The organism is Streptomyces sp. NPDC059010 (assembly GCF_042740355.1).
Lineage (GTDB): Bacteria > Actinomycetota > Actinomycetes > Streptomycetales > Streptomycetaceae > Streptomyces.
On the sequence record NZ_JBHYJA010000019.1, the window covers coordinates 47,866 to 103,789 of the forward strand.

Genomic DNA, 55,924 nt, shown 5'->3' on the forward strand with positions numbered 1-55,924 from the left:
CGCCTCCCCCCCCCCCCCCCCCCCCCCAACCCCCCCCCCCGCCCCCCCCCCCCCCCGCCCCCCCGCCCCCCCCCCCCCCCCCGCGGCCGGTCTGCTGGCGTTCATCGTGTACTCGACCTGGCGGGCCTTCGCCAACGCGGACTACTACGCGGCGCCGTACGTCTCCCCGTTCTACTCGCCCTGTCTGGCGGAGAACTGCCAGACCATGCGCGGCGGGCCGAACTGGGACCTCTTCGGGAGCTGGTGGGGCATCTCCCCCGCGATCATCATCCTGATCTTCCCGCTCGGCTTCCGCCTGACCTGCTACTACTACCGCAAGGCCTACTACCGCGGCTTCTGGATGTCGCCCCCGGCCTGCGCGGTGGCGGAGCCGCACGGCAAGTACACCGGTGAGACCCGCTTCCCGCTGATCCTGCAGAACATCCACCGGTACTTCTTCTACGCCGCGATCCCGGTCGCCGGGATCCTGACGTACGACACGGTGCTCGCCTTCCGCGACGAGAACTACGAGTGGGGCCACATGGGCCTCGGCACCCTCGTCTTCCTCGTCAACATCACGCTGATCTGGGCGTACACCCTCTCCTGTCACTCCTGCCGGCACATCGTCGGCGGCAAGCTCAAGCACTTCTCCAAACACCCCGTGCGCTACCGCATGTGGCAGTGGATCGGGAAGCTCAACGCCCGCCACATGCTGCTGGCCTGGGCGTCGCTGGTGAGCGTGGCGCTCGCCGACTTCTACGTCTATCTCGTCGCGTCCGGGGTCTTCGACGATCCGCGCTTCTTCTAAATTGAGTGGGGACTGAACACAGATGTCCGTGGTCGACCGGCAGGAGTGGGACGTCGTCGTGATCGGCGCGGGGGGCGCGGGCCTCCGAGCGGCGATCGAGGCACGTGAGCGAGGCGCTCGTACGGCCGTGATCTGCAAGTCGCTGTTCGGCAAGGCGCACACCGTGATGGCCGAGGGCGGCATCGCCGCGGCCATGGCCAACGCCAACGAGCACGACAACTGGCAGGTCCACTTCCGCGACACGATGCGCGGCGGCAAGTTCCTCAACCAGTGGCGGATGGCCGAGCTGCACGCGCGGGAGGCGCCGGACCGGGTCTGGGAGCTGGAGACCTGGGGCGCGCTCTTCGACCGTACGAAGGACGGCCGTATCTCGCAGCGCAACTTCGGCGGCCACGAGTACCCGCGCCTCGCCCACGTCGGCGACCGCACCGGTCTGGAACTGATCCGCACGCTGCAGCAGAAGATCGTGTCGTTGCAGCAGGAGGACAAGAAGGAGACCGGGGACTACGAGTCCCGGCTGAAGGTCTATCAGGAGTGCACGGTCACGAGGATCTTGAAAGACGGCAGCCGGGTTTCGGGCGTGTTCGCCTACGACCGTGAAACCGGCCGCTTCTTCGTGCTGGAGGCCCCCTCCGTCGTGATCGCGACGGGCGGGATCGGCAAGTCCTTCAAGGTGACGTCGAACTCCTGGGAGTACACGGGCGACGGCCACGCGCTGGCGCTGCTCGCCGGGGCGCCCCTGCTGAACATGGAGTTCGTGCAGTTCCATCCGACGGGCATGGTCTGGCCGCCGTCGGTGAAGGGGATCCTGGTCACGGAGTCGGTGCGTGGCGACGGAGGGGTGCTGCGCAACTCCGAGGGCAAGCGGTTCATGTTCGACTACATCCCCGACGTCTTCAAGGAGAAGTACGCGCAGTCGGAGGAGGAGGGCGACCGCTGGTACGAGGACCCGGACAACAACCGGCGGCCTCCCGAGCTGCTCCCCCGTGACGAGGTGGCACGCGCGATCAACTCCGAGGTGAAGGCGGGCCGCGGCTCCCCGCACGGCGGGGTCTTCCTGGACGTGTCCACCCGGATGCCGGCGGAGGTCATCCGGCGCCGGCTGCCCTCCATGTACCACCAGTTCAAGGAGCTGGCGGACGTGGACATCACGGCGGAGGCGATGGAGGTCGGGCCGACCTGCCACTACGTCATGGGCGGCATCGCGGTCGAGTCCGACACGGCGGCGGCACGCGGGGTGCCCGGCCTGTACGCGGCCGGTGAGGTGGCCGGCGGTATGCACGGCTCGAACCGGCTCGGCGGGAACTCCCTGTCCGACCTGCTGGTGTTCGGGCGCCGGGCGGGCTGGCACGCCGCCGAGCACGCGGCGGCACGGGCCTTCGAACGCCCCGAGGTCAGCGACCTGGAGGTCGACACGGCGGCCGCGGAGGCGCTGCGGCCCTTCTCCGCGGAGGGCCCGGTCGGGGGCGCGGACGACGGGCGCCCGCCGGAGAATCCTTACACCCTCCACCAGGAGCTCCAGCAGACCATGAACGACCTCGTCGGCATCATCCGCCGCGAGGGCGAGATGGAGCAGGCGCTGGAGAAGCTGGCCGAGTTGCGGGTACGGGCGCGCAGGGCCGGCGTCGAGGGCCACCGGCAGTTCAACCCCGGCTGGCACCTCGCGCTCGACCTGCGGAACATGCTGCTGGTCAGCGAGTGCGTGGCCCGGGCGGCGCTGGAGCGCACGGAGTCGCGCGGCGGCCACACCCGCGAGGACCATCCGACGATGGACCGCAAGTGGCGCAACATCAACCTGCTGTGCCACCTGGCCGACCCGACGGGCGGCCTCGCGGCGACGGACCCCGAACGCGGCCAGATCAATCTGATCCGGGAGACCACCGACCCCGTCCGCCAGGACCTGCTGGCTCTCTTCGACAAGGAGGAGCTGGTCAAGTACCTCGCCGAAGAGGAGCTCTACCAGTGAGCAGCAGCTACGAGGCCCGCTTCAAGGTGTGGCGGGGCGATGTGCAGGGCGGCGGCCTGGAGGACTTCGAGGTCGAGGTGAACGAGGGCGAGGTGGTGCTCGACATCATCCACCGCCTCCAGGCCACCCAGGCCCCCGACCTGGCCGTCCGCTGGAACTGCAAGGCGGGCAAGTGCGGTTCGTGCTCGGCGGAGATCAACGGCCGCCCACGGCTGATGTGCATGACGCGGATGTCGGTGTTCACCCGGGAAGAAACGATCACGGTAACGCCGCTGCGGGCGTTCCCGGTGGTCCGCGACCTGGTCACGAACGTCGGCTTCAACTACGAGAAGGCCCGCCAGGTCCCGTCCTTCGTACCGCCGGAGGACCTCGGCCCCGGCGAGTACCGCATGATGCAGGAGGACGTGGACCGGTCGCAGGAGTTCCGCAAGTGCATCGAGTGCTTCCTGTGCCAGGACACCTGCCATGTGGTCCGCGACCACGAGGAGAACAAACCGGCGTTCGCGGGCCCGCGCTTCCTGATGCGGGTCGCGGAACTCGACATGCACCCGCTGGACGCGGCGAGTGAGAGCGGCCTGGACCGCAAGAAGACCGCCCAGGACGAGCACGGCCTCGGCTACTGCAACATCACCAAGTGCTGCACGGAGGTCTGCCCCGAGGGCATCAAGATCACCGACAATGCGCTGATCCCGCTGAAGGAAAGGGCCGTTGACCGCAAGTACGACCCGCTGGTGTGGCTGGGCTCGAAGATCATGAGGCGGTCCTCAGCAGACTGAGCACCTCCTGGAGATTGTGCTCCGCGATGGCCCGCATCGGCTCCGGGTCCGGATAGTCGCCGTCGAGCAGACGGAGCGGACCGGCGACCAGGTCCAGGTGCATGGCCAGGCGGTAGAGGCGCAGCCGGTGGCCGTCGAGGCCGGGGACGCGGAGGGCGTCGTAGTGACGCCCGAAGCGGAGCCGGAGAAAGACGTGCTCGTACTCCACGTCGGCGTACAGCAGGCCTTCGATGTCGATCAGCGCCGGCTGCCCGTCGGAGGTCAGCAGGACGTGGTCCGGGCCGAGTTCACCGTGGACGAGGGTGTGGCGGGCGCGGGGGCGGACCTCGGCGGCCAGCTCCCGCAGCCGGTCGGCCAGCTCTTCGCGTACGGCGCCGATCCGCGGGTCGCGCACGGCAACCGCCTCGATCGAACGCAGGGCGCCCTCGGCGACGCGCCGGGCACACGCACTGTCGTGGGAGGACCCACCGCCGTCGACACGACCGACCTTGCCGAAGCGGGGCCCGGTGACGGCGTGCAGGGTAGCGAGCAGCTCCGCGAACCGCTCCATCACCGGGGCCGCCCCGGACCCAGCCCCCGGATCGCGACTCAGCAACTCCTCCAGGCTCCCGCCGTCCAGATCCTCCACGATCGCCGCATCGGCCGGCAGGTGGGTGTGGCCGGCGTCGGCATACAGGAGACGGGGCGTGCGAACGCCTGCGGCGGCCAGGCGGTCGTGCGCGGCGGTGAACAGGCCGAGGCCGGTGGCGTGGGAGAAGGGGTCGCGTGGGTCGGCGGGGGCGCGTGGGTCGGCGGGGGCGCGGGGGTCGGTGGAGTTGCGGGGGTCGGCGGGATCGCGGGGGCTGCGGGGATCTCGGGCGTCGCTGGGATCGCGGGGATCGCGGGGGCCTGCGTCCCAGTAGTCCTCCTCCGCTGACCAGACGTAGGCGACGGCCGTCGTGCCGTCCTCGAAGGCCAGCCGGTAGACGCCCTTCTTGGTGCCGCCACGTAGACGGGATACGGCGGTGAGGGTGCGGGTGGGGCCGAGGGCGGCGCGGGCGAGGGGGGCCAGGTCGGTGCGGCCGAGGGGCCTGCGGGGGACGGTCACCTGCCGGATCGTCGCAGGCCGGTCGGGTCGCCGCATGTGGTTTTGCGGCCCGCCCGCACGCGGCTTCCGCCGCACCCGTGGCCGTGTGGCCCACCCGCATCCGGACTGTGCCCCCTCCGTATGCGGTTTACGGCAGTCCCGGTGCCCCCGGCGCTGCGCCCCACCCTGGGTGCACCCCGCTCGCGCGTGGGCATTCCTGCTCATACGCTCCGAAATGTGACGTCATCCTTGATCCGGGGCCGGCCGCGGCGTGGGCGCTCGCACATATCGGTGCGGGTGGTGCATGCCCTGGTGGGTGGGCTGGTCGGGGTGGTGTGGCTGGTGTTGCCCTGCCTGACGATCAGCGGTGCGATCGTGGGCGGGGCGGATCGGCCCGTCGCCGGGGCGGAGGGGCAGGGGGAGGTCGGGGAGACGTCCGCCGCCGATCTGGTGCTGCCGATACTGGCCGTCGTCGCGGTGCTGGTGCTCGCGGGGTACGGGTTCCTGCGGCGGAGGCGCCGGGCGCGTGGGCGTACGACGCCGGGCGGTACGCCGGTGCAGGCCGCCGAGCCGGCGGTCGGGGAACTCGACGCGCAGGCGCGGGCCCTGCTGGTCGAGGCCGATGACTGGGTTCGGGTCAGCCGGGAGGAGCTCGGGTTCGTCGAGGGGCGGGTCGCACTCGTCGCCGACCGGCCGGACGCCTCGGTCGGGGCCGGGGACGTCGAGGCGTTCGGGCGGGCTCTGCGGGATGCCGAGGGCGAGCTGGCGGTCGCGTTTCGGATGCGGTGGCAGTACGAGGGCGGGGTTCCCAAAGAGGCGGCGGCTCGGCGGCATGTGCTCGCGGGGATCGTCGGGCGGAGTGCGGAGGCGGGGCGGTTGCTGGATGCGCGGGCCGCCGTGTTCGACCTGGTGCGGGGGCTGGAGGAGGGGCTGGGCGGAGGGCTGGGCGAGGCGTTGGCCGTCGCGGAGGGCCGGTTCCGGGAGCTGACGGGACGTACCGGCGTCGCGGGCGCGACTCTGCGCGAGCTCGGCGGACGCTACGCCCCCTCGGCGAGCGCCCCCGTGGCGGGGCATGTCGAGCAGGCCAAGGACCGGCTGGTGTTCGCCACGACCCGGCTCAACCACGCCCGCCAGAATGCCGACTTGGGTGAGACGGAGCGCGCCGCGGGCCAGTTGCGTGCCGCCGAGGGCGCCATCGCCCAGGCCGCCGTCTTCATCGCCGGCGTCGACCGCCTCGCCGCCGAGCTCGCGAGGGCCGCGGCGATGATTCCGGCCGCGCTGACCGGCGGGGAGGTGGAGATCGCCGGGGCGCGGGAATCACTGGCGGGGACGGGGACCGGAACAGGGACGGGGACGCAGGGCGAGGGCGCGTACCTGGACATCCCTCCCGGCGAGCTGCGCGCCCGTGTCACCCATGCCGACTTCGTGCTGGCCGTCGTACGGGAGGAGCTGGTTTCGGGGCCGTACGACCCCCTCGACGTGCTGCGGCGGATCGTGCGGGGTGTTGTGCCCGTCGTCGCGGGGCGGACCGGCGTCTTCCCGGCCGCCGCGCTGGTGTGCGCGCGCAGTGCGGTCGCCGACGCGGACGACGTCGTCGCGACACACCGGGCCGCGGTGGGCGCCGAGGCCCGCACCCGGCTGGCAGAGGCCCGACGCCTGCTCGCTCCCCCGGCACCGGCGCCGTCCGGGCGGGGCCCGCGCGAGGAGTCGGCCGAACTCGTGGCAGCCGACACCCTGGCCGAACAGGCCCGTGAGCTGGCCGAACAGGACATCCGCGTCCACGGCCACCCGATCGACGGCCCCGGCACGGACACGGACGGCCTCGCGGGAGCGGTCCTGGGCGGAATCCTGCTCGGCGGCACCCCGGACGGAGGACCACCACCCAGCTTCGGAGGCCCGCACTCCCGGGCCCGACGCGGCGGCACGACCGTGGCATGAGCGAACTCGCCCCCGAACGCGCAGCCCAGCCCCTCAGAACAGGCTGAGCAACGCCTCCGCCGGATCCGTCAACCCGTTCTCGCCGTCCGGCAACGGCAGTTCGAACCACACCGTCTTGCCGCGCGGCGTCCGCCGTGAGCCCCACGCGGCGCTCAGCAGGCCGACCAGTTGCAGCCCGCGCCCGCCCTCGTCCGTGTCACGGGCGCGCCGCCGCCGCGGCTGGACCAGTCCGGAGTCCCAGACCTCGCACACGAGCGTGCGGTCCAGCAGCAGCCGGAGTCTGATGTCGCCCTCGCCGTAGCGCAGCGCGTTGGTGACCAGTTCACTGACCAGGAGTTCCGTCGTGTCGACGAGCGGCTCCAGGTCCCAGGACAGCAGCTGGCCACGGGCGTACTCACGGGCCCGGCCCACACTGCGCGGCTCGCGCGGCAGCGTCCAGTCGCCGACCGAGTTCGCGGGCAGGCCCTGGACGCGGGCCATCAGCAGGGCGATGTCGTCCTCGCCGTGGTGGCTGTCGAGGGTGTTGAGGACGTGGTCGCATACGTCCTCCAGGGGGCGCGTGGGGTCGGTGAGCGCGCCCACGAAGGCCTGGAGGCCCTCGTCCAGGGGGTGGTCGCGGGACTCGACCAGTCCATCCGTGTAGAGGGCGAGGAGCGCGCCCTCCGGCAGTTCGACCTCCACCTCCTCGAACGGCTCGCCGCCCACGCCCAGCGGCATCCCGGGCGGCACGTCCAGCATCAGCGCCGCCTCGCCGGGTTCGACCAGGACCGGTGGGAGGTGCCCGGCGTTCGCGAAGGTGCAGCGGCGGGTGACGGAGTCGTAGACCGCGTACACGCAGGTCGCCAGGTAGACCTCGGAGAGGTCCGCCTCGCGGGGGCGGCGGGCCGCGCGGGTGGCCTGCTGGACGCCGCCGGGGGCGCCGAGGCCGCGCGCGATCTCGTCCAGCGCCGAGAGGACCTCGGCCGGTTCGAGATCCAACAGCGCCAGCGTCCGTACGGCGGAACGCAGTTCGCCCATCGCGACGGCCGCGCGCAGACCCCGGCCCATCACATCGCCCACGACCAACGCCGTGCGGTGCCCGGGGAGTTCGATCACGTCGAACCAGTCGCCGCCCACCTCGCTCGGACGGTCCGACGAGGCGTTGCCGGGCAGATAGCGGCACGCGATGTCCAGGCCGGACGCCACCGGGTCGCCGGGCGGCAGCAGGGACCGCTGCAGTATCAGCGCGCGCTCGTGCTCACGGCGGTACAGCCGGGCGTTGTCGATGCAGACCGCGGCACGTGCGGCGAGTTCGACCGCCAGGTCCCGGTCCCGGTCCCCGAACGGCTCGCTGCCCTTCGTCCGCGCGAACTGCGCCAGTCCTACGACCGTGTCGTGGGCGACCATCGGCACCGCGAGCGTGGACTGCACGAGGCCGCCCTCCTCGCCGGGCACATGCTGCGGCTTGGCGGTGCGCAGGGCGTCCGCGCCGGGCGAGTTGAAGGGGTAGTGGTGGACGGCGCCGACCGCGACGGGCGCGACCGGGGCGCCGCCGCCGATGAACGGCACGTCGGAGACCGCGCTGGCGAAGGCGACGCGGCGCAGCTCGGCGCTGCCGTCGGCGAGCCCGGGCGGGGTCTCGTCGCCGGCCAGCAAGCCCTGGTAGAGGTCGACCGTGGCCAGGTCGCAGAAGCCGGGGACGACGACGTCGAGGAGTTCGCGGGCCGTCGTCTCCAGGTCGAGGGAGTTGCCGATCCGGGCACCGGCCTCGTTCAGCAGGGCGAGATTGCGCCGGGCGGCGGCCGCCTCGCGGGCGGCGGCGCGCCGGGCGGTGATGTCGGTTCCGAGCCAGGCGATGCCGATGGGCCGCCCGCTGCCGCTGCGCACCCGGTAGAGGTTGACGGACCAGTGGCGACGCTCGTCGGAACCCGGCAGAAAGCCTGTGACGTGCATGTCCGTGATGGAGTCGCCGCTTTCCAGGACCCGGCGCAGGGTGGCCGCGACCCGGTCGGCCTCGGGCCGGGGCAGATAGTCGTGGACCTCGCGGCCGCGGTGGTCGTCCGGATCCCCGCCGAAGAGGGAGGCGAACCGGTGGTTGACCCGACGGACCTTCAGTTCGGGGTCGATCAGCACGAATCCGAAGGGAGATTGACCGAAAATCGCCTGAGAGGCGGCGAGGTCGGTCTCCATACGGCGCAGTGTGCGGACGTCCACGACGATGCAGACGGCGGCTCTCTCGCCCTCCTCCGTCCGCGTCGGCATGACGTACACCTCGGCGAGCCCGTCCCTGCCGTGCCCTCCGTCGCCGTCGTCCGGCATCCGGAACGGCACTACACCGGTCCACTCCCGCCCGTCCAGGATCTCGGCCATCTTGCGCTGGCCCTGCTCGTGCAGGTCGGGGTCGATGAACGCCGCTATCGGGTCCATGCCGACGGCCCGCTCGGCCGGGATGCCGAAGACCTGCTCGGCGCGCAGGCTCCACTGCTCGACCAGGCCGTCGGGGCCGATGGAGAAGGAGGCGACCTTGATGTAGTCGTAGATCGAGCCGGGCGGGCTGCTCTGCCAGATGGGGTCGCCGGGGCGGATGTCGTCGTCGGGACCGAAGCCGGGGTTGCCGACGGTGGCGGCGGATGTGGCAGATGTGCCGTGGGAGGCCTGTGTGTCGTGGGCCGCCCGCTCTCCCGCGGCCCTGGTCCTCGCGCCGCCCGACGGGTCCTCGGACTCCGTGGCCTTCGCTGGTATCTCGCTCACGCGAACCGTCCCCTCCAGCTCACCGCGTCCGGCACCGGTCACCGGCGGCGGCTGCCCGCAGTATCCAGCACTACGGCCCCGCACAACACGGTGTTCACGATCACAGCACGTTCCCGATGGTTTTCGGTCCGGGACGCAGAAACACTTCCAGTCTTCTAACCAGCGGACACGCAGTCGAATCACGCGATTGGACACCTGCCACTGGCCTGAACCATTCGCTCGACAGGGTGGAGTGGGACGTACAGCGCCATGGACGCCTACTGACGGGTTGTACAGAAACCGGGAGCCGCCGAGGTCACTCCGGCACCGCGAGCTCGAACCACACCGTCTTGCCCGTGTTGCGGCCCGGCCGGGTTCCCCATCGGCGTGAGGAATGCGCCACGAGCTGAAGTCCGCGGCCGCTCTCGTCCTCGGGGTGGGCGGTGCGTTCGCGGGGCGGGTCGGGGAGCGGGTCGGAGACCTCGACCAGGAGGACGTCTTCGAGGTCGCCGGGTCGGACCAGGCGTACACCGATGGGGCCGGTGGCGTGCCGGAGGGAGTTGGTCACCAGTTCGCTGACCAGCAGCGCCGCGATGTCGGCGAGGCTGTCGAGGCCCCAGGCGCGCAGGCGTTCACGGACGGCGCTGCGCGCGGCGCGCACCGCGCCGGGCTCTGCGGGAAAGCTCCACTCGGCGCAGTCGCCTTCGGTGTCGATCACGCCGATCACTTCCCAGGCCAGCAGGTCCGCCCATGTCCGGTTTCGTGGGGTTAATAGCCACATACCCGATATTCAGGGGGCGGTACCGCACAGAAGGGGCGGGCCACCGGGATGTTTCAACGCCGGCCGGCGCACCTCACAACCATCGCGCCGCCTCGCGCACCGCCGGCACGTCCTGGTCCAGCCAGTCCACGTCCCACAGTTCCCCCGGGTTCAGCCAGCGCAGCGCGTCATGGTCCTGGAGCGGCTTGGGCTCCCCGGTGCCGGGGAGGAGACGCGCGGTCCACACCTGGAGGACGTAAGGGGGCCTCAGTGGCCACTCCCCCGGCACCCGCTCGACGACCTCGGCGTCCACGCCGAGCTCCTCCCGCAGTTCGCGCACGAGCGCCGCCTCGGGTGTCTCCCCGGGCTCGACCTTTCCTCCGGGCAACTCCCAGCGCCCGGCCAGCTCCTCGGGGGCACTGCGACGTGCCGCGAGCAGGCGGCCCTCGTCCAGCAGCGCGGCACCGACCACGATCCGTTCCGTCATGCGCCGGAGCCTACGGGAGCGCGGCCCTGCGCGAAGATGCGTCGGCTGTCGGCCCCGCCCTGCTCAGCTGTTGGCGCCACCTGGTCAGTTGTCGGCGCCGTCCCCGTCAGTTGTCGGGGCTGTTCCCGTTCTGCGCGATCCGCTCGACCCAGTACAGCTGCTTGTGGCCCCGGTTATCCAGGCTGTCCGCGATCTTCTGGGCCTCCGACCGTGTCGCGTACCGGCCCACGCGGTAGCGATTGCCGTTGTCGTCCTGCCGGACGACGAGCCAAGGAAGAGTGATCGTGCTGTCGTTCATCGCGCCCCACCGCTCCTTCCCGCCCACGACCGCACGAGCCCCTCCTCCAGCCTTCGGCCGGGGGGAACCCCATCTCGCTTCGCTCGCGGCCTGTGCCGTGCCCCGCCCGCTAAGGAAACCGCAATCCGCATATGCCCGAGCCTACGCCTAACCTTTACGCAGCGAATACGGCTTTTCACAAAGAGGTACGCAACCAGCCAAGTCGCAGGGGGCGCACGGCATCGAATGCGCCGTGCGGGGATGTCGATGCATCCGGTCACGGGCATACCGGGGACGCGCGCTACGACCTGCGAGAACGGCCAGATTCCAACGGCCGGGGAAGGGACGGGAGTTGGGGTTCCTGCGGAGGCAACTGCCGGGACGGTGTGCGCTACTTCACGGGGAGGTGGTACGCGATGCGGTAGCGGTCCGCCGGGACCACCACGTCCGCCGTCTCCACGGGGCGGCCGGACGCGAAGTAGGTGCGCTGGATGACGAGGACGACATGGCCGGGGACGCCGCCGAGTGCGAGCAACTCCTCCGCCAGGCCGGGGCGCGCGCCGACCTCCTCCGTCATGTTGTCCACGACGACGTCGATGGCCGCCATGCGCTCGACGACGCCCATGCCGCCGAGCGGGCCCTCCTCGGGCAGCATCACGGGCGTACGGCCGGTGACGGCGAGGGGTTCCCAGGAGGTGGACAGCATCATCGTCTCGCCGGCGTCCCGGAAGACGTACCGCGTGCACATGACGCGGTCGCCGGGCCGGATGGCGAGCCGCTCGGCGACCGCGACACTGGCCTCGGCCTGCTCACTGCTGGACTCCCAGGTGCCGCGGGTCTCGCCCTCGGCCTGCTCCTGGCGGAAGGGCGTGGCGCCGCTCGGCGGGCGGAAGCCGGAGCGGGAGACACGGCGGGGCACGGGGCGCTCGCGGACATACGTCCCGGAACCGGAGCGGCCCTCGACCAGGCCCTCGGCCATCAGGACCTTGCGCGCCTCCAGCGCGACGGTGTCCGAGACGCCGTACTCCTCGCGGATCCTGGCCTGGGACGGGAGCCGGGTGTGCGGTGGCAGCGAACCGTCGACGATCTTCTTGCGGAGATCACCCGCGACGCGCAGGTACGCCGGCTGCTCACCGAAAGTCACTGGCCGCTCCCATCAGGTTGTACAGACAGCAACAGCGTGGCAACCCTGGGTTGTCCCATGCAAGCAAAGGCCAGAGAATCACTCGATGTGATGACATGCGGCCCCGGGGGGCTTTACGCAGGCACTTTCTCCCCGCTATGGCCGCGCCCACACATCGGGTCACGCATTCAGGCCGCCGCGCTGCCGCCGCCGTCCGCGCCCTCGGAGTCGTCCTCGTACGTCGGGTAGGTGGTGTCCAGGCCCAAAGCCTTGCGTGCGGTGACGGTCGTGCGGCCGTCCACGTACGCGTACGCCTCGTCGTAGTGCTCGTAGTAGTCGTCCGCGTAGGGGGACTTGGCCGCCGCCGTCCACTCCCTGCTCGCGTCCCGCATCTCCTCGACCAGATCGGCGACCGGCTTGCCGGCCCCGGCGGGCCAGGTGCGCCCGCTCAGCGCCTTCGCCTGTGCTCCGGTCACGTCCGCGACCTCGCCGGCCCACGTCTGGTTGGCGAGCAGGTCGTCCTCGGCGTAGTCGTCGGGCTCCCCGTCGAGCGCGTCGTCGACCGCCCGCATCGCCCGCAGGAAGGCGACCTGGTCCGCGTCGAGCGTCGTCGCGTCGTTGCGCAGCGAACCGGTCAGCCGGCCGTTCTCCTCGGTGCTGCCGAACAGGCAGGTGATCTCATGGTCGCCGAAGCGCCAGCTCCGCCGGGACGGGATGAAGTAGTACACGTCCGCGTCGTCCGGTACGGCCCAGCCGTCCATGGCGTAGGTGTCCTGGAGGGCGTAGCACTTGTCGTCGGCGATGCGGGTGACCTCGTCGTCGCCCGGGAAGGCGCCGCCGGGCAGCTTGACCACCGCGAAGACCTCGCCGTCATGCCGGCCGGAGCAGGGCACCTCGTCGATGTCGTACGCCTCCCCCTCCAGGTTGCCGGTCGGCGAGTCGAAGCAGTCGCCCTTGGCCAGTGCGTAGGGGGTCCCCTCGCCGTTCGCGGCGTCCTTGAAGCCGCCCCAGACATCGGCGGCGGCGCCCGTGGACAGCGCCAGCACCCACAGCGCGAGCCCGATGGAGGACAGCACGGAACCGGCGACCGCCATCCCCTTGCCCCGCTCACCCCGCTTCCTGATCTGCAGCAGCGCGATGACCCCCAGCACCAGACCCACGGCGGGCAGGAAGCAGAGCACACCGAGGACCAGCGCGCCGATGGCCGCACCGTTGACCGGGGTCTGACGGCCGTAGGAGCCATAAGGGCCGTACGGCGCGTAGGGGTTGTAGGCGTACGGCGCCTGGCTGCCGGGTCCGCCGTGGGGGTACTGCCCCTGGGGCTGCTGGGGGCCGGGAGGCGGAGGTATGGACACGGGTACCGTGCTCCTGGTTCGGGCGGCGGGGCCGGGGCTGGGAACGGGCGTACGAATGGCGGAATGGTACGCATGAGGCGAGGGGGATGCCATGGGGGTCACGAACGCGACGATCCGGGCGGTGAACCGGTTGACGGCCCGGTGGGCGGGGGCCCCGGGAGCCGCTGAGGGCGGGACGGTCCTCTCGGCGGCGGGGGTTTGGCCGCTGCTGGCGTTTCTGGCCGACGGGGCGGGTGGCACGGCCCGGGAGGAGCTGGCCGACGCGGTGGGACTGCCGGCGGACGAGGCGGCGGGCAGGGCGCGGGAGTTGCTGGGCGTGATGAACGCGATGCCGGGGCTGGACTCGGCGCTCGGGCTGTGGACGAAGCAGACGCTGGAGTTGCGGGAGCAGTGGGAGGCGGGGCTCCCGGCGGCGGCTCACGGGGTGCTCACCGGGGACGAACCGGCCGACAAGGCCGCGCTGGACGCCTGGGCGGCCAAGCGGACGGGTGGGCTGATCGAGGAGATGCCCGTCCTGCTGGACGAGGACACCGCGCTGGTGCTGGCGAATGCGCTGGCGTTGCGGACGGAGTGGCTGCGGCCCTTCCGGGACGGGCCGATCTCGCCGGAGGACGGGCCGTGGAGCGACCGGACGCTGCACGGACTCCGCCGGCGGAGCACGCTGCTGGACCGGGTCGGCGTCGCGGACACGCCGACCGGTCATGTCACCGAGCTGAAGGTGCTGGGCGACAACGCCGTCGACGTCCATCTGCTGCTGGGCGAGGAGGGGATGCCGGCGGGGCGGGTGCTGGGTGCCGGGGTGGACATCCTGGCGCGCAGGTGCCCCGTGGTGCCGGGACCGCACCTTCCCTACGGGCGGGTGGGGCCGGGCCTGCGGGTCGTGAAGGAGCGCTCTGCCCGGCCCGTACCGCCGACGCTGGACGTCCGGACCGTGGCGTTCGACATGAACGCGCACCACGACCTGCTGGAGCTCCACGACGTCTTCGGCCTCACCACGGCGAGGGACAGGACCCGCGGGCACTTCCCCCGCATCAGCGACTTCCCGCTGGCCATCGGGTCGGCCCAGCAGGCCGCGATGGCGAGGTTCGGGCGGCTCGGCTTTCGGGCGGCGGCGGTGACGGCCATCGCTCTCGCGCCGGGCGGCCCGCCCCGGCTCGGCTGGGTGACCACCTCCGTAAAAGCCACCTTCGACCGCCCCTTCGGCTTCCTCGCCCTGCATCGCCACTCGCGGCTCGTCCTCGCGGCGGGCTGGGTCACGGACCCGGCGCCCTACCGCGAGGACGAGAGGGACTGAGGTCGGACTACGGACCCGGGGCTAGAACTGCAGCGCCCAGGCGTCGATCCGGCCGGTGTCCAGGTTCGCGTTGTCGCTCACGCGGAGTTTCCAGGTGCCGTTGGCGGCCTCCGAGGAGGCGTTCGCCGTGTAGGTGGTGTTGATGTTGTCCGAGCTGCCGCCCGAGCCGTACGACTTGAGGGTGTAGGCCGTGCCGTCGGGGGCGATCAGCTGGACCTGGAGGTCGCCGATGTAGGTGTGGACGATGTGGACCTCGACGGCGAGGGCCGAGGGGGCGTTGCCGGAGACGCCGGAGACCGTCACCGGGGACTCGACCGTGGAGTTGTCGCTGATCGCGTAGTCACCGGTGTTCTCGAAGCGCGGGCCGGGCGGGGTCGTCGTGCCGCCGCCGACGTAGAGAAGGCGGTTGGGCGAGCCGGAGCCGGGGCTGGTGACGACGCCGGTCGTGGCGGCGGACGTCAGGGCCGAGGAGACCTGGGCCGGGGTGGACGTGGGGTGGTCGGCGAGGTAGAGCGCCGCCGCGCCCGTGACGTGCGGGGTCGCCATCGACGTACCGGAGATGGTGTTGGTCGCCGAGTCGCCGGAGTTCCAGGCCGAGGTGATGGAGGAGCCCGGCGCGAAGAGGTCGAGGACCGAGCCGTAGTTGGAGTAGCTCGCCTTGGCGTCCGACGAGGTCGTGGCGCCGACCGTGATCGCCTCCGTCACGCGCGCGGGGGACCTGGTGGAGGCGTTGGTCGACTCGTTGCCGGCCGCCACGGCGAAGGTGACGCCGGAGGCGATGGCGTTGCGTACGGCCGTGTCGAGGGCGGTGTCGGCGCCGCCGCCGAGGGACATGTTGGCGACGGCCGGCTTGACCGCGTTCTGGGCGACCCAGTCGATACCGGCGACGACCTGGGCGGTCGTACCGGAGCCGGAGTTGTCCAGCACCCGGACGCCGACGATCTTGGCCTTCTTGGCGACGCCGTAGGCGTTGCCCGCGACCGTGCCCGCGACATGGGTGCCGTGGCCGTGGCCGTCCTGGGCGGTGTTGTCGTCGTCGATGGCGTCGTAGCCGTAGGAGGCACGGCCGCCGAAGTCGCTGTGGGTGATGCGGACGCCGGTGTCGATGACGTACGCCGTCACGCCCTGACCGGCCGAGTCCGGGTAGGTGTAGGAGCTGTTGAGCGGGAGGGCCTTCTGGTCGATGCGGTCCAGGCCCCAGGAGGGCGGGTTGGCCTGGGTGCCGCTGACGGTGAAGGTGCGGTTCTGGACGACGGAGGCGACCGCCGGGTCGGCGGCGAGCCGCTTCGCCTCGGTCGCCGAGGCCTCGATCGCGTAGCCGTTCAGGGCCTTTTTGTACGTCCGCTCGATGTCGGCGCCGTACTTCTCGACCAGGGCCCGGCCCGCCTTGGAGCCCGAACGGGCGTGGTCCGCCCTCAGGGTCACGAGGTAGCTGTCGGCGACGGCACCCGCCGCGCCCTCGTACTGGATGCGGCCCTCGGGTGCGGCCGCGGCGGGGAGAGCGCAGACCAGGCCCGCGACCAGCGCCGCGGTGGCCGTCGCACTGAGCGCGGCGAGTCTTCGCCGGGTGTCTCTTCGGGAGTTGCGCGTCACTGCCATCTGAGGGGTCCTCCTCAATCGGTGGTGCGCTGGTGGGGATGCACGGGTGCGGACGGAACCAGGGAGCGGGCAGGAACATGTCAACTGCCTGTGTCGCACCTGTGCGCCAGCCGAAAGATTGAGGCCTCCACAGGAATTGCACAAGGGCTCTGCACAGAAAGAAGGGGGCGCCGTCGGCGCCCCCTTACCTCTCGTCCGCTCGCTACCAGATGCGCTTGGGGTCGCAGTGGCGCTTGTAGTGGCCCTGCGGGACGGGGACGTTGCGCTCGGCGTCGTGGATGGCGGCCTCCTTGCTGTTGCCGCTGCCGGTGCCCCGGTCGACGCCGACGACGTTGTTGTCGCTGATGCGGACGATATGGCACTGGACCGTGGCGTGCCAGGTCCGCTGGATCGTGATGCCGCTCTCCGGAGCGGCGGGGCGGGTGGTGTCGGCGGACGCGACCGGCGCCGCGAGGCCGCCCAGCGCGACGGCCAGCGCGCCGACGGTGAGCGCGGTACGGAGCTTCCTCATGGACTTTCCTCGCTTCGTCGTGGGTGTGGGTTGCGAGTGCGTGCCGCGGCGCCTACGACCCTCGCACCCGCCGCCCGCCCCACGCAGCGTCCGGCCGGGGAGTTGGCAGTCCGGTGTCAGTCGGCAGTCCGGAGGCTGCCATGGACAACCGGTCTGAACCGTCCCGGCGCCCGCCGCTACGTACAAGGCGTACCGACAGCGGTCATGGAGGAGAACACATGGCGTACGACACGGCCCGTCCCCCCCTCGTGGGGCGACGCGACAACCCCTCGCTGGCGACGGTGGTGGGCACCGAACTGGCTCGCAACAAGCGGGGGTTCGTCCCCTGGTACCACCTGCTCGCGCCCGTCGTCATCACGGTCCCGCTCTTCCTCGGCGCCCTCGGCTCCTCCGAGGCGAAGGCCGGCCAGACCTTCGAGGTGTTCCGCAATGTGACGCTGGAGTTCTGGGGCGTGCTGGTGCCGATGACGGCGGGGCTCGCGGCGGCGCTGACGGTCCGCGCGGATCAGGACGCCTGGCGGCTGCTGCTGTCGTACGGCGTTCCGCGCCGGCGTTACTTCATCGGCAAGGTGGCCGCCCTGGGGGTCCTCGGGTTCGTGTCGTCCACCGTGCTGCTGGTGATGCTCTCGCTGGGCGCGGTGATCAGCGGGAAGTTCCCCGAGGCGATGGGGACGGTGGCCGCGGCGGTCTATCTGCCCTGGCTGGTGGGGTTGTCCATGACCGCGATGGCCGTGCTGGTGGCCGTGATGTGGGGCACCGGGCCCAGCATCGGGGTGGGGGTCGCGGGGCTGCTGTGCGGGGCGCTCGTCTCGGACAAGGTCTTCTGGTTCCTCGTGCCGTTCTCCTGGCCCATGCGGGTCGTGCTGCCGCTGGCCGGGATCGGGCCCAACGGGGTACCCCTGCCCGACGACAGCCCCGTGACCGATCCGTCGGCGATCCCGCTCGCCGTGGGCCTCGCCGTCGTCCTGACCGGGCTGCTGCTGCTCGCCGGCAGCGCGCACATGAGCCGTAAGGAGATCTGACATGACCGTGAACCCGGCGGCCCCCGCGCTGGCCATCCAGCAGCTGCACAAGCACTACGGCGCCCATCGCGCCCTCGACGGCGTGGATCTCACCGTGCGACAGGGCGAGGTCTACGGACTGCTCGGGCCGAACGGCGCCGGCAAGACGACCCTGATGAAGGCGCTGCTGGGGCTGCAACGGCCCACGTCGGGCCGTATCGAGCTGTTCGGCGGCCCGGTCGGGCGGGAGTCGCTGGCCGAGGTCGGCGCCCTGATCGAGGTACCCGGGCTGTGGCCGACGCTGACCGGGCAGGAGACGCTGAAGGTGCACGCCGCGCTGCGCTGTGTGCCCGAGGAGTGGATCGAGCCGGCGCTGGAGCTGGTCAAGATGACCGAGGCGCGCGACCGGCGGGTCGGCGCCTACTCCCTCGGTATGCGCTGGCGGCTGGGCATCGCCGTCGCGCTGCTGGCCCGGCCGCGGCTGATCGTCCTCGACGAGCCCACCAACGGGCTCGATCCCGTCGGCATCCGGGAGATGCGCGGAATCATCCGCTCGCTGGCCGACGAGGGCGTGGCGGTGCTGATCGCCAGCCACCAGCTCGCGGAGGTCGCCCAGGTCTGCGACCGGGTGCACGTGCTGGTGGCCGGGCGGACCCGGTACGAGGGCGCGCTGGCCGGGCTCGCCGTCGACGGTGACCTGGAGGCCGGGTTCTTCCGGCTGCTGGAGACCGCCGAGGCGGGCGTGCGCTGAGGGCGCCCCGCGGATCAGGAGGCGTGCTTCGGGCGCGTCCTGTCGTCATCGGCCCGGGGACGCAGGGGGGTCGCCCCGGCGGAGGCCAGCGACACCAGCTCGGTGCGGCCCCGCACTCCGAACTCGTCGTAGAGCCTGCGGATACGGCGGTACATGGACCGCTCGGAACAGTAGTGGCGGCGCGCGATCTCGGAGACCGTCATGGACGTACACAACTCCCGGACCAGCTCCCGCTCGTCCCGGCGCAGTTCGGGAACGGCCGGGAGCGCGGGGCGTGCGGGCCGCGGGTGCCGCCGGGGCCCCTGCGCCTCGGCCTCCTCGGCGTGCGCGGCGGCATGGGCGGACAGCTGTGCGTGCACCATGCCGATCTGGCTCTCGCCCGCGATGGCCAGGTTGAACACGAAGTTGGCCCCGGACCGGATCGCGTAGTAGGTGTGATGGCCCGAGACGTCGTTGGTGACGGCGATGAGCAGGGCGAGCGGATGCCGTACCCGTATCGTGCGCAGCTCCTCGGCCTGGAACTCGCTGTTGACCGGGAGCAGCACCGCAGCGTCGAGCGCGGCACCGTCGGACGCCGCCAGGTCCTCGTCGTCGACGAAGGCGACGTGGTCGAGGCTGCGGCGGAGTGTGTCGAGCGGTGAGTCGGTCGGATGGGTCGGGTCGAAGTGGCTCTTGAGGCCGGAGTGGACCAGCACGTGAGCATGCTGAGACTGGTGCACAGCGAATCTTTCCCCCGTGTGTCGTGAATCCCTTTGTCGTCGCAGGACGCCGTCGGAAGGATGCCGCCGTCGGACCCGGGCGGCCGGCCACGCGTGGTCAGTGCGGGCCGGCCGGGCGCAGGTCGTCGGGAGGTCCTGTCGTCAGGTCGTTCCGCAGAGCTTCATGGTCCGGCTGAGAAGAACTCCCAGACTCACCTTGTCACCGCCCTCGCCGCTCGCGCGAACCGGTGCGACGTCGTCGTAACCGGCCTTGCGGGCCCGGTCGTTGAGCGCGTAGGTGGTGCCGTCGGGAACGGTGATGACGGCCTGGCCGCCCTTGCGGCACTCGGCGGTGCCGCGGTCGACGGTCAGCGGCCACATGAAGCCGAGGTTCTTCTCGGTGATCACCTGCTTGGTGGACGTCGGACTGGGCAGGGGCGTCGGCTCGTCGCCGCCGGTATCGGTACGGCCGCCGCCTCCGCAGGCGGCGAGCGCCAGCAGGGCCAGGCCGGTGAGGGCGGTTGCCGTGGTGAGGGCGATCGGGCGGAGCCTCTCGGTCGTGTTCGGGCGGAGCTTCTCGGTCATGTGTCGGCCACCTCGTTCCGGAGGGTGCGGGTGTGGTGGGTGTGGTGGAGTGCGCTGTCGGCGGCGAGCAGGGCGGCGTAGCCGTCCTCCAGGGACGGTTCGACCGGGCGCGCGCCGCCCGGTGGGGTGGCGGTGACGACGCGGTACTCGGCCTCTCCGGCCGTACTGACCGCGCTCACCACCTGGGCGCCCGGCGGGGGCCCGCCGGCCGGGCCGTCCGAGCGGACCACGTAGGTGTAGCCCGCGGCCTGGCCGACCAGTGCGGTGGTGGTGTCGTGGAAGACCAGCCGCCCGGAGGCGAGCACGGCCACCTCGGGGCAGGTCTGGGCGACGTCGTCGAGGATGTGGGTGGACAGCAGGACGGTGCGGCCGCCGCCGAGTCCGGCGAGCAGGGCGCGGAAGCGCATCCGCTCGTGCGGGTCGAGGCCGGTGGTGGGCTCGTCCACGATCAGCACGGTCGGGTCGCCCATCAGGGCCTGTGCGATGCCGACGCGTCGGCGCATGCCGCCGGAGAACCCGGCGAGCCGCTCGGCGGCCCGGTCCTCAAGGCCGACCTCGGCGAGCCGGTCGTCCACCTGCCGGCGGCGATCGCGCTTGTCGTGGACGCCCTTGAGTACGCCGATGTAGTCGAGGAACTCCCGCGCCGTCAGGTCGGGGTAGAGGGACAGTTCCTGCGGCAGATAGCCGAGGGTGCGTTTGGCCGCGGTGAGTCCGGCGGACGTCGACAGGTCGTGCCCGGCGACGAGGACCCGGCCGGAGGTGGGGCGCAGGACGCCGGTGAGGATGCGCAGCAGGGTGGTCTTGCCGGCGCCGTTGGCGCCCAGCAGGCCGACGGTGCCGCTGTCGATGTGGAGGTCGACGGCGTCCAGCGCACGGCGCCCGCCACGGTAGACCTTCGTCAGCGCTTCCGTGGTGATGTTCATGATGCTCCGTGTCGTCGGATGCGGGCGACGAGATGGCCGAGCGCGGAGCAGGCCAGGGCCGTCGCGAGGACGAGGGCGAGGTTCAGCAGGGCGGTCGTGTCGGTCGCCTCCGGGCGCAGTGCTCCGGTGCCCTCCCGGGCGGCCCACACCTGCGGGGCGTCCGCCCAGGCGACCAGCGGATAGCCGCCGAGCGGGGACAGTACGGTGCCGGTCGCCGTCGGTACCGGTGAGAACTCCGGCGGGAAGTGACAGGCCCACAGCCACAGCACGACCAGCACGGCGCGCGCCGCGGCCACCGGCATCAGGACCCCCAGCAGACCGGCGAGCGCCGTGGCGAGCGCGGCGGCCGGGAGTACGGCCGTGAGCAGGGCCGCGGCCGCCGAGCCGAGCGGCGCCGGTGAGCCCTCGGTCGCCGAGATCACCGCCGCGTACAGCAGGAACAGGGCGGCGACCGGCGTCACCGCGGTCAGGAACGGGCCGGCGAGTGTCCCGGCCGTGCGGGAGAGCGGTGACGCCGGGGTGGCGGCCAGCAGTTCGGGCATGCCGCGGGTCTCCGCGCCGCGCCGCAGCCGGTCGGCGAGCGCGATGCCCACGCCCAGCGAGCAGAGGGTGTTGAGGAGCACCGCGGCGGCGCCGGTGCGGGCCGCGGGATCGTCGTGGCCGGTGACGGCGGGCGAGGACACGGCGAGCAGCAGACTCAGCAGGGCCAGCGGCAGAACCGCGCCCCACACGACTTTGCGGCGGGCAGCCATCAGCGCCTCGTACCGCAGGGTCCACAGCAGAGCGGCCATCACATCCCTCCGTCGGCGGCGTGCGGATCGGCGGCCCCGCCGAGGCGGGCGCCGGGTTCGAGGGCCCTCAGGGCCCGGGCGGTGAGCAGGGCGCCGAGGAGCAGTTCGGGCAGTGCCTGTCCGGCGCCCTCGGGCAGGACGCGGTCGAACAGCAGCAGCTTCGCCAGTACGGCCGCGACGACCAGCCCGGTGGCGGGCGCGGGCGAACCCGACCGCACCGTGGCCCACACGGCGGCGCCGCTCAGCAGGACGGTCAGCCCGGCCAGCTCCAGCAGCACGGAGCCCGGGTCGAGCGAGTCGTCCCCGGTGACGCTCAGCAGGGTCACCAGGGCGACGGCCGCGAACGCCGTGACCGTGGCCGGCCAGCTCAGACGCCGGGCGACGGTGAGGGGGTAGGGGGTGGGCAGCGACAGGTGCAGTTCCAGCGCCGGTTCGCGTGCCACGACGGCCGCGCAGGCCAGTGCCGTGGCGGCGGGCAGCGCACAGCTCAGCAGGGTGCGGCCCAGCAGCATGCCGGTGCCGGGGCCGGCGGTGCTCGCCAGGTAGGCGAGGAGTGCGGCGGCCGGCGGCAGGATCACGGCCTGCCTTCCGCAGCGGCGTGCTTCGTACGCCCACCACGTCGCAGCGGTCATGTCGCGGCTCCTCCCCCTTTCGTCCGGCCTCCCGTTCGGCGCGGGAGGTGTACCGCCGCCCGCGGCCGGACTCGGGGGTCGACCTGCCCCGGAACGGCGGTACACCCAGTACGTAGCGGCGCGGGCCGCGGTGGTTCACGACTCGGCCTACCGGAGATCGCGGTGAGCCCGCGAAAGGCGCGCGGTGGCGGGATCCGACAGCACGCACGATCCGGTGAGCCGTGAGAACCGACGGTCCGCACGATCCAGGAAGCCGGGAGAGCCGACAACCTGTGAGGTCCGAGGTCCGAGGACCGAGGGGGCGCGTAAGCCGTCGGCCCGTGCCCGTGGGGTCCGTCGGCCCGTGCCCGTGTCCATGGGATCCGTGCGTCCACCACCGCTACCGCGAAGGGGCGTTGCCCAGGAAGGACCGCATCGCGCCGACCGCCCATCCCAGCAGGACGACGGCGATGGCCAGCGTCCACGGGGTCGTCGCCAGCAGGGGGTCCAGGAGGGCGTCGAGGGGTGTCGCGACCAGGCCCTGAGGGCCGCTCAGTACGCCCAGCAGCCACAGCGCGCCGCCCGCCGCCGAGCCCGCCGCCGGACTGACCCGGACCGAGACCGCGAGGGCGCAGGACGCCGCCAGCAGGGATTCGCCGAGCCAGGAGGAGACGACGTGCCACCAGCCGGGTGGGCCGTCCACCAGGGTCGAGCAGACCATGGCCAGCGTCACGTCGACGCACAGCACCACCGTCAGCCGGGCGAGGAACACCGCGGCGGGCGGCACCGGGAGGGTGAAGAGCAGCTCACGCCTGGGGTCCCAGCGGGGCGAGGCCGCCATCAGGGCGCCGAGCATCACCAGCAGCACCACCACGGCGGTGAACAGCCGCAGGCCGAACCGTTCATGCACCTGGACCGAAGCCAGCAGGGCCGCCCCGACGAACGCGGCGGCGCTCAGCGGTGCCCAGCTGCGGGGCATCAGCACGGCCTGCCGGGCGACGAGTTGCCAGGTCGTCCGCCAAGAGGGGCTCGGGGCCGGGGCGGCGGGGGCCGGGGCGGGCACGGCGGCGGCCCGGGCGGTCGACGGGGCGGTGGACGGGGCGTCCTCGGCGGCCAGCGCGGCGCCCAGCAGGGCGTCGAACGAGGGCGGGGCGACGGTTCGTTCCGCCTCCCGCGCCCGCACCGCCGTACCGATGGTCCGCCAGACCGCCATCCTCGTACGGCAGTCGTCGCAGCCCGCCAGGTGCCGGCTGTGCAGCGGGTCGGGTGATCCGGGGCCGGCCAGGCGGGCCAGGGTGTCGTCCGTGAGGTGTTCTGTCGTCATCGTCGTTCCGCTTCTTCCAGCCGCCTGGCGGCGAGCATGCGGCCGAGCCGCTGCCGTGCCTGGGACATTCTGCTCTTGACGGTGCCCACCGGGATGGCGAGCGCGGTGGCCACTTCGGGGTAGGGCAGTTCCTCGACGAGGACCAGCGCGAGCACTTCGCGCAGATGCCCCGGCAGGGTCTCGACGGCCGTCATCAGCTCGGTGTGCTCGGCGTGCCGGAGGATCTGGTCCTCCACGCCCGGCGCCGGGTCCGCCACGTCCTGCGCCTCTGCCAGGTCCGCGAACTGCGGTCGGCTGCGGCGCAGTTGGTTGTGGGCCTGCCGTCTGGCCACCCCCATGACCCACCCCTTGACCGAGGACTCGCCCCGGAAGGCGGCCGCCGAGCGCCATACGGCGAGCCAGGTCTCCTGCAGGATCTCCTCCGCCACCCCCTGGTCGGAGGTGAGTCTGCGGATCAGGCGCAGCACGGCGGCGGCATGCCTGTCGTAGAGCACACGCAGGGCGGCTTGGTCACCGTCGGCGACGGCGGAGAGCAGGTCTTCGTCCGGACACACACCACGTACGTATCCAAAAGCGCCGCACCGGTTCACGGGTTGCGACAGCTTCCGGCGATTCTGGCCGGAACTCGATGGACGGGCGAGCCGTGCGTGACGGCTGCCACGCGACTGCCAACGCTGCCAATCCAGCCGAGATCGGTTGTTCCGCCCGGAACGGCCGTGGTTCGGTGATGTCCGGATCGCGATCCACGCACATTTGTTCGAAGAATCTCACGAAGGAGTTCAGCATGGGCATCAACGTCCCTGCCGTGTCCTACAACGACACGGACCTGTTCGACCTCGACGTGGAGATCGGTGTCGAGCAGTCGGTCGCCGGTCCGGCCATCACCAGCGTCTCGTGGTGCACCCCTGGCTGCACCAGCGAGGGCGGCGGCTCCGGCTGCAGCCACTGCTGCTGACGGCTGACGGCCGACGGCTGAGAAGTCGACGAGCCATGGGGCCGGGGCGCCCCGGCCCCATGGCCGTTCCAGAAGTCGAAAGGGTCGAAGAGGGGGACATCGTGGGGGAAGAAGCAGCACGAGAACAGAGCCCGTTCGAGGCCGGAGACGTCTTCCTGTACCGGGCGCCCCTGGCACCGCACGGCGCCGGTCTGCCCCTGCCCGCCGCGGGCCCCCGGGATCTGGCGGCCTGCGCCGACCTGATCGGCTCGGTCCCCGCGGACACCGAACTGAGCGAGGCCCTCGACCTGGCCTCCCTCAGCCTCAGCGCGATGGTCCGCCGTGTCACCGGGCGCGGCACTGACGGCATCAAGGCGGGCCAGCTGCGCCGGGCCGCCCTGGCCGTGCTGCGCTACGACATCCGGATGCGTACCCGGCCCACCCCGTTCGGCCTGTTCGCGGGCGTGGCGACGGGCCGGTTCGACTCCACCGCGAAACTGGAGCGGGGCGCACGGCACCGCACCCGCACCCACGCCGACATGCAGTGGCTGACCAGGATCGGCCACCGTCTCGAACGGGACCCGGCGGTGCTTGCCGCGCTCACCGTCCAGGCCCACCAGGCCCTGGTCGTACGCGGCGACCGGCTGGTCCTCGCCTCGTCGTCGGCGCAGGGCGTCCGTCTCACCGAGGGCGGCGAGACCCGCTCGACCGTGTCGGTGCGCCTGACGCCCGTCGTGGAGCGGGCCGTCGCCGAGGCCCGGGCCCCGCTGCCGTACGACGACCTGGTGGCGCGCACCGCCGCCGCGTTCCCCGGTGCTCCCGTCGAGCGCGTGCGTGGGCTGGTCGCCGAGCTGGTGCGGCAGGAGATCCTGATCACCGGGCTGCGCCCGCCGCTGGACGGCGGCGACCCGCTGGACCACGTACTGAACCTGCTCGCGTCCGTGCCCGACCCGTCCGAGGAGACCGGGCGCATCCACACCGCGCTGCTGGCGATGGACGACGAGCGCCGGACGTACGACGCGACCGCCGTCGGTGCGGGGCGGGAGCGGCTGGAGCAGCTGCTGAGGACGGCGCGTGCGATCGAGCCCGACGACACGCCCCTGCACATCGACACCCGGCTCGACACCACCCTCCATCTGCCCCATGCGGTACGGGAGTCGGTCGAGCGGGCCACCGGTGTGATGTGGCGGCTGTCGCGGCCCAAGCTGGGGCTGTACGCCCTGCGCGACTACCACCGCCGGTTCCTCGACGTGTACGGCGCCGACCGGCTCGTACCGGTCCTCGAACTGCTCGACGAGTCCACGGGCCTCGGCGCTCCGGCCGGCTACGGCTGGCCCAACGGCGACACGCCTCCCGAGCCCACGCCCGATCCTCCGCGTACCGCCCGCCGGGACCGTGCGATGGCCCGGCTGGTCGCCGCGGCGCAGCGCAGCGGGCGGCGCGAGGTCGTCCTCGGCGACGCGGACCTGGACGCGCTGTGCCACGACACCGCCGACCCGGCCGAACTGCCCAACTCCGCGGAGGTGACGGTGCAGGTCGTCGCGCCGTCCGTGGAGGCGCTGGACGACGGGGACTTCCGGGTCTTCCTGTCGCCGTCGCCGGGCTCGCACCGGGCCGGTTCGACCTTCGCCCGGTTCGCCGACCTCGATCCCGGCTGGCGGGCGGAGTTCGCCGCGCTGCACCGGGCCAATCCGGTCCATGTCCAGGACGCCGTCGCCGTCGACCTGGCGTTCCGGACGCGCTCGGGACGCGCCGCCAACCTCGCCCACACCACCCCCGCCACCGGCCGCCGCGTCTCCGTGGGCGTGCCCGATCTGCCCGGCGTGGAGGAGCTGCGCCTCGCGGACATCGGCATCGGCGCGACCCTGGACCGGCTGACCGCCGTGCACATCCCGACGGGCCGCGAGATCGTGCCGGTGCTCGGCAACATGGTCAGCGCCCCGGCCCAGGCGCCCAACGCCGTACGGCTGTTGTGGGAGATCGGGCTTGAGGGGCAGCGGCTGTGGGAGCCCTGGAACTGGGGGCCGCTGGCCGACGCGCCGTTCGTGCCGCGGGTGCGCTACGGCGACTTCGTGCTGGCCTGCGCGGTGTGGCGGCTGGACGAGCTGCGGGAGCGGGCCGACGCCGGTAAGGGTGAAGGCGCCGCGAAGGCTGCCGACTGGGACGCCGCGGTCGGCGACTGGCGGGCCGGGTGGGACGTACCCCGCCATGTCCTGGCCGTCACCACCGACCAGCGGCTGCTGCTCGACCTGGACGACGCCTGGCACCGTGAGCTGCTGCGCGACCAGGTGCTGCGCCACCCCGATCTGATCGCCCAGGAGGTCCCCGGCGAGCACGAGGGATGGCTCGACAGCCCGCTCGCCGGGCACGGCGTCGAGCTGGTCGTGCCGCTGACCCGCCGGGAGAACGGCGTGCCCCGGCGCCGCCCGTACGCCGGCCGCCACCAGCCCGAACGCACCGTGCACGGCCTGGGCGGCGAATGGCTGTACCTCAAGCTGCACCTGTCGAGCCGCGCGCAGGACGACCTGCTGCGCGACCACGTCCCCGAACTGGTGGACCTGGCGGGGCGGCAGGGCGCCGACGGCTGGTTCTACATCCGGTACACCGACGAGGCCGGTCACCATCTGCGGCTGCGCCTGCACGGCGACGCCGGGGCGCCCGAGCGGTTGTGGGGTTCGGTCGCGCCCGCCGTCGGCGCCCTCTTACGGCGCTGGCAGCGGCAGGGCCTGGTGCGCGGGCACGTGCTCGCGCAGTACGACCCGGAGACCGAGCGCTACGGCGGTCCGGCGGCGGAGCGGCTCGCCGAGCGGGTCTTCCAGTACGACAGCGAGGCCGCCGTGGCCCTGCTGCACCTGGCCAAGGACCCGGGCAACCACTTCGGCGTCGACGATCTCGCCGTCGTCTCCTGCGCGGCGCTGGCGCACGCCTTCGGTCCGCCGCCGCCCGGACACCCCCTGGTCACCGAGGACTTCGGGGACGACGCGGCGGCGTCCTGGCTCTCCATGACCGGCACCCGCCGCGACCTGCCGGCCGCCTTCCGTACCCGGTCCGCCCACTGGCGCCGCCTGATCGACCCCTACGACGGCTGGCCCACCCTCGCGGACGACCCCGCGGGAGCCCGCGCCCTGGCCGCGCTGACCGCCCGGGACGACGCCGTGCGCCGACTGGCCGCGCTGGTCCGGGAGTCCGGTGACAGCCCCGAGGGCCGGGTCGTGGGCAGCCTGCTGCACATGGTCTGCAACCGCCTGTTCGGCGGTGAGAGCGCCCGCGAACTGACCGTGCTCGGCATCGCGCGCGGTGCCGTACAGGACAACTTCCACCGCCGGAGCCACGCATCATGACCACCACCGAGCTGAGCACCCGGGAGGCGGTGACCCTGGTCGCCGACCGGCTCGCCGACCCCGCGCAGGTCGCCGCGATCGCCTCCCGGGACGACAACCGCGACCCCATCTACGACTCCGTGATGTGGGGGCCGATGACCCTCGCCAACGGACTGCCCGGCGTCGCCCTCCTCTACGGGGAGCTGGCCCGCACCGACGGGGCCTGGCGGCCTACGGCGCACCGGCACCTCGCCGCCGCGGCCGGGGCGATGAACTCCGCGCCGAGCCGCGGTCTGTTCTCCGGCCCCGCCGCCCTGCTCGCCGCCGCCCAGACCTGCGCGGGCCCCGAGGGACACTACGGCGCCCTGCGCCGCAAGCTCGCCGCCTGGGTCGCCGACGACCAGCTGACCCGGCTCGGCACCTTCCGCGACCGTGCCGCGGACGGCGGCAGGGGCGTCGACTGGGCGGCGTACGACCTGGTCAACGGGGTGTCGGGGACGGCCCGGCTGCTCCTCGACTCGGCCGCCGACCCGGCCGAGACCGGCCCCGACGTGGAGTCCGCGCTGACCGACTCGCTCCACCACCTCGTACGCCTCACCGAGCCCGTCCTGGTCGACGGCCACGAGGTGCCCGGCTGGTGGGTGCCCTGCGAGCTCCAACTCGGCGAACGTGACCGGCAGATGTACCCGCGCGGCGACTTCAACCTGGGCCTGGCGCACGGCATCGCCGGACCGCTCACGGTGCTCGCCTCGGCGTACGAGGCCGGGCACCGGGTCCCCGGGCTGGTCGAGGCCATGGAGCGGATCGCCGACTGGCTGCTCGGCTGGACGCTGCGCGACCCGGCCGGGACCTACTGGCCGGCCCGGGTGAGCTGGGACGACGAACTCGCGCCCGAACGGCCCCGCGAGCTGTTCACCCGCACCGCCTGGTGCTACGGCGCGCCGGGTGTCGCCGCCGCCCTCTGCCACGCCGGGACGGTCCTCGACCGGCCGCTGTGGCGCACGGCCGCCGTGGACGCGCTGCATGCCGCACTGCGCCGGGACGAGTCGCTGTGGGCGATCGAGGGCGCCACCGTCTGCCACGGCTACGCCGGGCTGCTGCGGGTCGTGACCCGCGTCGCGCACACCACCGGCGACCCCGAACTGCTCGCCGGACGCCCCCGGCTGGAGGACAAGGTCCTCCAATGCGCCGACGAGGAGGCGCCGTTCGGCTTCCGCCACCTGATGCGCTTCCCGGCCGCCGCGCTCTCCCCGGTCCCGCACCGGGCCGTGAACACGGCGGGGATGCTGGAGGGCGCGGCGGGCGTGGCGCTGTCGCTGCTGCCGGTGGATCCGGGACCGTTGCCGTGGGACCGCACGCTGGGACTGGCCTGAACGCCGTGGAGCCTGAACCGCCGGAGGAAATCGACATGTCGATCCATGAGCCAGACGGGCCAGGCGTGGCGGCGGCCGCCGCACCGGCCTTCGCGCTGACCGACCTCGTAGTGCGCTACGGCAAGGTGCGCGCCGTCGACGGGGTGTCCATCAGCTCTCCCCCCGGCCGTATCACCGCACTGCTCGGCCCCAACGGCGCCGGAAAGTCCTCCCTGCTGGGCGTGCTGTCGACGGCCGCGCGCCCGGACGCGGGCTCGGTCCGCATCTTCGGGCACGACGTGCTGTCGGCGCCGATGGCCGCGCGCCGCCGCCTCGGGCTGGTCTTCCAGGAGCGGACCCTCGACAAGGAACTGTCCGTGGAGCGCAACCTGTGGTTCCACGCCCGGCTGTTCGGGATGAAACGGGCCGACGCCCGCGCCCGCATCGACCTCATGCTGGACCTGTTCGGCCTGACCGACCGCCGCCGCCAGCCGATCGAGGAGCTGTCCGGCGGCCTGGCCCGGCGGGTGGAGATCGCCCGCGCCCTGCTCCACCGCCCCGGCCTGATCATCCTCGACGAGCCCACCAACGGCCTGGACCCCGCCGCCCGCGCCACCGTCTGGGCCGACCTGCTGCGGCTGCGCGACCGGCTGGGCGTCACCGTCCTGTACTCCACGCACTACATGGACGAGGCCGAGTACGCCGACGAGATCGTCATCCTGCAGAAGGGGCGGGTCGTCCGGCAGGGCAGCCTGGAGCAGCTCAAGAGCAGCCTGGACTCGTCCCGGATCGTGGTGAGCTGCGCGGACGACGAGGCCGCCGCCCGCCAGTTGCGTGCCGCGGGCTTCGACCCGCTGATCGAGCCCGGCGGAGTCGCCGTGCACTGCGCCGACCCCGAGGCCCGGATCGCGGAGGTGGTCCGCGCGCTCGACGTACCCGGCCTGACCGTCGCCGTACGCCATCCGTCCATGAACGACGTCTACCTGGCGGCCGCGTCGGGATCCGGCGGTTCGCAGATCGGCGAGGACAGCCACGACCGACAGGAGAGTGTGAGCACCCCGTGACCGCACACCCCATGACCGCGACCACCGCACCCGCCGCCCTGGAAGAGGGACGGCTGACCGTCGCCCTGCGCGCCATCGGCGTCATCGCCCACCGCGATCTGCTGCGGCAGGTCAAGAAGCCGGGGATGCTCGTCAGCCAGGGCGTGCAGATCCTGTTCTTCGTCCTCGTGTACGCCGTCGGCTTCAACGGCATGATCGGCTCGGTCGGCTCGGTGTCGTTCAGCGCGTACGTCTACCCCGGGATCATCGCCATCCAGGTCGTGTCGATCGGGGTCGCCTCCGGCCAGACATACGCCTGGGACCGGGAGTACGGCGTCCTGCGCGAACTCCTCGTCGCCCCCGTCCCCCGCATCTGCCTGCCGCTGGGCAAGGTGGCCGCCGGGGCGGGCCTGGTGACCGTGCAGAGCGTCGTGATGCTCGCCTTCTCACCGCTGACCGGGGTCGAGCTGACACCGGGCCGGTTCGTCGCGGCGGTCGGGGTCTACGCCCTCACGGCAGTCATGTTCAGCGTCATCGGCCTGTGCCTGGCCACCGTCATCAAGCGGGTGCAGACGCTCCAGGCCGCCGTACAACTCGCCATGTTCCCGATGCTGTTCCTCTCCGGCTCGGTCTTCAGCGCCGAGGACGCGCCCACCTGGCTGGCCTGGATCATGCACCTCAACCCGATGACGTACGCCGTCGACCTGGCACGTCAGACGCTGCTGGGCGGCGGCGGGCTGCTGCCCTGGTGGGTGGATCTCGGGGCGCTCGGGGGGATTCTGGCGGTGGTGCTGGCGGTACTCCGGGTGCGCAGTGCGCGGTGAGGGGGGTGCGATGAACTGGGCTCCGTTGCCGTCGCATGCGCGGGCGGACGTGGTGGACGTGGCGGACCCTGCGGTTCTGCTCGGGGAGGACGGGGCGGCGGAGCAGGTCCTGGCGGGCGGGCTGCGGTGGATCGAGGCGCAGTTGGAGTGGTTCGAGCCCGCGCGCTGGGAGGAGTTTCTGCCACGCCGCCCCTTCCGGCCCGGGCCGCTGCTGGAACTCCTAGGTCTGGTAAGGGTGTTGGACCGCGTGGGTGTGCTGTCGAAAGAGGCGCCGCTCGCGAGGGGCGCACTCGACCTCGCCGTGCGCGTGGCCGCCGACCCGTCCTTCGAGGCCGGGCTGCGCCGGGCCGACGAGTACTTCCCGTACCACCTCAACCTCATCGGTCTGCTGGAGCTGCTGGGCCGCCCGCAGCCCACGGGGCGCGCGGTGTGCGAGGCGCTGCTCGCGGCGGACGCGGGCGCCCACGCACAGCCGTACAAGCCGGTGCTCAACCGCCTGGAACTCCGCTACTTCGCCGACCGCGGCGGCTTCCCGGCCCCGGCGTCCCTGCCCGGCCCGGGCGCGCTGCTCGCCGAGAGCATCGCGGGTCTCGACCCGGACGTACTCCAACTGAGCGAGAGCGAGGTCTACGCCCTGACCCATGTGGTCTTCTACGCCACGGACTTCGGCCGGCACAGCCTCACGCTCGCCGCGGACGAGGCGACGGGCCGGCTGCGCGAGACCGTCCGTGTCCTGCTCGGCGTGCACCTCGCCCGGGGCAGCCTGGACCTTTTGGCGGAGCTGTTGCTGTGCACGGCGGCCCTGGAGGAGAGCCCTGGGCCGCGCACCGGACACCTGCCCTGCGCAGGCTGGAACGCCCTCGCCCGCGCGGCCCGCCCGGACGGCGCCCTGCCCAGCCCCGTGCACCGGCCCGAGGTCCTGGCCGGTCTGAGCGACGCCAAGGCGGCGGCGTACGTCTTCGGGACCTGCTACCACACGACGACGGCGGCGGTGCTGGCGGCGGCGGTACGGAGACAGCGCGGCGAGGTGGGACAGGGTTCCGACGCCGACACCCCCGCTGCGGACGGCGCCCAGCCCCTGCCCTGCGCCGCCCCTCACGCGATCCGGACATGGGCACGAGAGGTGTCCACGACCGCGCGCACCGCCCCTGCCGCCGTACGGGATGCCTGGACCGATCACCTGGACCCCCTCCTGGCACTCTGCGTCCAGGCCCGCGACCCGGGTCTGCTGGCCGAAGTCCTGTACGCCGCCGAACACCTCGGCCGTGCCGGCCATCCGACCCCGCGCAGAGCGGCGGCGCTGCTCGCGGCGTGGGGCATCTGAGGTTCACAGCGCGAACTCCGCCCATACGACCTTGCCGGGGTTCCGCTCCCCCACTCCCCACTTGTCTGCGAGCGCACCGACCAGCAGCAGGCCGCGACCGCCTTCGTCCGGGGCGTCGGGGTCGTCGGGGATTCGGGGGACGCCCGTTCCGCTGTCGTGGACTTCGACGCGGAGGACGTGGCCGTCGTAGCGGACGCGGAGGAGGAAGCCGCGGCCGGGGGGAGCGCCGTGGAGGAGGGCGTTGGTGGCCAACTCGCTTACGCAGAGCAGCAGATCATCTGTGCGGGGCCAGTGGTCGAGGTGCCAGTACTTGAGCGCTCCTGCCGTCAATCGCCTGGCAGCGGGGATGGATTGACGGTGGCGGGCGTAGAACTGGTCGCGCTGGACGAGGGGTTCCCTTTCGGTAATCACCGTAGGAATGTCGCGCAGAGTCAGTAGTGTGCATCAGTGCGTGAGCCCGTACAAAAGTTTTGTACGGGTCCGCGCTGAGTCGGTGCGGCAGCCGTGGGGAGTTAGGCAGTCCATGAACACCAAGAAGCTGTCACGGACGAAGAATCAGTCGACCATGCGCATGCTCGGCAAGCAGCTGCAGGCTGCCCGCAAGGCGGCGGGGTACACACAGAACGCTCTGGCCCAGGCAGTCGAACTGGCCGAGGAGACCATCGCGGCGATCGAGCAGGGCAGGCGGTCGCTGCTGCCTCCCCTCGCCGCCACGCTGGACCAACTCCTGGACACGAAGGGCATGTTGGTCGCAGGCATCGAGAACCTGCCGGAGATCGATCAGTTTCCGCTCAACGCAGAGCAGTTCAACGTGCACCTGCGCGAGGCCATCGCCATCTCCTGGTACGAGTGCGTTGTCCTGCCCGGTCTGCTCCAGACTCCGGAGTACGCGGGCGCCGTGTTCCGGGAGCACGTACCCGCGTACGAGAAGGCCGTGATCGAGGCCAGGACGACGGAACGAATCGACCGTCAGGAGATCCTGCGTCGGCCCTCACCGCCAACGCTGAGCTTCGTCGTCTGGGAGCCGGTGCTCCATCTCCACATCGGCGGGGCGGAGATCCGCCGCGCTCAACTCCAGCACCTGCGCGAGCTCACCGAACTCCGGCAACTCGTCCTACAGATCCTGCCTCTTGACGCGCCCTCGCACGCTGGTCTGGCAGGCCCGTTCACCATCCTGGAGACACCGGACCACCAGCATCTCGTCTACGCCGAAAGCCAGCTTGGCAACCACTGGATCGCCGACCCGAACGAGGCGGCCAACAGGGCACACAAGTATGCGATGCTCCGGTCACAGGCCCTTTCCCCTCAGGACTCCAAGAGCTTGCTCGACCGTCTGCTAGGAGAACGATGACCAGCGCAACACTCCAGTGGTTCAAGTCCAGTTACAGCTCCGACTCAGGCCAGGCCTGCCTCGAAGTCGCCCTCACCCCCGGCACCATCCACATCCGCGACTCCAAGAACGACCCCCAAGACAGCCCCACCCTCCAGGTAAGCCCCGCCGCCTGGTCCGCGTTCACTGCCGCGAGGTAAACGCGGTCGCCCGCGCCCGCTTCTCCCACCCGGCGATATCCCCGCGCACCTGCTCCAGGTGACCGAGCACCGCATCGACCCCGTCGTCGCCCAACGGCAGCCGCAGCGGGGTCTTCTCGGACTTCAGCGCGGCCAGAATCAGGGCCGCGGCCTTGGCCGGGTCTCCCGGCTGCGTGCCGTCGCCGCCCGAGACGAAGCCGCGCGTCTGGCTCACCTTGGCGTACCGGCCGCTGTCCGTGCTGACCCCGGCCCGCCCGGTCTCGAACAGCGACGTGCGGAAAGAACCCGGCTCCACGATCAGCACCTTGATGCCGAACTCGGCGACCTCGTCCGCGAGCCCCTCGGACATGCCCTCCAGCGCGAACTTGGTGGCGCTGTACGCCGAGAAGCCCGCGAAGGACATCTGCCCGCCCATGCTGCTCATCTGCACGATCGCTCCGGCCCGCCGCTCCCGCATATGCGGCAGCACCGCACGTGTGAGGGCGGCGGGCCCGAAGACATGCACATTGAACAGCTTGCGCAGCTCGTCCTCGGTTGTCTCCTCGAACGCGCCCACATGGGTACGGCCCGCATTGTTGACCAGCACGTCGATCCGCCCGTGCCGGGCGATCACATCCCGTACGGCCGTCTCGGCGGCGCCCGTGTCACCGACGTCCAGCCGCAGCGCCTCCACCTGGTCGGGGTGGGCGGCCACGAGGTCGTCCAACCCCTCGGGCCGGCGTACGGCACCCACCACCACGTCGCCCTCGGCGAGCGCCGCCTCCGCGATGGCCCGCCCGAAGCCGCTGCTCGCGCCGGTGATCAGCCACACCTTGTTCATGACAGCTCCTCGTATCCGCCTGTGCGTACCAGCCTGCTGCGGTACGGGGTTGCCCGTCCAAGACCCGCGCTGATAGCCGATGGTTATGACCATGGACGTTCATGTGCGCGACCTGCGCTACTTCGTGGCGGTGGCCGAGGAACTGCATTTCACCCGGGCGGCCGAGCGGCTGTACGTCTCGCAGCCCGCGCTCAGCAAGCAGGTGCGCGCGCTGGAGCGGCAGCTGGGCGCGGAGCTGTTCCGGCGTGACCCGCAGGGCGTGACGCTCACGGAGGCGGGCACGGCGCTGCTCCCCCACGCCCGCCGCGTGCTGGACGCCTGGTCGGAAGGGTCGGCCGCGTTGGAGGACGCCAGGGCGGCGGCGCGCGGCACGCTGGTGGTGGGCATGAGCACCAGCCCCGGCCGGGGCGGACTGCTGCCCGCGATCCGCTCCCGCTTCACCGCCGCCCACCCGGACACGGTGCTGCGGCTGCGCCAGGTGGGCTGGGCGGACCCCACGGCCGGGCTGGCGGACGGTGACGCCGACGTCGCCTTCGTCTGGCTGCCGCTGCCGGACGCCGACCGCTACGCCTGGACGGTGCTCGCGGAGGAACCCCGCCTGGTCGCCCTGCCGGACACCCACCCCCTCGCCTCCCGTCCGGAGGTCGACTTCACGGACCTGCTGGACGAACCGTTCCTCGCGCTGCCGACGAGCGCGGGACCGTTGCGTGACTACTGGCTGGCGCTGGAGGAGCGGGGAGGCCTGCCGCCGCGCATCGCGGCGGAGGTGGCGGGCACGGAGGAGACGTACGAGGCGCTGGTCGCGGGGCTGGGGGTCTGCCTCGTGGCCACGGGCAACGCTCCGCTGATCACCCTGGGCGGGGTGGTGACACGTCCCGTCCGGGGGCTCTCGCCGAGCCGTTACGCCCTGGCCTGGCGGCGCGCCGACCAACGGCGGCCTCTTGTGCGGGCGTACGCGGAGGCTTGCCGACGGTCGAAGGGCGGGGCGTGAGCCCTACGGCCATAGTCCGTCAGGCCCGTTCCGTCGCGGGCTCGGCCGGTGTCGTGCCCAGGCGGGCCTGTTCCTCCTCCACGATGCGGCGGGCCAGGCTCAGGTCCGAGATGTCGACGGCGTCCGGGGTCGACTCGGCGACCGCGCTGCGGCGGGCGTACGCGTCGAACAGGCGGGACTTGTTCTCCAGCATCCGCACGAGCCGTTCGTCCACGCCGCCCGTGCAGAGCAGGCGGTGCACATGGACCGAGCGGACCTGGCCCATGCGGTGGGCGCGGGCGACCGCCTGGTGTTCGACGGTGGGCTTGAGCTGCGGCTCGCAGAGGATGACGACGGACGCGGCCTGCATGTTCAGGCCCACTCCGCCCGCCTCGATCTGCGCGAGCAGCACCGCATGGGCGGGCGCGGCGGCGAAGTCGTCGACCAGTTGCTGGCGGCGGGCGGGCGGCACGCTGCCGGAGATCGGCCCGAAGACGGGGCCGTTGTCCGCCAGCGCGTCACTCACCGCGCGCAGTACGTCACGGAAGGCGGAGAACACGACGACCTTGAGGCCGTTCTCGGCGGCCTCCGTGGCGATCTCGCGCAGGCGGTCGAGCTTGGCCGACTGCTCGGGGCGGGCGTATGCCGCCCGGCGCATGGCCATGAAGTTCCCGGCGGCGACGGCCTCGCGGTAGGCCTCCTCGTCCTGCGCGCTGGGCTCCTCCCACTCGTCCGTGTGCTGGAGTGCGGGGAGCTCGGTGAGGACGTCCTGCTGGTTGCGGCGCAGATAGACCGGCGCGACGGCCTTCCGGAACGCCTTGGAGCCCGCCACGCCGTCGTGGTCGTCCACGGACTCGGCCAGCTCGGGCTGGAGGATGCGCACCAGGCTGCGGAACTCCTCGACGCGGTTCTCCATGGGCGTGCCGGTCAGGAACAGCACGCGGTCGCAGTGCCGCGCCCACTCGGAGACGGTCATGGTGCGGCGGGTCTGCGGGTTCTTCACGAAGTGCGCCTCGTCGACGACGAGCATGCCCAGCTCGCCGCCGCCGGGCACCGGGAAGCCGCGCAGGGCGTCGAAGGTGGTGACCGCGACGCCGCCGCGCCCCTTCCAGTCGGCGTACGCCTCCTGCCGGTCGGGGCCGTGCAGCGGGGTCACGCGCAGTGCGCTGCGCTTCTCGATCTCGCGGGTCCAGTTGATGAGCACGCTGGCCGGGCAGACGACCAGGAAGTGGCTCTCCCCCTCGCCGGCGAGGTGCGCCAGCGCGGCGATGGCCTGGATCGTCTTGCCGAGCCCCATCTCGTCGCCGAGGATCACCCGGCGCTGGGCGAGCGCGAAACGGGTGCCGAAGGACTGGTAGCCGCGCAGCGAGACCCGGCGGTGGGTGTCGTCCAGCGACTGGGTCCTGACCCGCTCGGCCACCTCGTCCGGCAGAAACCCCTCGGCCGCCGCCGGGTCGGGGGCGCGGCCCGAGACCTCGGCGAGCAGGCCGTAGTACTCGGCGGAGCGGAGCTCGAAGTCGACCAGGGCGGCCACGTCGGAGTCCGGACGGCGCAGCATGTCGACCGAGGCCTGGGCGAGGAGCTGCGGCACGTCGTCCTGGCCGGCCCGCTCGGTCAGTTCACGCACCTCGGCCAGGGCCGTCAGCGCGCGTTCGCGTCCGGCGCGGCCCGCGAGCAGCATGCGCAGCCGCCCGGCCGTCGGGGCCGCGTCGGCCAGCGCCGGGCCCAGCCGCTCGGTGAGCGCGGCGGCCGTGTCGACGGCCCGGCGCGCCTCGGGGCCCGCCTCCACCAGGACGTTGAGCGCGACGACCAGTGCGGTGGTCCGGGGCTCCGGGTCGTCCACGTCGATATGCACGGCGATCGTCTCGCGCACGGCGTCGGCGATGCGGCGGGCGGCGGCCACGGTCTGGTCGGCCGTCTGCTGCCCGACCCCGGGCAACTGCCGCAACCGGTACGGCCCCGCGTCCAGGACCTGCCCGACCGTACGGAAGCCGCCCCTCTCCACCTCGCCCAGCCGCAGCCTGCCCTCGGTGAGGTCCCTCAGACGGGCCACCGGGATGGCGTCCAGCTCGGCGCGGGCCAGCTCGTCATGGATCGGTTGCAGGGCCGCGCGCACCGCCTCGACGGCCCGCGCGTGATCCTCCACGACGGCCTGCGCCGCCTCGTACAGCCGCCTGCCCCCGGCCACCGCCTCCCGCTCGCTCCGCCCCATCGCGCCCCGCCCCCCTTCGCCCCTCTCATCGCGTCCCCGCATCCTGCCATTGCTGGGACGAACGCCGTCCGGCCCCAGGTTCACGCACGACCGTCGGTTCACGTACGACTGTCGGTTCGCGCACGACCGCCGGTTCGCGCACGTCCGGGCCCCACCGGCAGGGGCCGTGCTACTTGATGAGCGCGTTGGCAACCACGACGATCACGCCGAGCAGCGCGTCCACACAGCCGACGGCCAGCGCCGCGCGCCAGGTCCGGCCCGAGGCGCGGGCGGCGGACAGCCCCCAGGCGAAGAGCAGGACGATGTTGAAGCCGAAGGCCACGTACTCGATGCCCTCCGAGCGCCACCAGCCCCAGGCCGCGCCGAGCAGCATCACCAGCGTGGGCAGGGTGGCCACGATGAGCGGCCATTCGTCGGCCAGCACCCGCAGCGCGCCGCGCACGCCCGTGCGGGAGCCGTCGCCGCGCCGGGCGATGAGATGCGCGTACCCGTGCGCCAGGGCCGAGGCGACGGCGGTGATCAGCAGCCACCGGGCGTCGTAGAGCCAGTCGGCGCGTGACGTCTCGCCGTACTTGGTGAGCGCGGCGACCATCGAGCTGGCCAGGACGGCCCCGTACACACCTCCGAACAGCACGTTCGGCCGCGCCACGACGCGTCGGAGGCGCGGGAGGGCAACGGGCCTGGACATGGGGGTGGGGGTGGGCACGGAAAGCTTCCTCGGGCTGGGGGTCGGCGGACCGGAGCGGCCCTACTTCCAGGACAGCCGGTGGGCTCCCGGCGGCACCACCCCTCGCCCTGCCGGAAGCACCCCGCCCACCGGTCCCGGACTCCCCCCGACCGGCGGGAACGCCCCGCCACCGCGGCTCACGGGGACGTGTCCCGTTCTACGGTCGGAGCGGTGACAATCGACATCGACGTGCGGCCGGAGCCGTACACACAGGGACGGCGAGGCGGGACGCACGTGATCCGGGTCATGGTGGTGGACGACGAGGCGCTGGTGCGCTCCGGCTTCAAACTCATCCTGAGCGCGGCCGACGACATCGACGTCGTCGCGACCACGGCGGGCGCGGAGGCGGTGGACGCCGTGCGGCGGGAAGCCCCCGATGTCGTGCTGCTGGACATCCGGATGCCGGACGTGGACGGGCTGACCGTGCTGCGGCAACTGCGCGCGCTTCCGGAGCCGCCGGTGGTGGCGATGCTGACGACGTTCGACGCCGACGAGTACATCCTGACCGCGCTGCGCTCGGGCGCGGCCGGCTTCCTGCTCAAGGACACCGAGCCCGACCAGCTCGCCCAGCTGGTCCGCACCCTGGCCGCGGGCGGGGTCGTGATGTCACCGAAGGCGTCCCGTGCCGTCTGGCAGAGCCACCCCGGTGCCGCGACCGCCGACGACGAGGAGACCACCCGTGTCGGCCGGCTCACCGAACGCGAACGCGAGGTCCTCGTGCTGATCGCGGAGGGACTGTCCAACGCCGAGATCGGCACCCGCATCCACCTCAGCGCGGGCACCGTCAAGGACCACGTCAGCGCGATCCTGACCAAGCTGCGGGTCGGCAGCAGAGTGCAGGCGGCGCTGCTCGCCCAGCGGGCGGGACTGCTCGACGAGGGACAGCGGCGCCCGGAGGCCGGTCTCGAAGACCATCGGCGCCCGGAGGCCGGGCGATGACCAGGCCGGGGGCTTGGTGGGCGCGGATTCCGGAACCGGTCATCGACCACTTGGTCGTCGCGGTCGCCGCCATGGACGTCCTGCTCAGCCTGGAGGACGCGGGCCCGGTCGAGCAGGCGATGGCCGCGCTGGCGTGCGCCGCACTCGTGGTGCGACGGCGCTTCCCCCTCCCGGTCTTCCTGCTCACGCTCCCCGCCAGCCTCATGCTGGACGTCGTCTTCGCCCCGTTCGCGGCGCTGTTCACGCTGGCCGAACGCTCCCGTGACCGCCGTCTGCTCGCCGGGTGCGCCGTGCTGTTCGCCGTCGCCTCGGCCGCACCCTGGCCGCTGAACGGCCTGTCCTCGCACGACCGCACCTGGACCCTGATCTACTTCTTCTACACCCTCGCCACCGCCGCCGCCCCCGTCCTGCTGGGCCAGCTCGTCCAGGCCCGCCGCGACCTGGCCCACCGCCTCACCGAGATCGAGGAGGCCCGCGAGCACGAACGCCTGCTGCACTCCCAGGCCGTCCTGGCCCGCGAACGCGCCCAGCTCGCCCGCGAGATGCACGACGTCGTCTCCCACCAGGTCAGCCTGATCGCCGTACAGGCGGGCGCCCTCCAAGTGGCCGCCACCGACCCGGACTTCAAGGAGGGGGCCCGCACCATCCGCACCCTCAGCGTCGACACCCTGGACGAGCTGCGCCACATGGTCACCCTGCTCCGCGCCTCCGGCGGCCGGGCCACCGAGCTCACCCCTCAGCCCACCCTCGCCGACCTGCACAAACTCGTCGACACGAGCGGCCTCGACGCCGAGCTGGCCGGCGAACTCCCGCCGAGCGTCAGCACCCCGGCCCAGCGCGCCGTCTACCGAACCGTCCAGGAAGCCCTCACCAACGTCCGCAAACACGCCCCCGGCGCCACCGCGACGGTCCGGCTCTGGCATGCGGACGACGGCACCGCCTTCGGCGTGACGGTCACGAACACACCGCCCACCCGTTCCTCGCTGCCCCTCCCCGGCTCCCGCCAGGGCCTGATCGGCCTCAGGGAACGCGCCGAACTCCTGGACGGCACCTTCGACTCGGGCCCCACGGCCGACGGCGGCTACGAGGTGAGTCTGCGGATCCCGAACCGTACGGACTGACGCCCGCCACCACACCGGGAACCGCGCGTCAGCACCGTCACTTCTGCACCGTCACCTCCGCACCGTCACATCTGTACGCGACCGTGGATTCCGTGGCTGCGCAGTGTGTCGGCCCACAGTCCGCTCACCGACTCGCGCAGCGAGCGGACGGCGGTCCAGCCGAGGAGTTCACGGGCGGGCTCGGGGTCGACCTGGATCCAGTCGTCGCCGGCCGCGCCCGTGGCGGCGGCGGGAAGCTCCCGGACCTCGGCGGGCACGCCGCTCACCTCCACGAGCAGATCGACCAGCCACCGCACCGCCACGGCCTCGCCGCGTCCGACCGGGACGACCAGCCCCGGAACGCGGGCGCGGGTGGCGGCCAGCACCGCGTCCGACACGTCACGCACGTCGACGTAGTCGCGGTGGGCGCGCAACTGGGACAGCTCCACGACCGCCGGGAGCATGTCCCGGGCGACGGCCTCGGCAAGCCGCCCGGCCACCCGGCCGAGCAGGCTGACCGCCGGGGTGCCCGGCCCCGCCACATTGGCGATCCGCAGCACACCCACGTCGACCACGCCTTCCGCGGCGGCCTCCAGTACAGCACGGCTCGCGGCGAGCTTCGCCTTGCCGTAGGCGGTCGTCGGCCGGGGCGGTGACGCGGTCCGGGTCGATTCGCCGGGCGGGGTCGGGCCGTACTCCAGCACCGAGCCCAGGTGGACGACGTAGGGACGGCAGGCGGTCCGCCGCAGCGCGTCCAGCAGGCGGCGGGTGGGCACCGCGCAGTTGGTCTCCATGTCCCGTTCGGCGATGCCCCAGTTGCTGCCGATGGCGTTGACCACCGTGTGCGGGCGAACGGAGTCGATCACCTCGGCCAGTTCCCCGGGCGACGCCGTGGTGACGTCCAGGACGAGGAGCCGGCACGGCAGGGGGAAGTCCGGTATCCGCCGGGCGACCGCGGTCACCTCGGCTCCCGCCGCGGTCAGGTCCTCGCACAGCCGGCGCCCCACGAACCCCGTTCCACCGGCCACGAGAACACGCTCGCGCTCATCGGCCACCTGCTCCTCCTGACCGGCCGTCGCCGAGCAGCCGTGCCCGGCTCTGCACCTGACTTACCAATCGGGCCCGTGCGACGACATCGGCGCCCTGCTCCGCCGGCCCGCCGCCGTCGACGGCCCGGGCGAAGCGCGTGAGGGTGCCGGCGAACTGGTCGTCGGCCGGCAGGACGATCTCCCGCACCCCTTCGGCGCGTTCCAGCCGGACCCTGGGGACGAAGTCGGGCGGCGGGGTGAAGGCACGGTCGACGACGATCCGGCCCTCGCTCCCCCACAGCGTGTACGCACAGCGGTAGCCGTGCTCGAAACCGAAGGACACGTGCGCGGTGCGGCCGTCCGGTGCGCACAGCAGCACGTCGCCCGCCACGTCGACGTCCGTTTCGGTCCCCATCCGCAACGTCGCCCCGACCACATCGAGGTCGGGCCCGAGGAACATGCTCGTCGCGGCGAGCGGATACACGCCCGCGTCCAGCAGGCTGCCGCCGGCCAGATCCGCCCGGTACCGGACGTTGTCGTCGGACAGCGGCGGGAATCCGAATTCGCCGGTCATGGACCGCAGTTCACCGATGCCGCCCTCGGCCAGCAGCTTGCGCACGGCGTCGTGCATGGAGTGCTGGGTGAAGGTCAGGTTCTCCATCAGCGTCAGGCCGCGGGAGTTCGCGAGGGCGACCGCGCTCACCGTGTCCGGGTACCGGGCGGTCAGCGGTTTCTCCGCGAGGACGTGCTTTCCCGCGTGCAGGGCCCGCACGATCCAGTCGTGGTGCAGTCCGGTGGGCAGGGAGACATAGACGGCGTCGACGTCCGGGCTCTCCAGCAGCGCCTCGTAGCCGGCGACGGCCTCGCCGCCGAACTCGGCTGCGAACGCACGGGCGTTGTCCTCGCTGCGGGAGGCGACGGCGGTCACCGTCACCTCCGGCAGTTTCAGCGCGGCCGGGAGGGTACGGCGTCGGGCGATGTCGGAGCAGCCGAGAATGCCCAGCCGCAGGGAACGCTCGTTCTTCATGGGGTCACCAACTCTGCAGGCAGGCGAGCAGGCTCCGGGCCTCGACGTTGACGTAGTAGCCGTGCCGCAGGAGCCGGGTGAGCTGGTGGGCGGTCAGCCAGCAATAGTCTTCGGGGACGGCCACGGGGAAGTCGTCGTCGGCTTCGACCAGGAGATAGCTGTTCTGCGAGTGGTAGAAGCGCCCGCCCTCCTCGGCCAGGACGGCACTGTAGAGAAGGCGCTCCCGGGGAGCGGTCAGGACGTAGTCGAGGAACCGCGGCGGCCCTTGCGGATAGTTCTCCGGGACGCACTGCACGGTCGGGCCCATCTCCATGCCGTCCATCAGGCCGGGCTGGAAGCGGGCGTGGACCAGCAGGTGCGCGACCCCTTCGATGACCTTGATCACGAACGCGACGATGCCGCGCCCCTTCGGGGACAGCAGCGGCTGGTCCCATTCGGCCACCTCGCGGTTGCCGACCTGGGCGGTCACTCCGATGATGCTGAAGTGCCGCCCGTCCTCGTGGGTGATCTGCTCCGGGGTGCTGTGCCACCCGGGCAGGGCGTTCAGGGGCGTCCGGTGCGCTGTCAGTTCGTGCCGGCTCTTGGCCCCGGTGAACCAGCGCAGCACGGCCCCGGTGTCGTTCAGGGAGGGGCCCTGGCCCGTCGACGACAGGACGAGTGCCGCCGCGACGTCACCGACGGGCACCGGCCGGGAGGCGGGGAACGCGTCCGCCGGGAGACAGGCCAGCACGGTTCGGGTGTCCATGTTGACCAGGCCGTCGATCCGCAGCAGCCGCCGCAGTTCGGTCAGTTGCAGCCAGTGGTACCCCTCGGCGGCGGGCACGTCCTCGGCCACCTGGACGACCATGTTGCGGTTGCGTTTGCGCAGGAACCACGCGCCCTGCTCGGACTGGAGGACATCCACCAGTGTCCGGCCCGCGCCGGGCTGGGTGAAGAACTCCAGATAGCGGGTGCTCCGGCCCTGGTGGATGCGCGTGTAATTGCTGCGTGTGGCCTGGACGGTGGGCGACAGCTGGATGCGGTTGTGGTTCCCCGGCTCGATCTTGGCCTGCACCAGGCAGTGCGGAACGCCGTCGATCTCCTTGACCAGCATGCCGAGGATGCCGATCTCCGGCTGGTTGATGATGGGCTGGCTCCACTCGCGCACCGGTCCGTAACCGGTGCGCACCCGGAGACCCTCGACGGCGAAGAAGGCTCCGGACTCATGGGCGAGGTTTCCCGTGCCGGCGTCGAACCGCCATTTCCGCAGCTCGGTCAGCGGCGCCCGCGTCACCCGGCACTGCGCGGCGGCGGAGCACCGGGCGAACCAGTCGATGAACTCCGCACCGGCGACGTCCGGCAGGTACGACTCCGGCGGGAGGGATCGTACGAGGCCGCCGGCCTGGTCCGCCGGGAGGCTTACCACAGACCGGCCTGTTCGAGAACGGCCTCGCCGGCGGCGTTCTCGCTGCCGGTGAGCAGCCGCAGGTCGCTGTCGACCATCATGGCGACCAATTCCTCGAACGAGACCTCGGGCTTCCAGCCGAGCTTCTGCCGGGCGCGGCTCAGGTCGGCGCAGAGCAGTTCCACCTCCGCCGGGCGCAGCAGCCGGGGGTCCACCTCCACGTGGTCGCGCCAGTCCAGCCCGACGTGGGCGAAGGCGAACTCCACCAGATCGCGCACCTGGTGGGTGATCCCGGTGCCGAGGACGAGATCCTCCGGATCGTCCTGGGCGAGCATCATCGCCATCCCGCGCACGTAGTCCCCCGCGAAGCCCCAGTCGCGTTCCGCGTCGAGGTTGCCCAGCCGGAGCTTGTCCATCAGGCCCAGTTTCACGGCGGCCGCGGCGAGCGAGACCTTCCGGGTGACGAACTCGGGGCCCCGGATCGGCGACTCGTGGTTGAACAGGATCCCGCTGACCGCGAACATCCCGTAGGACTCGCGGTAGTTCTGCACCATGTAGTGCCCGAAGGTCTTGGCCACCCCGTAAGGGCTGCGGGGGTGAAAGGGCGTGGCCTCGCTCTGCGGGGTCTCCCGCACCTTTCCGAACATCTCCGAGGTGGATGCCTGGTAGAAGCGCGGGACGCCGCTGCTGGTGGTCCGGGAGCTGCTGAGCCCTGCCGCGCTGCGGATGGCCTCCAGCATCCGCAGCACACCCTTGCCGGTCACCTCCGCGGCCACGGTGGGCTGCTTCCAGGAGACCGGGACGAACGACAGGGCGCCGAGGTTGTAGACCTCGGTGGGGCTGGACTGCTCGACAGCAGCGATCAGGCTCGTCTGGTCCAGCAGGTCGCCGCTCACCACGCGAATGTCCGGGTGCAGCGGACTACCGTCGCGGGTATAAGGCCGACCCTGCCCGCGCACCATTCCGAATACCTCGTATCCGGATTCCATAAGGTGACGGGCGAGGTAAGTGCCATCCTGGCCAGTGATTCCCGTTATGAGCGCTCGCCTAGACAGAATCGTCTCCCAGCCGTGAGAAAATACTTATCACCAGTCGCCGGAAACGGTACGGGAAGAGCACAGGTAAATCACTATTCCGGCGAGGATCATAGTGAATTCACTAGCGTCGCTGAGCACGGAGAATTTCCCGGAGCGCCGGCTCAGCTCGGCGGGCCCGCCGAAACGGGGACGGCCTCGATCAGCCACAGGTCGGTTCCGTCCAGCGGCGTGACCGCCGCGAGGGTCAGACCCGCCGCCGCGCAGAGCCGCTCGAAGTCGCCACGCGTGCGCTCCAGCCCGTTGCCGTTGACGAGCAGGTTGAGGTCGTTGAGGTACGTCGTCGGCACGGCGTCGGCCGGCACCGTGTCGGGCAGCAGGTGCTCGACCATGACGATCCGGCCGTGCGCCGGCAGTCCCCGGCGGCAGTGCGCCAGAATCGTCGCGGCCCGCTCGTCCTCCCAGCCGTGGACGACGCTCTTGAGCAGATAGACGTCACCGCCCGCGGGTACGTCGGCGAAGAAGTCGCCGACCGCCACCTCGCAGCGGTCCGCGACGCCCGCCGCCGCCAGCACCTCCGCGGCCTGCGCGACCCCGGCCGCCGTGTCGTACAGCACGCCGCGCAGCGACGGGTGCGCGCGCAGCACCGCGGCCAGCAGCGTTCCGTCGCCGCCTCCGATGTCCACCACGGTGCGGACGCCGGAGAAGTCCTGGCGCACCGCGACCAGATCGGCGATCCCACGGGTGCCCTGGCTCATCGCCGAGTTGTAGAGCCACGACAGGTCGGGGTCGTCCGCCAGGTACGCGAAGAAGTCACGGCCGAACACCCGGTCGAAGGCCGGGTCGCCGGTCCGGACGCTGTGGTCCAGGTGCTGCCAGGCCGTCGCGACCGCGGGGTCGGTGAGCATCCGGGTCAGCGCGTGGAAGGACGGTGCGCGGTCGGCGCGCAGCAGCTGCCCGACCGGCGTCAGTGCGAACACCCCCGGCTCGGACTCGTGCAGCACGCCGAGGGCGGCCAGGCCGCGCAACAGCCGGTTCATGGCGGCGGGTTCGCTCTCGAAGTCCTTGGCCAGCCCGTCGGCGGTCCGTTCGCCCTCCCCGATCGCGTCGGGCAGCCGCAATCGTACGGCCAGGCCGACGACCTGGGTGGCCATCCCGCCGAACACCAGCCGGATCAGCTCCGTCCAGGGGGGCGCCGCAGTCCGCTGCTCGTCCATCTCGTCACCGGCCCTCTCGTCGCGGGGTGTCCTTGCCCAGGCCCAGGCGTACGGCTCGTTCGACCGGGGTGTACCGCCCGTCGGGCCGGTCGAGTTCGAGCTGCCCGACGGGCAGCAGGTTCGGCTGGGCCATGAACCGCGGGCTGGTGCCGGTGTTGGCCACCGGCGTGTGCACCAGGAAGGGGTGGCACAGATAGGCGTCGCCGGCCTTCCCGGTGGCCGACTTCAGCGGCCGGGACCGTCCCACCTCCCCGGCCTCCAGGTAGGTGCCCTCGGCGCCGTACGGCTCCAGCAGCGGCGGTACGTCCAGGTGGGAGCCGACCCGGATCAGGGTGGGCGCGTCCTCTTCGCCGGTGTCGGAGAACAGGAACAGCAGCAGCAGCGCCCGGCCGCGGGACCACACGTTGTACCGGAAGATCTTGTCGTAGTCCGGCGGAACCACATCCAGCTCGCCGCTCCAGTCCCGGTCGGCGTCCGCGTCCTCGGCGAGGAAGCTGGCGTCGATGTGCCAGCCGTAGTCCTCGGTCTCCTCCGGCCGCTTCGACACGGGGAACCGCACCGGGAACGTGCCGACCTGGGTCAGCGGCTGCCAGCGGCCCTCCCCGGCGAGCTGGTCGTAGGCGGCGTGCAGCTCGGGGGTGTTGGCGGCGCGCAGGAACACGTCGTCGTCACGCACCCCCAGCCGGACCACTTCCCGCGTCCAGGTGGCCGGGTCGTCGGGGTCCATGGCCAGTTGCCGCCACAGCAGGGCGCGCGCCTCCTCGGCGAGTTCCCCGGGGAACGCTCCCGGCAGGTGGATGAAGCCGTCGGAGACGAAGCTTTCAAGCTGCGCCTCGGTCAGTACGCGGGTTCCCATCACGCTCCTTTACAGGACGGTCGCCGAGCTCGGCACTAATCCCGAAGCGGATGCTACATAGCCGCACGCGAAGAAGAACTAGAGATTCCACTAGAGCATCGCGAATACACTCGGTGGAGTATTTCACAATTACCCATGGCTTACCCATGGCGGATTACTGAATTATCAGTGGGGAGCTCGATGTCCAAAAAAGTGCTCGTGATCGGCGGTGGACCGGCCGGGTCCACGGCAGCCTCCTTGCTCAGCAAGGCCGGCATGTCCGTCAAGCTACTGGAACGGGAGACGTTCCCCCGCTACCACATCGGCGAGTCGATCGCCTCCTCGTGCCGCACCATCATCGACCTCGTCGGCGCGCTGGAGGAGGTCGACTCGCGCGGTTACACGGTCAAGAACGGTGTGCTGCTGCGCTGGGGCAACGAGGACTGGGCGATCGACTGGCCGAAGATCTTCGGGCCGGACGTCCGCTCCTGGCAGGTCGACCGCGACGACTTCGACCATGTGCTCCTGAACAACGCCGTCAAGCAGGGCGCCGACGTCACCCAGGGCGTCACGGTCAAGCGCGTGCTGTTCGACGGCGACCGCGCGGCGGGGGCCGAGTGGCTGGATCCGGACACCGGTGAGCTGGTCAGCGAGGAGTTCGACTACGTCATCGACGCTTCCGGCCGGGCCGGCGTCGTCTCCAAGCACCTGAAGAACCGCCGCCCGCACGAGATCTTCCGCAATGTCGCGATCTGGGGCTACTGGGAGGGCGGCTCCCTGCTGCCCAGCTCGCCCACCGGCGGCATCAACGTCGTCAGCGCCAAGGACGGCTGGTACTGGGTGATTCCGCTGCGCGGAGACCGGTACAGCGTCGGCTTCGTCTGCCACCAGGACCGGTTCCTGGAGCGCCGCCGGGAACACGACGACCTGGAGGGGATGCTGGCCGCGCTGGTCGAGGAGTCCCCGACGGTTCGCGATCTCATGGCGAACGGCGTCTACCAGCCGGGCGTGCGGGTGGAGCAGGACTTCTCCTACGTCGCCGACAGCTTCCACGGCCCCGGCTACTACCTCGCCGGCGACGCCGCCTGCTTCCTCGACCCGCTGCTGTCCACCGGCGTCCACCTGGCGCTCTACAGCGGGATGCTGGCCGCGACGTCCGTGCTCGCCACGGTGAACGAGGACGTCACGGAGGTCGAGGCCGGGGCGTTCTACGAGTCGCTCTACCGCAACGCCTACCAGCGGCTGTTCACCCTGGTGTCCGGCGTCTACCAGCAACAGGCCGGCAAGGCCGCCTACTTCGGCCTGGCCGACGCGATGACCCCGGAGCGCGCCACGACCGAGTACAAGCAGGTCGACGGCGCGGTGGCGTTCGCCGAGCTGGTCGCGGGGCTCGCCGACATCCACGACGCCGTCACCGGCACACACGAGGACCGCGCCCATCAGGCGCACGCCGAGGCCGGTGCCCTGCCGGAGGACAACTCCGTCCGTCAGCTGCTCACCGCGGCCGAGAACGCCCGTCTGATGGCGGCGGCCGGCACGCCGAGCGCACCGGTCAGCGAGGCTCCCGGCAAGATGGACGCCCACGACCTCTTCGACCCCGCCACGGGGCTGTACCTGGTGACCAGCCCGACCCTGGGGATCGGCCGGTCCAGGCCCTGACCGCAGAACTGATTTCGGGCTTCACGCCTCGTGGTTACGAGGCTGAAGCCCGAAGTCATGCCCGGTGCACACGGATCGCCCGCTCGGATCGCCCGCTAACGCGTCGAGGCGGAAGGGGCCCGGCCGGCGTCGTCCAGCACGCGCGCCCAGCACTGCCGGACCCCCTCGGCCAGGGGGATGGCGGCCCGCCAGTCGAGTTCGGTGCGGGCCCTTGCGACATCCAGCCAGTTGCCCCGCCGGTCGAAGGACCGTTCCCGCTCCCAGCGCACCGCGACGGAGCCGCCGGTCACGCCGGACACGATGTCCAGCAGGCCGCTCAGTGAAGTGGGCACACCCGAGCCGACGTTCACCACGTCGGGCAGCGGGCCGCCGCCGACCCGGCCGCGCAGCGCGAGCAGGAACCGGGTGACGTCGTCGACGTGGACATAGTCCCGGACCACATGCGGATCGCCGAACACCCGCACCGGCTCGCCCCGAGCGGCCGCCGTCAGCCAGTGCGGCAGCACGCCGAACCCGCGCACGGCGCGCTGGTCGGGGCCGTACACGTTGCTCAGCCGGGCCACCACGGCACGGACGGCATCCGCGCGTTGGAACAGTTCGCGTTCGAGGCGGAGCTTGGCGTGCCCGTAGACGGAGTCGGGCCGGGTCGGGGTGGTCTCCCGGTAGGGCGGTTCGACCTCGGGCGCGTAGACGGCCCCGCCCGAGCTGGCCAGGACGAACACCGGGCGGCGTCCGCGGCGGGACAGCGCCTCCAACACCTCGACCAGCAGCCTGCGTTCGGCCTCCACCAGGTCGGGGCGCCGTTCGGCGAGGACCGGGCTCAGCCCGGCCGCCAGGAAGTAGACGATGTCGGCCTCCGCCAGTCCCGGCGCGGCGCGGCCGCCGGCCACCGGCGGGAACGCCCGGTTGAAGGCGGCCGGGGCTCGCGTTCCGTCGGCGGTGAGCCTGGCCATCAGCCGGGAACCGATGAAGCCCGTCGCCCCGATCACCGCCGTGCGGTCCCCGGGCAGCTGGTCCGCCGTGGTCACAGCGCACCCGCGCGCGCCAGCGGCGACGCGGCCAGGTCGGCGAGGGAGGCGACCCGCGGCACGTCGGCGTCCTGCGGAGGCACGGTACGGACCGCGCGCAGCGCGCGGTAGGCCCGGGCGATGTCCGCATGGACGCCCTGTGGCGTGCGGTAGCCGTCCTCCGGCAGCACGAACACCGCCGGGCAGCCCAGGGAACGGGCGGGTGCCACGTCGTGGTCGACGCGGTTGCCCACCACCAGCAGCTCGGCGGGCGCCGTCCCCAGCCGCTCCAGGGCGAGGCCCAGCAGCCGTGGATCGGGCTTGGCGACCCCCTCGAAGCAGTCGAGGACCACCGTCCGCAGAACGGCGGTCAGTCCCCAGTCGGCGAGCACGTCGGCGCACTCGGGCGGCTGGTTGGCGACCACCACCGTCGGCATTTCGAGGGCGAGCTCGGTCACCGCCGCAATGGAACCGGGAATCTCCTGGGCCAGTTCCCGCCAGGCCCGTCGAATCCGGACCCAGCTCTCGTCGGCCGCGGCCGAACCGAGAATGTCCGGCCGGTCCGCGGGCGCGTTCTCGCCCAGATAGAAACGCTCGGTGTCCTCAATGAAATCTCGGAGGGTGATACTCGGATCACCGGTGACCGCAAGATCGAAGGTCCCCTGAAGCCAAGCCAGTTCGAAAGGCTCGTCGTAGTAGATGACGCCTCCGACATCCAAGGCAATCGCACTGTGTCCAGTCATAGCAACCCGCTCCCGTATTTCACATACGTCGCGCCGAGAGTATTGCACGCGCATCATTGGGATCGCGGCCCGGCGACCGGAGAATCACAACTACCGGCAAGAGTCTAGTCAATTCACTATTCTCCGACTAAAACTGATGCCTTATTCCGGGAAGGAACGTATCGTACTCCTCGAATATCTGACGAAAGGAGCCACCGTATGGGGTCCGTGGAAACTGTGATAGACGAGGAGTGCCACGCAGTCTTCCGGCGTGACGGGTTCGCATCACTGCCCCGGCTCGCGGACGACACGGAGCTGGAGTGGCTGCGCGGAGTCTACGATCGCCTGTTCTCCGAGCACGCCGACTTCACGACGGGCGACTACTTCGACATCGCCGCCCGCCAGGATTCCGACGCGCCGGCCCGGCTGCCGCAGATCGTGCGCCCGGAGAAATTCGCCCCCGAGCTGGTCGAGAGCGAGCATTTCAAGCGGTGCCGGGCGATCGCCGCGCAGCTCCTCGACATCCCGGAGGACGAGCTCGACTTCTACGGGCACGCCATTCTCAAGCCGCCGAACTACGGCGCGGAAACGCCCTGGCACCAGGACGAGGGCTACATGGACCCGCGCTGGCGCCGGCCCGGGCTGAGCATCTGGACCCCGCTGGACGAGGCCACGGTGGACAGCGGCTGCCTGCACTACCTGCCCGGCGGGCACCTGGGCCCCGTGCTGCCGCACCGGCACATCGACGACGACGACCGCATCCGGGGGCTGGTGACCGACGCGGTGGACCCGGCCGCCGGAGTGCCCTGCCCGCTTGCCCCGGGTGAGGCCGTGGTGCACGACGTGCGCACTCCGCACTACGCGGGCCCCAACCGCACCGACCAGACGCGCCGGGCGTATGTGCTGGTCTTCATGGGGGCGGCCGAAGAGGTCGCCGACCCCGAGCCGCGCCCCTGGCTCGACAAGCCCTGACGACCTGCCGAGGTCCGCGCGCTCCCCCCGCCGCGGACCTCGGCTCCTCACTTCCAGGTCACTCCGGACAGCAGCCGCCGGTACTGCTCCACATACCGTTCGGCGATGGTCACATGGCCCCACAGCCGGACCGCTTCACGCCGGACCTCGCCGGGCGCCGGCAGCTCCTCAAGGGTCCGGCGCGCTTCCTCGGGCGTGAAGTCGGTGCCGTAGGCCACGACCTTGCCGACCGAGGGCACGATCTCCGCCAGACAGCCGTTCTCCGTGCCCACGACGGGCGTGCCGCTCACGGCGGCCTCGGAGACCACCGTCGCGCCGGGCTCGCACCAGATGCCGCCCCACGGTCCGGTGACGGCCTGGGACATGGCCAGCACCGCATGGGCGGAGGCGAGCAGGTCGAGGCGTCGTTCGCCGCCCACCTCACCGATGGGTTCGACGGTCGAGCCGTACCGGCGGATGATCTCGTCGAAGTACTCCGGCTCCCAGGCGGGCCCGCCCAGCACCAGGCGCCGGCCGCAGGCGTGCGCGAACGCGGCCGCTTCCAGCGCCCCCTTGTGCGGCGAGACCCGCCCCATGAAGAGCAGGAAGTCCTCCTTGGCCACGGCGTCCGCGGCGGACCGGTAACGGGCCGGGTCGACCGGGATCGGAATCACCGGCGCCTCGTCGCCGCCCCCGCAGTGCGCGCGCTGCGCGCGGGAACTGTAGGTGCAGCCAACGGGGTTGACCGGCCGGGTGGTGAAGTGGTGCGAGCTGATGAACGCGGTGCCCGGCGGCAGCCCGGCCGGGCCGATCACCCCGCCGCTGTGGTCGTGGACCACGTCGACATCCGCGGTACGCAGCCACTGCTGGATCTCCTCCGGCTCCCCGGCCGGCACCACGGTCAGTCCCGGACGCCCCGCCGGGCTGCCCGGGGCGCCCAGCAGGAAGACCTCGTGGCCGAGGTCCAGCAGTCCGTCCATCAGGTTGGCGACGACCCACTGGATGCCGCCGTACCCCTGTGGAGGTACGGAGATCCAGGCATCGCTGCCGGGGACCCGCAGCGGGATGTTGACCAGCGCGACCTTCAACGGCCTCATCGGGCCCCTCCCTTCGCCCCACCGGTCCTGCCCCGGGCGCGCAGCGCGCGGTGGTCCCGGCGGCGGGAGCGCATGGTCGGCACCCGGTCGGCGAGCCAGCGCAGCGCCTCGACCGTCTCGCGCGCTCCCGTCGCGGCCGGGACCCGGCCGACGACGCTGTGCCCCAGCAGGTCCGCCACGAGCCAGCGTCCGGCGAGCCGGGCGGCCTTCGCCGGGTGCCAGTCGACGTCCGTGAGGAGGTAGTAGTAGCGGTTGCGCCGCATATGGACCCTGCTGTACGTGCTGGGCACGGCGGCCCCGCCACCGCCCCGGTGCTGGATGCCGAGGTCCAGGTGCAGGGCCACCCGCCAGCCCGCCCAGCGGGCCCGGCGGCACAGGTCGGTCTCCTCGTAGTAGGTGTGCAGCACCTCGTCCAGCAGCCCGATCTCGCGCAGCATCGCGGTGCGGGCGAAGAGCGCCGACCCCTGTACGTAGGCGTGCTCCAGCGTCCGCGGGGCCCGTCCCTGCGGAGGGCCCGCGGAGGAGGGGTGGGCGAGCCCGTCGCCGGCGAAGGCGTGCTGCTCGCCCAGCCACAGGGCCGTGTGCGTCCACTCGTTGAACTCGTCCAGCGCCGTGGAGTCCGGGTCGTAGCGGTACTGCAACGGGCCTACGATGCCGTACTCCGGCCATTTCTCGGCCAGTTCGGTGAGCCCGCGCACCAGGCCGGGCGGCGTCCAGGTGTCGGGGTTGACGAGGAACACGTAGTCCGCGCCGGACTCCAGTGCCCGGCGCATGCCGACGTTGTTCGCCCCGGCGAAGCCCAGATTGCGGTCGTTGCGGATGATCGTCGCTGCGGGCCAGGTCTCGCGCACATGGTCGACGCTGCCGTCCGCCGAGTCGTTGTCGACGTAGCAGACCTCCAGGTCGAAGCCGGTGGTGTCGCTGTCCAGCAAGGACCCCAGACACCGGTCCAGCCAGCGCAGCTCGTTGGTCCCGACGGTGATCGTCACGACCCGCGGCCGACGCTCGGAACTCATCTTCTCTCCCGTTCGCATCAGGGCCGCGTCACTTCAGAACGGCGCGGATCGCATCGGTCAGCTGGGTCGCGTTCGGCAGCAACGCCTGGTCGAGCACGAGCGCGTAGGGGATGACCGCGCCGTCCGGCCGGGTCACCCGCTTGGGCGGGGCCACCAGATCGAACTGCTCCGCCGCGGTGGCCAGCACCTCGGCGCCGAACCCGCACATCCGGTTGGCGTCGTCGATCACGACCAGCCGCCCGGTCTTCGCCACCGATCCCCGGATCGTGTCCCAGTCCACCGGGTAGATGGCGCGCGGATCCAGCACCTCGATCGACGCCTCGTCCGCCATCGCCTCCGCGACCGCCAGGGCGACATGGACGAACTGCCCCGTGGCGACGACGGTGACGTCCTCGCCCGGGCGATGGATCCGGGCCTTCCCGAGCGGCACCGGGCCGAGGTCGCCGGACACCTCCTCGACCGTCCCCATCAGCGCGCTCGGCGCGAAGACGGCCACCGGGTCCGGGTCGCGGACGGCCGACAGGAGCAGGCCGTAGGCGTCCGAGGCGGTGGCGGGCAGCACCGTCTTGATGCCGACGTGCGCGAACAGGCTGTAGGGATGGTCGGAGTGCTGGCCGGCCATGCCCGACCGGGAACCCGAGCCCGGCACCAGATAGGTGACCGGGACCTCCACCTGCCCGCCGGTCATCAGCGAGAACTTGTGCGCCTGGTTGGCGATCTGCTCGAACACCAGATACAGCAGCGACGGGATCTGGTACTCCACGACCGGTCGCTGCCCCGCCATCGCCGCGCCGGTGGCCAGGCTGGTGAAGGCCTGCTCCGACAGCGGTGTGTCGACGACGCGGCCGTCGCCGAAGCGGTCGTGCAGGCCGCCCGCGACCTGGGTGAGGCCGATCCGCACGTCCTCGCCGAAGAGGCAGACGCGGTCGTCCCGCGCCATCTCGTCGTGGAGCGCCTGGTTCAGCGCGGTGATGTACGCAAGTGCAGCCATCAGATCATCACTCCGGGCCGTGCTGTCGTGCCGTCGGCGTACAGGTGGTGCAGCGCCTCGTCGGGTTCGGGGGCCCGGCCCGCGCGGGCGAACTCCACGGCCTCGTCGACCAGCGTGGTGATCTCGGCGTCGATGGCGTGTGCCGTCGTACCGTCCACGCGGGTGCTCTGGGTCCGGAGCGGGTCGCGTGTACGCCAGTCGTCGACCTCGGCGGCGTCGCGGTAGTTCAGCCCGAACTGCTCCTCGAAGGAGTGGTGGCCGTTGAACCGGTAGGTCCGGCAGTCCAGGAACGTCGGGCCGCCGCCCTCGCGGCAGCGTTCGACGGCCTCGGCGGCCGCGTCGGCGGTGGCGTCGGCGTCCATTCCGTCCACCGAGCGCGCCGTCAGGCCGAACCCGGCCGCCCGTTCCACCGGGTCGCCGGCCAGCGACCGGTTCAACGGCAGGCTGGTCGCGTAGCCGTTGTTCTCACAGACGAACACCACCGGCAGCTGCCACAGGGCCGCCAGGTTGAAAGCCTCCAGCACCACGCCCTGGCTGAGCGCGCCGTCGCCGAAGAAGGCCACCGCCACCCGGCCGTCGCCGTGCCGCTGGAACGTCCAGGCCGCACCGGCGGCGATGGGCGCACCCGCGCCCACGATGCCGTTCGCGCCGTAGACGCCGAGGCCGACGTCGGCGGCGTGCATCGAGCCGCCCCGGCCCCGGTTCAGGCCGGCGGTCGTGCCGCACAGCTCGGCCAGCATCCGCTTCGGGTCGGCTCCCTTGGCGAGGACGTGGCCATGGCCCCGGTGGGTGCTGGTGACGACGTCATCCTTGGTGAGCGCCGCGCAGACCCCGGCGGCGACCGCCTCCTGGCCGATGTACGGGTGGATGCCGCCGACGATCTCTCCGGAGAGCGACATCGCCAGGCAGCGTTCCTCGAATTCCCTGATCAGGCGCATGGTCCGGTAGAGCCGGACGGCGCGCGACTCGGCGTTCATCGCCGGTTTCACCTCTCCTTTGGTCATCGGCTGAGCGTCCGGTAGCGGCGCACCGACAGGGGGACGAAGAGCAGCAGCAGTACCGCGGGCCAGGCGAAGGCCAGCCCGATCGCGTGCTCGGCGACCCACGAGCCGCCGGTGACGCCCGGATTGCCGAACAGTTCCCGGCAGGCGGACACCGTCGACGACAGCGGGTTCCACTCCGCGATGTGGCCCAGCCAGCCGGGCATCTTCTCCGGCGAGACGAACGTGTTCGCCAGCATCGTCAAGGGCAGCAGCGGCACATACGCCGCGCCTGCGGCCTCCGGGGGCAGCAGCAGCCCCAGGTAGATCCCGACCCAGATCAGCGAGTAGCGCCACAGCAACAGCAGTCCGAGCGCCGCCAGCGCCTTGCCGGGGCCCTCGTGCCAGCGCCAGCCGACCAGCAGTCCGCATCCGAGGAGGATCGTCAGCTCGATCAGCGAGCTGAACATGTCGGCGAAGCTGCGGCCCAGCGCGACGCCCGACTGCGCCATCGGCATCGAGCGGAACCGGTCGGTCACGCCCCTGGAG

At 72.0% G+C, this 55,924-nt stretch carries 52 protein-coding genes and 1 pseudogene (1 of these 53 cut by a window edge); 20 read left to right on the forward strand and 33 right to left on the reverse strand.

All coding sequences use genetic code 11. The annotated features are described in order from the left end of the window. Positions 1-76 precede the first annotated feature (76 nt). The 3 genes and pseudogenes from ACFWYS_RS21830 to ACFWYS_RS21840 all read left to right on the forward strand — a co-directional run. A pseudogene (locus tag ACFWYS_RS21830) lies at positions 77-787 on the forward strand (hypothetical protein); the annotation flags it as partial. 22 nt (positions 788-809) lie between these two features. Next, positions 810-2,753: a fumarate reductase/succinate dehydrogenase flavoprotein subunit gene (locus ACFWYS_RS21835; protein WP_384771323.1), complete on the forward strand. Its 1,944-nt coding sequence runs from the start codon at positions 810-812 to the stop codon at positions 2,751-2,753. Next, positions 2,750-3,529 carry a succinate dehydrogenase/fumarate reductase iron-sulfur subunit gene (locus ACFWYS_RS21840; RefSeq protein WP_384771325.1) on the forward strand — a complete coding sequence of 260 codons (780 nt, stop codon included), beginning with the start codon at positions 2,750-2,752 and terminating at the stop codon, positions 3,527-3,529. The genes ACFWYS_RS21835 and ACFWYS_RS21840 overlap by 4 nt, the downstream gene beginning before the upstream one ends. On the opposite strand, the gene ACFWYS_RS21845 is transcribed toward ACFWYS_RS21840, so the two are convergent. Then, positions 3,504-4,616, reverse strand: a complete 1,113-nt coding sequence (locus ACFWYS_RS21845; RefSeq protein WP_384771328.1) for a phosphotransferase — start codon at positions 4,614-4,616, stop codon at positions 3,504-3,506. The genes ACFWYS_RS21840 and ACFWYS_RS21845 overlap by 26 nt on opposite strands. Positions 4,617-4,832: 216 nt before the next feature. Here ACFWYS_RS21845 and ACFWYS_RS21850 point away from each other — a divergent pair, with 216 nt between their 5' ends. Then, on the forward strand, positions 4,833-6,533 hold the full coding sequence (locus tag ACFWYS_RS21850) for a hypothetical protein (RefSeq protein WP_384771330.1): 1,701 nt from the start codon (positions 4,833-4,835) through the stop codon (positions 6,531-6,533). 33 nt (positions 6,534-6,566) lie between these two features. Here the strand turns inward: ACFWYS_RS21850 and ACFWYS_RS21855 are convergent, their stop codons facing one another. The 6 genes from ACFWYS_RS21855 to ACFWYS_RS21880 form a co-directional block, all read right to left on the reverse strand. Further along, entirely contained in the window at positions 6,567-9,263 is a 2,697-nt protein-coding gene (locus tag ACFWYS_RS21855) for a SpoIIE family protein phosphatase (RefSeq protein WP_384771333.1), read from the reverse strand. Positions 9,264-9,558: 295 nt separating this feature from the next. Beyond that, on the reverse strand, positions 9,559-10,023 hold the full coding sequence (locus ACFWYS_RS21860; protein ID WP_384771335.1) for an ATP-binding protein: 465 nt from the start codon (positions 10,021-10,023) through the stop codon (positions 9,559-9,561). 73 nt (positions 10,024-10,096) lie between these two features. Beyond that, positions 10,097-10,489: a (deoxy)nucleoside triphosphate pyrophosphohydrolase gene (locus ACFWYS_RS21865; RefSeq protein WP_384771338.1), complete on the reverse strand. Its 393-nt coding sequence runs from the start codon at positions 10,487-10,489 to the stop codon at positions 10,097-10,099. Positions 10,490-10,595: 106 nt separating this feature from the next. Then, the gene (locus tag ACFWYS_RS21870) at positions 10,596-10,787 is read right to left on the reverse strand and encodes an SPOR domain-containing protein (protein ID WP_384771341.1); all 192 of its coding nucleotides are present in this window, start codon (positions 10,785-10,787) and stop codon (positions 10,596-10,598) included. A 370-nt stretch (positions 10,788-11,157) separates the two neighbouring features. Further along, on the reverse strand, positions 11,158-11,910 hold the full coding sequence (locus ACFWYS_RS21875) for a GntR family transcriptional regulator (protein ID WP_384771343.1): 753 nt from the start codon (positions 11,908-11,910) through the stop codon (positions 11,158-11,160). Between the two features lie 167 nt (positions 11,911-12,077). Then, entirely contained in the window at positions 12,078-13,244 is a 1,167-nt protein-coding gene (locus tag ACFWYS_RS21880; protein ID WP_384771346.1) for a DUF4190 domain-containing protein, read from the reverse strand. A 91-nt stretch (positions 13,245-13,335) separates the two neighbouring features. Between ACFWYS_RS21880 and ACFWYS_RS21885 the strand changes: the two genes are divergently transcribed. Further along, positions 13,336-14,538, forward strand: a complete 1,203-nt coding sequence (locus ACFWYS_RS21885; RefSeq protein WP_384771349.1) for a serpin family protein — start codon at positions 13,336-13,338, stop codon at positions 14,536-14,538. Positions 14,539-14,559: 21 nt separating this feature from the next. Here the strand turns inward: ACFWYS_RS21885 and ACFWYS_RS21890 are convergent, their stop codons facing one another. Next, a complete protein-coding gene (locus ACFWYS_RS21890; RefSeq protein ID WP_384771352.1) occupies positions 14,560-16,137 on the reverse strand; it encodes a S8 family peptidase in 1,578 nt (525 codons plus the stop codon). A 202-nt stretch (positions 16,138-16,339) separates the two neighbouring features. Further along, positions 16,340-16,648 (reverse strand): hypothetical protein, encoded by a 309-nt coding sequence (locus ACFWYS_RS21895; protein WP_384771354.1) that lies wholly within the window; start codon positions 16,646-16,648, stop codon positions 16,340-16,342. A 218-nt stretch (positions 16,649-16,866) separates the two neighbouring features. Here ACFWYS_RS21895 and ACFWYS_RS21900 point away from each other — a divergent pair, with 218 nt between their 5' ends. Together ACFWYS_RS21900 and ACFWYS_RS21905 are read left to right on the forward strand one after the other, a co-directional pair. Then, on the forward strand, positions 16,867-17,670 hold the full coding sequence (locus ACFWYS_RS21900; protein WP_384771357.1) for an ABC transporter permease: 804 nt from the start codon (positions 16,867-16,869) through the stop codon (positions 17,668-17,670). 1 nt (position 17,671) lies between these two features. Further along, a complete protein-coding gene (locus ACFWYS_RS21905; protein WP_384771360.1) occupies positions 17,672-18,400 on the forward strand; it encodes an ABC transporter ATP-binding protein in 729 nt (242 codons plus the stop codon). A 14-nt stretch (positions 18,401-18,414) separates the two neighbouring features. On the opposite strand, the gene ACFWYS_RS21910 is transcribed toward ACFWYS_RS21905, so the two are convergent. The 7 genes from ACFWYS_RS21910 to ACFWYS_RS21940 form a co-directional block, all read right to left on the reverse strand. After that, on the reverse strand, positions 18,415-19,095 hold the full coding sequence (locus ACFWYS_RS21910; RefSeq protein ID WP_384771363.1) for a DNA-binding response regulator: 681 nt from the start codon (positions 19,093-19,095) through the stop codon (positions 18,415-18,417). Between the two features lie 165 nt (positions 19,096-19,260). Next, positions 19,261-19,683 (reverse strand): DUF2511 domain-containing protein, encoded by a 423-nt coding sequence (locus ACFWYS_RS21915; RefSeq protein ID WP_384771365.1) that lies wholly within the window; start codon positions 19,681-19,683, stop codon positions 19,261-19,263. Continuing rightward, positions 19,680-20,606, reverse strand: coding sequence for an ATP-binding cassette domain-containing protein (locus ACFWYS_RS21920; protein ID WP_384771368.1), 927 nt, complete (start codon positions 20,604-20,606; stop codon positions 19,680-19,682). The genes ACFWYS_RS21915 and ACFWYS_RS21920 overlap by 4 nt, the downstream gene beginning before the upstream one ends. After that, positions 20,603-21,397, reverse strand: a complete 795-nt coding sequence (locus ACFWYS_RS21925; RefSeq protein ID WP_384771371.1) for a hypothetical protein — start codon at positions 21,395-21,397, stop codon at positions 20,603-20,605. Before ACFWYS_RS21925 ends, ACFWYS_RS21920 begins: the two co-directional genes overlap by 4 nt. Next, entirely contained in the window at positions 21,397-22,029 is a 633-nt protein-coding gene (locus ACFWYS_RS21930; RefSeq protein WP_384771374.1) for a hypothetical protein, read from the reverse strand. The genes ACFWYS_RS21925 and ACFWYS_RS21930 overlap by 1 nt, the downstream gene beginning before the upstream one ends. Positions 22,030-22,408: 379 nt before the next feature. After that, positions 22,409-23,332 carry a hypothetical protein gene (locus ACFWYS_RS21935; RefSeq protein WP_384771376.1) on the reverse strand — a complete coding sequence of 308 codons (924 nt, stop codon included), beginning with the start codon at positions 23,330-23,332 and terminating at the stop codon, positions 22,409-22,411. After that, the gene (locus tag ACFWYS_RS21940; RefSeq protein WP_384771379.1) at positions 23,329-23,886 is read right to left on the reverse strand and encodes an RNA polymerase sigma factor; all 558 of its coding nucleotides are present in this window, start codon (positions 23,884-23,886) and stop codon (positions 23,329-23,331) included. Before ACFWYS_RS21940 ends, ACFWYS_RS21935 begins: the two co-directional genes overlap by 4 nt. Positions 23,887-24,116: 230 nt before the next feature. Between ACFWYS_RS21940 and ACFWYS_RS21945 the strand changes: the two genes are divergently transcribed. The 6 genes from ACFWYS_RS21945 to ACFWYS_RS21970 all read left to right on the forward strand — a co-directional run bounded on the left by ACFWYS_RS21945 (position 24,117) and on the right by ACFWYS_RS21970 (position 32,129). Continuing rightward, positions 24,117-24,287 (forward strand): gallidermin/nisin family lantibiotic, encoded by a 171-nt coding sequence (locus ACFWYS_RS21945; RefSeq protein WP_272124186.1) that lies wholly within the window; start codon positions 24,117-24,119, stop codon positions 24,285-24,287. 101 nt (positions 24,288-24,388) lie between these two features. Then, positions 24,389-27,607: a lantibiotic dehydratase gene (locus ACFWYS_RS21950; protein WP_384771383.1), complete on the forward strand. Its 3,219-nt coding sequence runs from the start codon at positions 24,389-24,391 to the stop codon at positions 27,605-27,607. Beyond that, complete coding sequence (locus tag ACFWYS_RS21955; protein ID WP_384771385.1) at positions 27,604-28,959, forward strand: lanthionine synthetase C family protein; 1,356 nt, start codon at positions 27,604-27,606, stop codon at positions 28,957-28,959. The genes ACFWYS_RS21950 and ACFWYS_RS21955 overlap by 4 nt, the downstream gene beginning before the upstream one ends. A gap of 35 nt (positions 28,960-28,994) precedes the next feature. After that, positions 28,995-30,002 (forward strand): ABC transporter ATP-binding protein, encoded by a 1,008-nt coding sequence (locus ACFWYS_RS21960; protein ID WP_384771388.1) that lies wholly within the window; start codon positions 28,995-28,997, stop codon positions 30,000-30,002. Beyond that, on the forward strand, positions 29,999-30,805 hold the full coding sequence (locus ACFWYS_RS21965) for an ABC transporter permease (RefSeq protein ID WP_384771391.1): 807 nt from the start codon (positions 29,999-30,001) through the stop codon (positions 30,803-30,805). Before ACFWYS_RS21960 ends, ACFWYS_RS21965 begins: the two co-directional genes overlap by 4 nt. 10 nt (positions 30,806-30,815) lie before the next feature. Beyond that, complete coding sequence (locus ACFWYS_RS21970) at positions 30,816-32,129, forward strand: DUF6895 family protein (RefSeq protein ID WP_384771394.1); 1,314 nt, start codon at positions 30,816-30,818, stop codon at positions 32,127-32,129. Between the two features lie 3 nt (positions 32,130-32,132). Here ACFWYS_RS21970 and ACFWYS_RS21975 read toward each other — a convergent pair whose 3' ends face one another. After that, a complete protein-coding gene (locus ACFWYS_RS21975) occupies positions 32,133-32,540 on the reverse strand; it encodes an ATP-binding protein (RefSeq protein ID WP_384771397.1) in 408 nt (135 codons plus the stop codon). Between the two features lie 112 nt (positions 32,541-32,652). Between ACFWYS_RS21975 and ACFWYS_RS21980 the strand changes: the two genes are divergently transcribed. Beyond that, positions 32,653-33,480: a Scr1 family TA system antitoxin-like transcriptional regulator gene (locus ACFWYS_RS21980; protein ID WP_384771400.1), complete on the forward strand. Its 828-nt coding sequence runs from the start codon at positions 32,653-32,655 to the stop codon at positions 33,478-33,480. Beyond that, positions 33,477-33,659 (forward strand): DUF397 domain-containing protein, encoded by a 183-nt coding sequence (locus ACFWYS_RS21985; RefSeq protein ID WP_384771403.1) that lies wholly within the window; start codon positions 33,477-33,479, stop codon positions 33,657-33,659. The genes ACFWYS_RS21980 and ACFWYS_RS21985 overlap by 4 nt, the downstream gene beginning before the upstream one ends. Here the strand turns inward: ACFWYS_RS21985 and ACFWYS_RS21990 are convergent. Further along, a complete protein-coding gene (locus ACFWYS_RS21990; protein WP_384771406.1) occupies positions 33,643-34,479 on the reverse strand; it encodes an oxidoreductase in 837 nt (278 codons plus the stop codon). The two genes, ACFWYS_RS21985 and ACFWYS_RS21990, sit on opposite strands and share 17 nt — an antisense overlap. A gap of 85 nt (positions 34,480-34,564) precedes the next feature. Between ACFWYS_RS21990 and ACFWYS_RS21995 the strand changes: the two genes are divergently transcribed. Next, a complete protein-coding gene (locus tag ACFWYS_RS21995) occupies positions 34,565-35,470 on the forward strand; it encodes a LysR family transcriptional regulator (protein WP_384771409.1) in 906 nt (301 codons plus the stop codon). 19 nt (positions 35,471-35,489) lie between these two features. Here the strand turns inward: ACFWYS_RS21995 and ACFWYS_RS22000 are convergent, their stop codons facing one another. Beyond that, on the reverse strand, positions 35,490-37,661 hold the full coding sequence (locus tag ACFWYS_RS22000) for a DEAD/DEAH box helicase (protein WP_384771412.1): 2,172 nt from the start codon (positions 37,659-37,661) through the stop codon (positions 35,490-35,492). A gap of 169 nt (positions 37,662-37,830) precedes the next feature. After that, positions 37,831-38,349 carry a hypothetical protein gene (locus ACFWYS_RS22005; protein WP_384771414.1) on the reverse strand — a complete coding sequence of 173 codons (519 nt, stop codon included), beginning with the start codon at positions 38,347-38,349 and terminating at the stop codon, positions 37,831-37,833. A gap of 285 nt (positions 38,350-38,634) precedes the next feature. Between ACFWYS_RS22005 and ACFWYS_RS22010 the strand changes: the two genes are divergently transcribed. Continuing rightward, positions 38,635-39,327: a response regulator gene (locus ACFWYS_RS22010; protein ID WP_384771670.1), complete on the forward strand. Its 693-nt coding sequence runs from the start codon at positions 38,635-38,637 to the stop codon at positions 39,325-39,327. Continuing rightward, a complete protein-coding gene (locus tag ACFWYS_RS22015; protein WP_384771416.1) occupies positions 39,324-40,448 on the forward strand; it encodes a sensor histidine kinase in 1,125 nt (374 codons plus the stop codon). The genes ACFWYS_RS22010 and ACFWYS_RS22015 overlap by 4 nt, the downstream gene beginning before the upstream one ends. Positions 40,449-40,513: 65 nt before the next feature. On the opposite strand, the gene ACFWYS_RS22020 is transcribed toward ACFWYS_RS22015, so the two are convergent. The 6 genes from ACFWYS_RS22020 to ACFWYS_RS22045 all read right to left on the reverse strand — a co-directional run bounded on the left by ACFWYS_RS22020 (position 40,514) and on the right by ACFWYS_RS22045 (position 46,973). Further along, entirely contained in the window at positions 40,514-41,482 is a 969-nt protein-coding gene (locus ACFWYS_RS22020; protein WP_384771419.1) for an NAD-dependent epimerase/dehydratase family protein, read from the reverse strand. Further along, entirely contained in the window at positions 41,472-42,482 is a 1,011-nt protein-coding gene (locus ACFWYS_RS22025) for a Gfo/Idh/MocA family protein (RefSeq protein WP_384771422.1), read from the reverse strand. Before ACFWYS_RS22025 ends, ACFWYS_RS22020 begins: the two co-directional genes overlap by 11 nt. Before the next feature lie 4 nt (positions 42,483-42,486). Further along, positions 42,487-43,887: an NDP-hexose 2,3-dehydratase family protein gene (locus tag ACFWYS_RS22030; protein ID WP_384771425.1), complete on the reverse strand. Its 1,401-nt coding sequence runs from the start codon at positions 43,885-43,887 to the stop codon at positions 42,487-42,489. Then, entirely contained in the window at positions 43,881-44,921 is a 1,041-nt protein-coding gene (locus tag ACFWYS_RS22035) for a GDP-mannose 4,6-dehydratase (RefSeq protein WP_384771673.1), read from the reverse strand. The genes ACFWYS_RS22030 and ACFWYS_RS22035 overlap by 7 nt, the downstream gene beginning before the upstream one ends. A gap of 143 nt (positions 44,922-45,064) precedes the next feature. After that, the gene (locus ACFWYS_RS22040) at positions 45,065-46,117 is read right to left on the reverse strand and encodes a methyltransferase (RefSeq protein ID WP_384771428.1); all 1,053 of its coding nucleotides are present in this window, start codon (positions 46,115-46,117) and stop codon (positions 45,065-45,067) included. Between the two features lie 4 nt (positions 46,118-46,121). Then, the gene (locus ACFWYS_RS22045) at positions 46,122-46,973 is read right to left on the reverse strand and encodes a phytanoyl-CoA dioxygenase family protein (RefSeq protein WP_384771431.1); all 852 of its coding nucleotides are present in this window, start codon (positions 46,971-46,973) and stop codon (positions 46,122-46,124) included. 180 nt (positions 46,974-47,153) lie between these two features. Here ACFWYS_RS22045 and ACFWYS_RS22050 point away from each other — a divergent pair, with 180 nt between their 5' ends. Next, positions 47,154-48,611 carry an NAD(P)/FAD-dependent oxidoreductase gene (locus ACFWYS_RS22050; protein ID WP_384771434.1) on the forward strand — a complete coding sequence of 486 codons (1,458 nt, stop codon included), beginning with the start codon at positions 47,154-47,156 and terminating at the stop codon, positions 48,609-48,611. Between the two features lie 95 nt (positions 48,612-48,706). Here the strand turns inward: ACFWYS_RS22050 and ACFWYS_RS22055 are convergent, their stop codons facing one another. Both ACFWYS_RS22055 and ACFWYS_RS22060 read right to left on the reverse strand, forming a co-directional pair. After that, a complete protein-coding gene (locus ACFWYS_RS22055; RefSeq protein ID WP_384771437.1) occupies positions 48,707-49,639 on the reverse strand; it encodes an NAD-dependent epimerase/dehydratase family protein in 933 nt (310 codons plus the stop codon). Continuing rightward, entirely contained in the window at positions 49,636-50,361 is a 726-nt protein-coding gene (locus ACFWYS_RS22060) for an HAD family hydrolase (RefSeq protein ID WP_384771440.1), read from the reverse strand. The genes ACFWYS_RS22055 and ACFWYS_RS22060 overlap by 4 nt, the downstream gene beginning before the upstream one ends. 198 nt (positions 50,362-50,559) lie before the next feature. Here ACFWYS_RS22060 and ACFWYS_RS22065 point away from each other — a divergent pair, with 198 nt between their 5' ends. Beyond that, positions 50,560-51,312, forward strand: coding sequence for a phytanoyl-CoA dioxygenase family protein (locus tag ACFWYS_RS22065; protein ID WP_384771442.1), 753 nt, complete (start codon positions 50,560-50,562; stop codon positions 51,310-51,312). Between the two features lie 47 nt (positions 51,313-51,359). On the opposite strand, the gene ACFWYS_RS22070 is transcribed toward ACFWYS_RS22065, so the two are convergent. The 5 genes in view from ACFWYS_RS22070 to ACFWYS_RS22090 are tightly spaced (at most 28 nt apart) and all read right to left on the reverse strand, a layout consistent with a single transcriptional unit that may run on beyond the window. After that, positions 51,360-52,388 carry a glycosyltransferase gene (locus ACFWYS_RS22070; RefSeq protein ID WP_384771445.1) on the reverse strand — a complete coding sequence of 343 codons (1,029 nt, stop codon included), beginning with the start codon at positions 52,386-52,388 and terminating at the stop codon, positions 51,360-51,362. Continuing rightward, complete coding sequence (locus ACFWYS_RS22075) at positions 52,385-53,404, reverse strand: glycosyltransferase family 2 protein (RefSeq protein ID WP_384771448.1); 1,020 nt, start codon at positions 53,402-53,404, stop codon at positions 52,385-52,387. Before ACFWYS_RS22075 ends, ACFWYS_RS22070 begins: the two co-directional genes overlap by 4 nt. 28 nt (positions 53,405-53,432) lie before the next feature. Then, positions 53,433-54,395, reverse strand: coding sequence for an alpha-ketoacid dehydrogenase subunit beta (locus ACFWYS_RS22080; RefSeq protein ID WP_384771451.1), 963 nt, complete (start codon positions 54,393-54,395; stop codon positions 53,433-53,435). Then, a complete protein-coding gene (locus ACFWYS_RS22085; protein ID WP_384771454.1) occupies positions 54,395-55,399 on the reverse strand; it encodes a thiamine pyrophosphate-dependent dehydrogenase E1 component subunit alpha in 1,005 nt (334 codons plus the stop codon). Before ACFWYS_RS22085 ends, ACFWYS_RS22080 begins: the two co-directional genes overlap by 1 nt. After that, a protein-coding gene (locus tag ACFWYS_RS22090) for an ABC transporter permease (RefSeq protein ID WP_384771457.1) crosses the window boundary here: on the reverse strand, positions 55,396-55,924 show its 3' portion. It continues 269 nt past the right edge of the window; the window shows 529 of its 798 coding nt (coding positions 270-798); its start codon lies beyond the right edge, outside the window — the gene reads right to left on this strand; its stop codon occupies positions 55,396-55,398. The genes ACFWYS_RS22085 and ACFWYS_RS22090 overlap by 4 nt, the downstream gene beginning before the upstream one ends.

Bases quoted from the DNA above. Each gene is read 5' to 3' on its own strand.
- ACFWYS_RS21835 (WP_384771323.1), top strand. From the start codon at position 810: ATGTCCGTGGTCGACCGGCAGGAGTGGGACGTCGTCGTGATCGGCGCG.
- ACFWYS_RS21860 (WP_384771335.1), bottom strand. From the start codon at position 10,023: ATGTGGCTATTAACCCCACGAAACCGGACATGGGCGGACCTGCTGGCC.
- ACFWYS_RS21865 (WP_384771338.1), bottom strand. From the start codon at position 10,489: ATGACGGAACGGATCGTGGTCGGTGCCGCGCTGCTGGACGAGGGCCGC.
- ACFWYS_RS21870 (WP_384771341.1), bottom strand. From the start codon at position 10,787: ATGAACGACAGCACGATCACTCTTCCTTGGCTCGTCGTCCGGCAGGAC.
- ACFWYS_RS21885 (WP_384771349.1), top strand. From the start codon at position 13,336: ATGGGGGTCACGAACGCGACGATCCGGGCGGTGAACCGGTTGACGGCC.
- ACFWYS_RS21890 (WP_384771352.1), bottom strand. From the start codon at position 16,137: ATGGCAGTGACGCGCAACTCCCGAAGAGACACCCGGCGAAGACTCGCC.
- ACFWYS_RS21895 (WP_384771354.1), bottom strand. From the start codon at position 16,648: ATGAGGAAGCTCCGTACCGCGCTCACCGTCGGCGCGCTGGCCGTCGCG.
- ACFWYS_RS21900 (WP_384771357.1), top strand. From the start codon at position 16,867: ATGGCGTACGACACGGCCCGTCCCCCCCTCGTGGGGCGACGCGACAAC.
- ACFWYS_RS21905 (WP_384771360.1), top strand. From the start codon at position 17,672: ATGACCGTGAACCCGGCGGCCCCCGCGCTGGCCATCCAGCAGCTGCAC.
- ACFWYS_RS21915 (WP_384771365.1), bottom strand. From the start codon at position 19,683: ATGACCGAGAAGCTCCGCCCGAACACGACCGAGAGGCTCCGCCCGATC.
- ACFWYS_RS21920 (WP_384771368.1), bottom strand. From the start codon at position 20,606: ATGAACATCACCACGGAAGCGCTGACGAAGGTCTACCGTGGCGGGCGC.
- ACFWYS_RS21925 (WP_384771371.1), bottom strand. From the start codon at position 21,397: ATGGCCGCTCTGCTGTGGACCCTGCGGTACGAGGCGCTGATGGCTGCC.
- ACFWYS_RS21930 (WP_384771374.1), bottom strand. From the start codon at position 22,029: ATGACCGCTGCGACGTGGTGGGCGTACGAAGCACGCCGCTGCGGAAGG.
- ACFWYS_RS21935 (WP_384771376.1), bottom strand. From the start codon at position 23,332: ATGACGACAGAACACCTCACGGACGACACCCTGGCCCGCCTGGCCGGC.
- ACFWYS_RS21945 (WP_272124186.1), top strand. From the start codon at position 24,117: ATGGGCATCAACGTCCCTGCCGTGTCCTACAACGACACGGACCTGTTC.
- ACFWYS_RS21955 (WP_384771385.1), top strand. From the start codon at position 27,604: ATGACCACCACCGAGCTGAGCACCCGGGAGGCGGTGACCCTGGTCGCC.
- ACFWYS_RS21960 (WP_384771388.1), top strand. From the start codon at position 28,995: ATGTCGATCCATGAGCCAGACGGGCCAGGCGTGGCGGCGGCCGCCGCA.
- ACFWYS_RS21970 (WP_384771394.1), top strand. From the start codon at position 30,816: ATGAACTGGGCTCCGTTGCCGTCGCATGCGCGGGCGGACGTGGTGGAC.
- ACFWYS_RS21980 (WP_384771400.1), top strand. From the start codon at position 32,653: ATGAACACCAAGAAGCTGTCACGGACGAAGAATCAGTCGACCATGCGC.
- ACFWYS_RS21985 (WP_384771403.1), top strand. From the start codon at position 33,477: ATGACCAGCGCAACACTCCAGTGGTTCAAGTCCAGTTACAGCTCCGAC.
- ACFWYS_RS21990 (WP_384771406.1), bottom strand. From the start codon at position 34,479: ATGAACAAGGTGTGGCTGATCACCGGCGCGAGCAGCGGCTTCGGGCGG.
- ACFWYS_RS21995 (WP_384771409.1), top strand. From the start codon at position 34,565: ATGACCATGGACGTTCATGTGCGCGACCTGCGCTACTTCGTGGCGGTG.
- ACFWYS_RS22000 (WP_384771412.1), bottom strand. From the start codon at position 37,661: ATGGGGCGGAGCGAGCGGGAGGCGGTGGCCGGGGGCAGGCGGCTGTAC.
- ACFWYS_RS22005 (WP_384771414.1), bottom strand. From the start codon at position 38,349: ATGTCCAGGCCCGTTGCCCTCCCGCGCCTCCGACGCGTCGTGGCGCGG.
- ACFWYS_RS22010 (WP_384771670.1), top strand. From the start codon at position 38,635: ATGGTGGTGGACGACGAGGCGCTGGTGCGCTCCGGCTTCAAACTCATC.
- ACFWYS_RS22015 (WP_384771416.1), top strand. From the start codon at position 39,324: ATGACCAGGCCGGGGGCTTGGTGGGCGCGGATTCCGGAACCGGTCATC.
- ACFWYS_RS22025 (WP_384771422.1), bottom strand. From the start codon at position 42,482: ATGAAGAACGAGCGTTCCCTGCGGCTGGGCATTCTCGGCTGCTCCGAC.
- ACFWYS_RS22040 (WP_384771428.1), bottom strand. From the start codon at position 46,117: ATGGACGAGCAGCGGACTGCGGCGCCCCCCTGGACGGAGCTGATCCGG.
- ACFWYS_RS22045 (WP_384771431.1), bottom strand. From the start codon at position 46,973: ATGGGAACCCGCGTACTGACCGAGGCGCAGCTTGAAAGCTTCGTCTCC.
- ACFWYS_RS22050 (WP_384771434.1), top strand. From the start codon at position 47,154: ATGTCCAAAAAAGTGCTCGTGATCGGCGGTGGACCGGCCGGGTCCACG.
- ACFWYS_RS22060 (WP_384771440.1), bottom strand. From the start codon at position 50,361: ATGACTGGACACAGTGCGATTGCCTTGGATGTCGGAGGCGTCATCTAC.
- ACFWYS_RS22065 (WP_384771442.1), top strand. From the start codon at position 50,560: ATGGGGTCCGTGGAAACTGTGATAGACGAGGAGTGCCACGCAGTCTTC.
- ACFWYS_RS22070 (WP_384771445.1), bottom strand. From the start codon at position 52,388: ATGAGGCCGTTGAAGGTCGCGCTGGTCAACATCCCGCTGCGGGTCCCC.
- ACFWYS_RS22075 (WP_384771448.1), bottom strand. From the start codon at position 53,404: ATGAGTTCCGAGCGTCGGCCGCGGGTCGTGACGATCACCGTCGGGACC.
- ACFWYS_RS22080 (WP_384771451.1), bottom strand. From the start codon at position 54,395: ATGGCTGCACTTGCGTACATCACCGCGCTGAACCAGGCGCTCCACGAC.
- ACFWYS_RS22085 (WP_384771454.1), bottom strand. From the start codon at position 55,399: ATGACCAAAGGAGAGGTGAAACCGGCGATGAACGCCGAGTCGCGCGCC.